This window comes from Acidobacteriota bacterium, from assembly GCA_003696075.1.
Lineage (GTDB): Bacteria > Acidobacteriota > Polarisedimenticolia > J045 > J045 > J045.
Window position 1 is genome coordinate 1 of the sequence record RFHH01000061.1, and the last position, 49,993, is coordinate 49,993.

Below are 49,993 nucleotides of genomic sequence, written 5' to 3' on the forward strand. Positions count from 1 at the left end.
GCCGATGGCTGTCTCGCGCGGGATGCGGCGGTTTCTGATCGCGGTCGCGGCAGCGGCCGTCCTGCTCGCCGCCGGTGTCCTCCTCGCGGTGCGGCTGGTCGACGTCCAGCGTTACCGGCCGCGTATCGAACGGGCTGTCCTCGAGGCGACCGGGTGGCGGGCGGAACTGGGGGATCTCCGGCTTTCGCTGTGGCGGGGCTTGGCCCTGACGGCGCGCCCCGTGACGCTGCGCGCCCCGGGCGGGGAGACACGGGCGGACGTCGCCCTGCTGGCGGTCGAAGCCGAACTCTGGCCCCTGCTCCGGGGCGACCTGATCGTGCGGCGGATCGAGATCGACCGACCGGCGATCGATCTGGTGCGGCGGGATCCGGACCGCGGCTGGGCATTCCCGGCCGCCGTGCCCGCGTCCGCCGGTTCCGAGCCCGGCATCCGGATCGACGAGATCCAAGTGAAGGGTGGCCGGATCGCGCTCGAGGACCGGACCGCGGACCCGCCGGCTCGAGTGGCGTTCGAGGATGTCGCCGCGGTCATCATGCCCGAGACGGGCCGCTTCTGGGGCACGGCCCACGCTGCCGGTGGACTCGGGCGCGTCAAGTGGAACGGCACGGCCGCGAGGGGGTTCCGGATCGACATCGAGGCGCTGCGAACCGAAGTCCTCCGGGGCTGGCTGGGACCCCTTCGCGTGCGGGAGGGGGGCATGCTGTCCGGTTCCGTCGAGATCGCGCCGGACTTCCGGATCAGCGGTTCTCTTCGAGGGGACGGCTTGGGCCTGGAGACGGGGGAGGCGCCCCTCGAGCGGGCCAGGTTCGATTTCGATCTCGTCCCCGAGGCGGAAGGCTGGTCGTTGGCGCGCGGGGAACTGGCTGCAGGGGACGCGCGGATTCGAATCGAAGGGCGCCTGGACGCCGAGCCGCGGCTGACGGCCAGGCTCCCCTCGACGCCGCTGGAGGACGCGCTGGCCCTGGTGCGCAGCCTCTTCCCGCTGCCGATCGCGATCGAGCCGCCGGGGACCGCGTCCCTCGTCGCGGAACTGTCCGGGGGCGACTCCGACTGGGAGGCGAGGGCTTCCGGCACCCTCTCGGCGGAGCGCGTAGTTCTCGGGAATCCGCTGCCACCGGTGGAGAAGGTGGCGCTTCGTTTCGACCTGGCGGACGACGGCGAGCTGCGGATCCGGATCGACGAGGGCGAGGTCGCCGGCGGCTCGCTGACCGGCTCAGCCCGGGTCGAGGCGCTCTCCGGTCCCGGCAAGGTCAGGTTCGAAGGGCGGGTCGGCGGGGCCGAGCTCGGACGCCTCCTCGCGCCGATGCTCCCGGGAGTGGCGGGGAAGGTTTCCGGACCGCTCGACCTGCGGGCCAACGTCCAGCTCGATCTCCAACGTGGTCCGAACGATCTCGCGGCGCTGTCGGGGACCGCCCGCGCCGCGGCCACAGGGATCTCGGCACCGGGGTGGGATCTCGAGGCCGCGGTGCGAAGGGCCGTGGAAGCCCGCCTCGAGGAGGTGGCGCGGAAGGCGGGCCTGCTGGAGCGGTTCCTGAAGGGCCGTCCCGAGGCGCCGCCCGCTCCTCCCGAGGCGCGGCGCCTGGTGGACCGCCTCGCCGCTGCGGTCGATCTCGGAGAGATCCCGTGGCGGTTGGCGCCTTTCGAAATCGAGGTGGGTCGGCTGACGGCATCCGGCCGCGGGCGTTTCGATCCGCGCGACGGCGGGATCGCACTCGATCTCACCGGCGCACTTTCGGCGGAGGCCAGTGCGGAGATCGTCGCCGGACGGCCGGCGCTGAGGCGGCTTCTCGATCCCCAGGGACGCCTGGTCGTTCCCCTGCGGGTTCGCGGCACCGTGACCCGACCGGCGATCGGCGTCGACGCTTCCGGGCTCGTGGACGACAACCTGGCCGACGCGCTCCGGGAAGAGCTGACGAAAGATGCCACCGGAGAGGAAGCCCGCGGCCTGATCGAGCGCCTGCTGCGACGCCGGCGAGAGCGGCCGCAGAACGGGGGTGGCGGATGAGCGCGGCCGGGTTGCCGGAGAGTCGCGTGGAGCAGGGGCGCTGGCCGGCACCGCTCGCGGAGTGGGGTTGGGGCGGCGTCCGTTTCAGGCTCCTGCCGGCCGAGCATCCGACTTCCGATCTCGAGCCGGTGATCGCCGTGGTCGGTCTGCTGGCCATCCTGGGGATGTGGACCCTCCCGCTCGACCTGCTCGCCGGCTTCGCCGGTGTCTGCCGGTTTCACGCCTGGACCGGCTGGCCTTGTCCCACCTGCGGCATCACGCGCGGCCTGCTCGCCGTCGCGCACGGCGATCCGTTCCGTGCGTTGCGAATGAACCCGCTCCTGATCGGGGGAATCCTGGCAACCGGTGCCTATGCCCCCGTCGCGCTGGCCCTGTGGATCTTCCGCGCACCCCGCCCGCGCATCGCTCTTCTCACGCCATCCGCTCGCTGGGGCACGCTCTTCCTTGCGGTCGCCGCCGTGCTCGCGAACTGGGCTTTCCTCGTCATCGACGGGCGCTGAGCGGGCGCTGGCCGGCGCGCGATCGGGACCGTGTCTCCGGGCGCGCGCAGCCCCGTTGCACGGCGCGTTCCACACATGTGATGAGAGATGCACCCGGAACGGTGCACGCTGCCCGCGAACCCACTCGCGAACAATCCATTCGGGCCGAAAGCCTCGAACGGACCGGTGCCGTCGCGCGATCCTCGTGTCGGCCGGGCGACTTGGCGAAGCCGGTCGCACGATTCGGGATGCCTTTTCCACGGGACGCCCGTTGCGGCCATGGCGGCGCGACAGGTCGTTCTCGTATGACGCGAGGTCCATCCGCCAAGGTGCACAACCCAGCCCAACTCGTTGACCGTTCCTGAGTTGCGGTCGCCGCTCCGCCTGAGCGGTCTCATCCCAGACAAGTCCTCTCTTCCTTGGAGTCGCGCGCCGAGTCGCGTCGTTGAGGATGCCCTCAGGAGTGGGGGTTGACCGACCCACCCCCCGAAGAATTGCTTAAGTGTGCTCATTGAAGGGGAGGTCCGATGAAGTGATTCCCGAGAAGTTAGCTAGAGGTGTGGCCGCGGTCATCTCCCTCCTCCTCTTGGTCCCGCGACCCGCATTCGCGCGCGGCGACGTGCAGGCGGAGTCGATCAGGATCGTGCGGGATCCGTCCGGCAAGTTCCATGTCGAGGTCGGCTACGAGGTCGCATGGGGCGCCGACCAAGGAGAGTTCGGCTACACCCTCCTCGTCACCCAGAAACGTGCCGGCAAGGTCATCTCAGTGCCGTTGGACGTGACCGAGACGGTGCATCCTGTTGACGCCTGCGACGAAGTGTGCAGCGGCACACACGGAGCAGGAGCCTGCCACTACATGGTGGGTTCCGGTCCGACGGTCTTCGAGGGATCCTGCCGGTGGGCCCCGAATCTGCGCCCCGGACCGCGGGGAGACAAGGCACAAGACGGGTGCACCTGTTCGCGATCCGATAGCAAGCCGTCGTCGACCATCCAGCTCGCCAGCGGCGACGTCGTCACCTTCAGCATCACGCCTTCTCCAAGCCTGCGGGGTGATGAGACCTCGAACAACTCGCTGTCTGTCACGATTCAATGAGGAGCTCAGCGATGAGAAGAGCAATGGTTTTCGCTGCGCTTACGGCCGCATGTGTCGTGCCCCCGGGTTTTGCAGATGTCGATGTCAGCGCCCATTCGATTCAATTCGAAGTCGTCGAGGGCGAACTTCGAGTCAACGCGACGTACGGGGTCTGGCACGACGAGGCACAAGCTGATTACACGATCCACGTCGAACTGGTCCAACTCCGGGACGGGGTTCCCATCGCCACGGTCTGGCAGGACTCCCACTCCGGGCTGATCTCCAGCAGCGTCTCGAGTTGCAAGCGCGGTTGCCACGTCCAGTCGTGCACGGGAACCTGCAGCGTGGGCGGGAAGAGCGGTTCCTGCAGGACGACGGCGGAAAACTGCGACGGCAAGGACGGCTATCGAGAGTGCATGTCCGTTCTCGAGTCGGGAGCGATCGCGCTGCAGGGCGTGCACGATGGCGACATCTTCCGGCTCTCCGTCGAAGTCTCCGGTGCTACCGACGTGAACTCTGCCAACGATACCCTCACCGTCGCCTTCAACTGACGAGTTCGACCCGGATGGCCGGGGTCCCGCCCCGGCCAACGGCCCGCGCCGGGCGGGAGTCGAATCTGACCGCTTCGCGTACAATCTGCGCCGGAGGTTCGATGACTGCGACAACCGGGCGCGATGTGCGCGTCGTTTGCTTCGACGTCGACGGGACGCTCGTGCGGCAGCCGGAGGGCCGCACGATCTGGCAGATCATCAACGCCCACTACCACGGCGGGGACGAGATCAACCGCCGCCGTTTCCGCGCCTTCCGCGAGGGGCTGATCAGCTACCCGGAGTGGGTGACGCTCGACATCCTCGATTGGAAGGCGCACGGGGCCCGGCGCGGCGAAATCGAGGCTCTGATCCGCCGCGAGCTGACGGTCGTGCCCGGCGCTCGCGAGACGGTCGCTGAGCTCAAGCGACGTGGTTACGGCACGGCGGTGGTCTCGGGAACGCTCGACCTGGTTTTCGAGCTGCTGCTGAGCGACTTTCCCTTCGACCACGTTTACACCAACAGGATCTTCTTCGACGAAGAGGGGCGGATCGCCGGCTTCGAGCCTACGCCCTACGACGTCGAGGGGAAGGCCGACGGCCTGGCGCGCGTGGCGCGCGATTTTGGCGTGCGGGGCGAGTCCATCGCCTTCGTGGGCGACAGCTGGAACGACCGCGCAGCCTTCCGCGCGGCCGGCTTCGCGGTCGCCTATCATCCCAAGGATCCGGGGCTCGTCGAGCTTGCGGACGCGGTCGTCCAGGACGGCTCGTTCGAGCGTCTGCTCGACCTGTTCCCGGGATCGGAGGCGGCATGAGTGACCGCGCCGAACTTCTCGCCAAGCGCCGCGTGTACGAGGGGAAGATCCTTCGGATCGACGTGGACCGGGTGCGTCTGCCCGGCGGCGCCGTCACGGAGCTGGAGACGATCCGGCACCCCGGTGCGGCGGCGGTGGTGCCGTTCCGCGGGGACGGGGCGATCGTCCTCGTCCGGCAGTACCGCCATGCCGCGGGAGGCTTTCTGCTCGAGGTCCCGGCGGGCAAGCTGGATCCCGGCGAGGATCCGGCCGCGTGCGCCGCCCGCGAGTGCGGCGAGGAGATCGGCCTGCGCCCCCACCGGATCGAGCCGCTCGGCCGCATCTTGACGACCCCCGGTTTCACGGACGAAGTGATCTGGCTCTACGAGGGTCACGAGCTGGAGCCGTGTTCCCAAGCGCTCGAGCCGAGCGAGGTCCTCGAGATCGTCGAGCTGCCGTTCGCGGAGGCGCTCGCGGCGGTCCGCGACGGGCGCATCTACGACGCGAAGACGGTGGCGGCGTTGTTGCTGGCGGCCGACCGCCGCGGCTCCGGCTCGGGCTCCCCTGCGCGCCCCGCCGCGCCCGGTTCCTCGTGAAGGCCTCCCGATCGGCGGGAGCGTGACGGGGGAGCGGGGTTCCGGTCCGCGCGGGGAGTGGGAGGTGCATCCGCGACGGCGCTTCCCGATCGAAGCGATCGCACGTTTCGAGAAGCGCATCCCCGATGTTGCATTGTTCCGTCGAGGTCGTTGGAGGGTCGAAGGATCCGGTCTCGAATGGATCGAGGCCCTGACACCGGGCCGAAGTCTTGTCTTCTCATCGAGTTTCGCGGCGTTTCGCACCATCGAGGGAGCACCCCCCAGGTTTTGGGAGGTGCATCCCCGATGGCGCGTCGGCGCTTTCGAGCCACTCAACGTCCTGGGGTCGAAGCCTGAAACGGCTCGATGTCCGCGAGAAAGCGCCGAGACCTTCATCGGGCATCGAGTTGTGCGGCGTTTCGCACCATCGAGGGAGCACCTCCGACGTTTCGAGGTTGCGGTTCGGAGCGGCTCGCTTCGCGCGCAGTTGGGCCCGAGTGTCTCGTCTCGAACGGGTCGCGGGGCGTTTCGCACCGTCGCTGGTGCACCTCTGCCGGAATGCCCGGAGCACCGACCGGCGGGCAGGCCGGTCCACCCCGGCGGTGCGCCAACCGGGGTTGCCGCTGCTCGGCTCCCCACGCGGGAAAGGCGGCGCCGCTTCGCGGGTGGTGGGCGTGCGGGCAGCGGCCGGCCTTCCGGGGGCGCGGCCATCGCTGCGGGCTCCTGAGCCGGTAGCGCGGGAGATCGGCGCGGCGGGCGCGGCTCCGCAGACGCTCGGATCGCCGTGCGGCTGTTTCGAGATCCAGGAGCGCGGACGGTCCTGGCGAAGCGCGCCGGCGCCGCCGTTGGGGATCGCTGCGAGGAAGGGGGACACGGACCCGCCGGGCGGCCCTCCGGCTCGGGAACGATTCAGGCGGGACGGGGGGGAGAGCCTTCCATGGAGCTGACCACCGCGGCGCCCACCGTGTCGGACCACACGTTGGTCGCCGTTCGCAGCATGTCGAGCGGGCGGTCGACGGCCAGGATCAGGAGCGCTCCCTCGAGCGGCAGATCGAGGGCCTTGAGGATGATCGTCATCATCACCAGCCCTGCGGAGGGGATGCCGGCGGCGCCGATCGAGGCGAGCAGAGCCGTGATGACGACGACGAGCTGGCGCCCGAGGGTCAGCTCGTATCCGGAGGCGGTGGCGTAGTACTGAGCGAGGAAGATCGTGCCGACGCACTCGTACAGCGCCGTGCCGTCCATGTTGATCGTCGCCCCCAGCGGAAGCACGAACGACGCGATGCGGTTGGGGACGCCACCTCGCTCTTCGACCGATTCCAGTGTCACGGGGAGCGTCGCGCTCGACGAGGAGGTGGAAAAGGCGGTCATCAACGCCGGGGCCACCGTTCGGGCCCAGACGGCCGGGCTCGTTCCCGAGAACAGACGGAGGACGAGCGGCAGGGTGACCAGCCCGTGGATCGCGAGGCCGCCGACGACCGTCAGCATGTACAGCACGAGCGGGCGCACCTCCTCGCCCCCGCTGCGCGCGGCGACGCGGGCGACCAGCGCGAACACCGCGACAGGAAGCACGCCGAGCACCAGCCCGGCCAGCCGCGTCATCAGTTCGAACGCACCGTTCACGAGATCGGCCAGGGGACGGCGGTGACGCTCCGGAAGCCGCGTGAGCGCAAAACCGGCCAGCAGGGCGAACGTGATGATCTGCAGCATGTCGGCTTCGGCCAGGGCCTTGAAGACGTTGTCCGGAACCAGCCGCTTGAAAATGCCCAGCATCCCCTCCGCGTGGCCCGGCATCTCCGGAGGGATCTCGCCGATGTGCAGCTCCGCTCCGACGCCGGGGCGGATCAGGTTGACCAGCGCGAGCCCGGTCAGGATCGCCAGCGCGCTGGTCACGATGTAGTAGGCGAACGTGCGCCCGCCGATGCGGCCGAGCTCCCGCGGATCCCCCACGGCGCAGACCCCGGCCATGATCGAGAAGAGCACGAGCGGCGCCACCAGCATCTTGAGCAGCCGGAGGAAAAGCTCGGCGACGAAATCGAACAGCCCCAGCAAGGCGGCTGCGGGGGCCGGCGGATGGGCTCCGAGACGGCCGAGGAGCACGCCGCAAACGATGCCCGATGCCAGGGAAGCGAGCACGGTCCAGTGCGAGGACCAGCGCGACCGGCGCCCCGGACCTGCCGGCGGTCTCGTGCTCACGCCCCCGCCGTCACCGCCCCGCTTCCGGATGCCACCGCCAGGGAACGCCGGTCTGCGGCCACTCCACGACGTTCCAGGGGTAGGGCCGGTCGGGAGAGGTGTGCACCAGGTCGTCGGTCGGCCGCCACTCGAACCACGACGGAAGCGGGGCCCAGCGGACGCGATGCCACGGATAGGGCGCCTCGGGGTCGGTGCGCTCGAGCGATTCTTCGGGCGTCCAACGGCTCCAGGGGGGAGCGGCCGGTCCCGGTTCGGCCAGGGTCCCCTCCAGAACCGCCAGTTGCGAGGCCGGTCCCGGGCCGATGGTGGCCGCCTCCGCGTCGGCGGGGCCGGCGCGGTCGGGGCGCGGCACCCTCACCACCACGCGCTCTTCGACCTCGGGAGCCCGCCCGAGGAGGGTGACCCCGTGGGGTAGCGGAGCTGCCCGGGATCCCGGGGGCGGGGGCGAGGGGGTCGCCGCGCTCCGGCTGGCGTGCGACCGGTCGCCGGGCGCCTCCGGCGGGCCTTCGGCGGCCGCTCCGGTCAGAGGGGCCGCCCCGGTCGCGGCGGCCAGAAGGAGAAACAGGAGCCGGAGACGCCAGCGCATCACCGCCATTCTAAGCGAGGTGCATCCCCGATGGTGCGTTTCTTCGTCGCAACTCGATGAGCCCTCTGCGGTTGGCGTGCCGAACCGCGCGCTTTGGCTGAAATCGGCGCCAGGGGCCCGTCTTTCATCGACTTGGCCGACGCAGCGCACCATCGAGGGTGCACCTCCCAATTCCAAGCGGATTGCATCCCCCGCGGTGCGTTTTTCCGCCGGAGTCGCCGGAAGGTCGAAGATCGGAGGTCCCGGTTCAAGGGGATCGATGTCCGAGGATCGGTCCAAACCGTTCATCGAATTGCGCGGAGTGTCGCCCGATCGAAGAGCACGTCCCGACCCACGCGAGGTTCTTGGGCAAAGGTCCCCATTTTCATCCAAGTCGATGAATGCGAAGAGGTTGGCGTCGCGGGCCGCTCGCATCGCGCGAAGCCGGGGCCGAAGTGAGACGGTCTTCGATCGAGTCGGGCGGCATCGCCCACCATCCGGGGAGCGGGTGCCGGTCGAGGCGGGACCCCTTTTCTGGCGGTGGACAGGGCGGTGGCCGCCCGCCTCGGCGGGCGGGGGCGCCAGGCCCCGGTTCGGGGAGGCGAGCGGGCGCAGCGGTCGGGACGCCGCGCCGGGACCGGCCGCCCGGGCCGACTCGGCGGGGCCCCGGCCCTCCCCGCGGGCCGCGTCGCCGGGTGGCGGGTCGCGCCTCGGGCGAAAGGGTTTCCCGAAAGAGCGATCCGGAATTCCTCGCTCCTCGTAGAAAGCCGATCGGTGAGGACCTCCGCGGCGGAGCCTGCGTTCCCTGGTTGATCGATGGGCGTTCGCCCGTGCCTGCCGCGGGCGCCGGGCTCCGAGGGCGCGCCGCCGGCCCGAAGGTCCGGCGGGCAGGCCCGGCACCGGCGGCGCACCGCCTCCTCCCGAGCCCCGGCGCCGGGGCCGCCCCGCGCCGGTCGTCGGCGGAGGCGGCGGCTGCCAGAATAGGGCCTCCGGGCACGGGTGGGGACGCCCCGGGGCGTTCCGGGTCGGCGTTCGCGGGAGGCGAGGTGGGGATGTCACGGCAGCGAATCGGAATCGCGCTCAGGAGCGGCGTCGCGCGTCTCGGAGGCGGCGCGCTGGTCGTCGCGGCGTCTTGCGGGGGAACGCGCATCGGTCCCCCGCGGTCGGGGGGACCGCCGACCGTTCTCCTCGTGACGATCGACACCCTGCGGGCCGATCGGGTCGGCTGCTACGGCCGCGCCGACGCGGGGACCCCGATGCTCGACGAGCTGGCGGCCCGCGGCGTCCGTTTCGCGGCGGCCCACACGACCGCCCCGCTGACGCTGCCCGCGCACAGCTCGATCATGACGGGCCGCAGCGTGCCGGCCCACGGGGTGCGGAACAACGGCACCTTCGCGTTGCCGCCCGAGATCCCGACGCTCGCCGAACGATTCGAAGCGGCCGGCTACGCGACCGGCGCCTTCATCTCCTCTCCGGTTCTCAAGCGCCGGCACGGGCTCGCCCGGGGGTTCCAGCGCTACGACGATGCGATCGCCGAGATCCCGGCCAACGTGGGCCGAATCGTCGTCCACTACGCCGAACGCTCCGGACGCGAGACGGTCTCCCGCGCCATCGCCTGGCTGCTGGACCAGGAGGGACGCCCGGCCTTCCTCTGGGTGCACCTCTGGGAGCCGCACAGCCCGTACCGGCCGCCTCCTCCCTTCGCGGAGCGGTTCCGCGACGACCGCTATCAGGGAGAGGTGGCTGCGGCCGACGCCGCGCTGAAGCGGCTCATCGACGGGATCGCCTCGCTGGGGCGTGCCGACGGGCTCCTTGTCGTCGTGAGCGGCGACCACGGCGAGGCCCTGGGGGACCACGGGGAGCAGACGCACGGCCTGTTCCTCTACGAGGAGGTGCTCCGGGTTCCCCTCATCGTTTCCGGGCCCTCGTGGGGCGTCCGCCACGCCGTGATCGAGGAGCTGGCCAGCGTCGCCGACATCGCGCCGACCCTGGCCGAGCTCGCCCGTCTCCCGGCGCTTCCCGGAACGGACGGGCTGTCCCTTGCCGCGGCACTGGCCGGCGGCCCGATGCCGAAGCGCGGCGGCGTGTTCGCCGAAAGCTGGCTTCCTCGTTTCGACTTCGGTTGGTCGGGCCTTCAAGCCTATCTTTCGGGCCACCGCAAGCTCATCCGGGCACCTCGTCCCGAGCTGTACGATCTCGAGGCCGATCCCGAGGAGATGCACGATCTCGCCGGAGAGCGCCCCGGCGAGGTTCGGGAGCTGACCTCGCAGCTCTTGGCCGAGGTCTCGCGGGCCGCAGCCGCCTCCCGCGGCCGCGCGCAGGTCGGGGCCACCGAGAAGGAGCTTGAGACGCTCCGCACCCTCGGCTACGCGGGGACGGGCCGGGTGGTCGAGGCGGACGACGCCGTCGATCCCAATCGTGCGGATCCCAAGGACAGGGTGGAGGTGGTCCACAAGCACGACCGCGCTCTTTTCCTGCTGGCGGACGGGAAACCGCTGGAAGCCCGCACGCTCCTGGAGGAGGCGCTCGAGATCGAGCCGGACGACCCCGCGCTCCTGTTCCAGTACGCGCAGACCTTCATCGTCGCCAAGGATCTCCCCGGCGCGGAGCGCGTGCTCCGGCGCGCGGTCCGGGTGCACCCGGACTACGGTCTCGCCTGGTATCGGCTCGGCCAGGTTCTCGCCCAGCTCGGGAAGGATGAAGAGGAGCGCGCGGCCTACGAGAAGGCGATCGAGCACGACCCGTACAACGTGGCTCCGCGCCTCGCCCTCGCCGAGAGCCTGATCGAAGCGGGGCAGATCGAGAAAGCCCGCCAGGTGGTGGAGGCCGCCCGGAAACTGGCTCCGGAGGACGAACAGATCGAGGCCCTGATGGCCCGAATGGACGCCGCCCGGAGCCGGTGACGGAGACCGTACCCGTGACGGACTGCCGGGTCACCGGCTAGCATAGGGACCGAGGGGGTGTTCCTTGATCGTCGACCGCGTGCAACACCCGGGTTGGCTGGTCAACAGCTGGCTGGTCGCAGGCCGCGAGGAAGGGCGCGGGATCCTGATCGACACCGGCGCCGATCCGGCGAAGATCCTCGAGATGGTCCGCCGGCACGGGGTCCGCGTGGTCGCGATCATCGCCACCCACCGCCATTACGATCACGTCGCCGGCAACGAATTCCTCGCCCGCAATCTCGGAGCGCCGGTGCTGGCGCACCGCCTCGAGCGGCCGCACATCCCCACGGCGACGGAGGACGCGGAACCTGGGCGGCGGTTCGAGTTCCGGGGATGGCACGCGGAGATCGTCGCCATTCCGGGCCACACGGCCGGCCAGATCGGCGTCCACGTGCCGGGGCACGCGATCTTCACCGGCGACACGCTGTTCAAGGGCTCCGTCGGAGGCACGGTGGCGCCCGGACACACAACGTTCGAAGACCTGCGGCGGAGCGTTCTCGAGACGATCCTCTCCTTGCCCGGGGACACGAAGATCCATCCCGGTCACGGCGAGAGCAGCACCGTGGCCCACGAGCTCGAGCGCAATCCGTTCGTCCGCGTCTGGCGGGGTCTCGACGAGCCCGGCACGCGGCCGGGGCGCGTGGACGGCAAGCGCGTGACCGTCGAGGTCTGGGCGAAGGACTACGACGGAGGCCACAAGGCACAAGTCCGGTTCGCCGACGGCTCCGTGGCCATCGTACCCGGCAGCCGCGTCCAGAAGGTGACGCTGTGAGCGCCTTGCACCCCTGATCGCTCGCGGTTTGCCCTACGCGCGGGGCCGGTGTCCCGCCCGGGACCCGCCGCGGCCCACCGTGGCACCAGCGGTGTTTCCACCCCGCGGCGGGAGACCCGCCCCTCGAGACCCGCGAGGCGAGACGCCCCCGTGCGTCGTCCCGCCCGCTCCCCGGGGGCGAGCGGCTTGCAGCGCGCCCCCGTGCCGGTGTCGGGAGGTCTCACTCCGGCGCGAGCGCCAGGGTCGACGCATGAACGCCGTGGCCACCGCGCGGAGCCACTGGATCGGCCGCGAGGCGCGGGTTTCGCGGGGCTCGCTCGCCGTGTTCCCCCGGCCGCCGCGGGACAGCGGAGTCCGAGAGGAGCGGGTTCTCCGGCGGCGGATCGTGGAAACGCTCCCTTTCACAGGTGCACCCTCAATGGTGCGAAACGCTGCGCAACTCGACGAAAGAAGGGTGCTTCGGCCTCACTCCGCGGGAGGCGAGTGGTTCGCGCCCTCCGAACTTCCTACGGCTTCGACGGGCAAGCGCACCAACGGAGGTGCACCTCCCTTTCCCTTCGGGAGCGCCGGGGACGCGGACCCCGCGAGCGCTTCTTTCGGGCTGGGCCAGGGCCCGCGAGCACCGAAGGGGAAGGATCGGCTCGGCGATCCGCGCGCGTCCTTTTCCAGGCGCGCCTGCCGGCCGTCCCTCAAGAAGCTTCCGCGGCGCGGATCAGGCGCTCGTTGACCGGAGTCGGAACGCCGTGGCGGCGACCCATTTCGACGATCGCGCCGTTTCGCCACGGGATCGCCTTGACGCCGCCGCGGACCCACTGAATCGGCCCCGTGGTGCGCGCGAGACAGGCGCGGGCGTCGCCGGCGCCGACGGTGACCCCATACTCCGCGGACGCGGCGGCGGCCGATTCCTCGAGCAGCGCCGCGAGTTCGTCCTCGTACCGCTGGAGATACTCGCCGAGCGTGACGCCGTGGACGGCGAGCGGCAAACCGACGACGGCGTTCCAGATCCCCTTGAGGATCATCTCCCGCCGGAACGCCTCTCGGCCGGCCACGCACTCGACGGCGAGCCCGCCGGCGGCGAGCGGCCCGACGAGCTCCTCCGCGAGCGGTCCGTGGAACAGCGAGGGGCGCAGCGAAGCGAAGAACTCTCCCTTCGACGTGAACCAGATCAGACCGCGTGTCACCGGGCCGAGATCCCCGTGGACGACCTCGAGAAAACCGTTTTGGACGAGAATCAACCGCTCGCGCGGAACACGGCCGAGCCGGTCGAGCACGGTGCCGAGGTCCTCTTCCCGGACCGCCACCAGACGCGGCGCGGAATCGGCGGGGTCGGAGGCGGATTCCCATCCTGTCGAGCGCGTCACCTCGGCCACCGCGACCCCGCTCGCGCGCAGAGCCCCGGCGAGGCGGCGCCCGACCTCCCCGGGGCCGATCAGATGGATCTTCCGGATCACCTCAGGACCTCCGGAGATCGGGACCGCTCACCCTCGCCGCTGCGCACGCTCACCGATCGCACTCCCCTCACGTTCCTCACCGACCGCTCGACGTCCTCCGCGAGCCCCGCGCCGCCGCGGCGGAGCCAGATCCGGACGTCCCCGCGAGCGCCGTCGAGATCGATCGAGCCGACCGCCTGGTCCACCGAGCACCCGTGCCGCTGGACGGCGGCCGCGACCGCCTCGAAAATGGGGGTCAGCTCGACAGGCTCCTCGCTCATGGAAGCCGATCATACCCGACGCGCTTCCCGAGAGGTGACGTGAGCGCCCGCCGCTCGACGAAGTCCGCTCGACGCCGAAGATCGGGGCGCACCGCGGGAGCGCGGGCGCGGCGCCGCCGCGGCGTCGCCATCGGGACGCTCGCCCTGGCGTCGGCCGCGGCTCTGTGGCTCGGTCTCGCGCTGTGGTCCGCCGGAGAGCGGGCGGTCGCGAGCCTCGAACGCGATCCGCCGAACGCCCCGGTCGAGATCCTCGCGGCACCCCGGGTGCTGCGTGTCGGCCGGCGGGTCGACCTGTCTGCCGTGGCCGAGGAGCTCGCAGCGCAGCGCTACCGGGCCGTGCCGCGGGTTCCCGCGCGTCCCGGGGAGTACCGGATCTCGGGGAACCGTCTCGAGGTCTACCGCCGCCCGTTCACCGGACCGCACGGCTACGCGGGCGCGGCCTTCGCCAGGGTGACGGTCGATGGAGGGCGGGCGGTGCGCCTCGAGGACGCATCCGGCCGCCCGCTCGGGGCGTTCACCCTGGAGCCGGTCCGGCTCGGCGCCTACCACGGCCCGGAGCTCGTCGACCGGAGGCCGCTCCCGCTCGACCGGTATCCGCCGCGCCTCGTGCAGGCGGTGGTGGCCGCCGAAGACGCGCGGTTCATGCGACACCGGGGCATCGATCTGCGCGCCGTCCTCCGGGCGGCGTGGGCCGACATCAGGGGAGGGGGCCTCGTCCAGGGCGGGAGCACGATCACCCAGCAGGTCGTCAAGAACCGGCTCCTCGGGCACCAGCGCACCTGGATGCGCAAGCTGCGCGAAGCGATCCTCGCCCTGTACGTCGAGCGCCGCGTTTCGAAAAGACGAATCCTGGAGATCTATCTCAACGAGGTCTATCTCGGGCAGGAGGGCGCGGTCTCGATCGTCGGCATGCCCGCGGCGGCCCTCCATTACTTCGGCAAGGACATATCCGACCTCACGCTCGACGAGCAGGCGATGCTGGCGGGGCTCATCGCCTCTCCCGGGCGCTTCGATCCCCGGCGGAGGCCCGAGGCGGCGCGCGCCCGCCGCAACTGGGTGCTGGAGCGGATGGAGCAGATCGGGGCGATCGATCCAGCCGAGCGGGAGCGTGCGGCGGCCCGCCCGCTGGGCGTGGTCGCGTCCCGGCGGCGGCTCGATCCGGCGGGCGATCTCCTGGACGCCGTCCAGCGCGAGTTGGTGAGCCGCGGGTGGGAACCGCGCCCGGGTGAGGAGCGCGCGCGCGTGTTCACCACGATCGATCCGGCCGTTCAACGCGCGGCTCGAGAGGCGTTGCGGAGCGTCCTCGACCGGCTGGAACGGGAGGACCCGCGCCGCGCCCCCCTGGAGGGGGCTGTGGTGGTCCTCAGGCCGGCGAGCGGGGAGATCCTGGCGATCGTCGGGGGGCGGAAAGGCAGCCGGGGCGCCTTCAACCGGGCGCTCGACGCCCATCGCCAGCCCGGATCGGCCTTCAAGCCGTTCGTGGCCCTCACCGCTTTCATCGAAGGCCATTGGCAGCCATCGAGTCTGCTGGCGGACGAGCCGATCGAGATTCGCACCGCCAACGGGCTCTGGCGGCCGCGCAACGTGGACGGGCGTTACCGCGGGACGGTGACCCTCCGGCAGGCCATCGAGGAGAGCCTGAACGTCCCGATGGCATGGCTCGGGCGGACCCTCGGCGCCGAGGCGATCCGGAGCTGGGCCCGGCTCGCCGGTATCCGCTCGCCGCTGCCGAGCGCCGTGTCGCTCGCGCTGGGAACGGGCGAGGTCACGCCGCTGGAGCTGGCGGTCGCGTACGGAACCATCGGGAACCTGGGGAAGTACCAGGCACCCCGCCTGGTGCGCGGCGTCCGGACCGCGGACGGCGCGGCGGTGCCTCTCGAGCCGATGGCGCCCCCGGAGAACCGGCTCCCGCCCGAGCCTTGCTATCTCGTCCTCGACATGATGGCCGGCGCGGCCGAGCACGGGACGGCCCGCGGCCTCGCCAGCGCCGCTCCGGGGGTGCGCGTCGCCGCCAAGACCGGAACGACCCAGGACGGGCGGGACGCCTGGGGGGTGCTGGTGACCGGGGACACGGCGGCGGTCTGTTGGGTGGGGCGGGACGACGGCAAACCCGCCCGTCTGTACGGCGCCGGCGCCGCCATCCCGGTGCTCGCCGAGCTGTTGCGCCGGGCCGGGTGGCTGCTCCTCGCCCCCCTCCCGGATCCCCCTCCCGGCGTGGTCGAGGTCACGATCGATCCGGACACCGGCGGGCTGGCCACCTGGCGTTGCCCCCGAAAGGCCCGCGAGGTGTTCACGAGGGACCGCCTCCCGGTGACGTGTCCCCGGCACCGCGGGTTCTTCCAGCGGTTCTTCGGCCGGCGGCTCGAGCCGGATGGCCGCGGCGGGGGTGCGGGACGCGATGGACGCCCGGCACCCGGGCTGCGTAGACATTGACGGAGAGCGGCCGGATGTGCCGGCCGGCGAGGGTGCCGATGCATCGAGCTGGCGGTGGCTGGGCCCAGAAGGGGCTGACCTTCATCGAGACGCTGGTGGTGGTGGCCTTGATGGGCATTCTGGCTCTGGGTGCCCTGCCGCTCGTTCACAACCACCAGCGGCACCTCAAGGAGATCGAGCTGAAGCGGAAGCTGAAGATGATGCGGGCGGCGATCGACCGGTACCACGAGTACGCCGTCCAGGGGATGATCGAGCCCTGGGATCTGGACTGGCACATGTACCCCAAGGACCTCGAGATGCTCGTCGAGGGTGTCGAGGTCAAGCCGGCCATCGATCAGGAACCGATCGTGATCAAGTTCCTGCGCCGGATCCCCGTCGATCCGATCACCGGCGAAGCCGAGTGGAGCTGCCGCGGCTACGAGGACGATCCGGACGAACGCAGGCACGATTGCGAGGACCTGTACGACGTCTTCTCCACGTCGGACGATTTCGCTCTGGACGGAACCGTCTACAGCGACTGGTGACCGCTCGCTCAGCCGCGGCGATCCGCGCGGGCCAGCGGCGCGTACGCCCGCTCCGAGTACTCGCGGACCATGCGCCGCGCCGAGAAACGGGGCAGCAGGTTTTCCAGGGCCGCGCGCATCCGCGCGATCCAGGCCCGCGGAAGCCCCTCGCCATCGCGCTCGTAGAAGAGCGGTGCGATTTCGTTCTCGAGCAGCGAGTACAGAGAAGCGGCGTCCTGCTCGTCCCGGGCGGCCTCGTCGAGATTCGCGTCGGGAGGCGGTCCGATCGTCCAGCCCGCATTCTCCGCCGCCGCTTCGAGCCACCAACCGTCGCCGACGGAGGCGTTGAGCACCCCGTTGGCGGCCGCCTTCTGGCCCGACGTTCCGCACGCCTCGAGGGGTGGGCGGGGCGTGTTGAGCCAGACGTCCACCCCCTGAACGAGGGCCCGCGCGATCCGGAGGTCGTAGTTCTCCAGAAACACGATCCGGCCCCGGAACTCGTCCGATTGCGCATGGCGGTAGAGCTGCGCGATGAGATCCTGTCCCTCCCGGTCCGCGGGGTGCGCCTTCCCGGCGAAGAGGATCTGCACCGGCCGTTCGGGGTGGCCGACGATCGCCCGCAACCGCCCCACGTCGCGGAAGAGCAGTCCCGCCCGCTTGTACAGGGCGAAGCGCCGGGCGAAGCCCAACGTCAGGACGGCGGGATCGAGCTGCCGGTCGATGCGCGCCAGATCCGGCGGCGCAGCCCCGTGCCGGGCGTGCATCCGGCGGAGGTTTTCGCGGGCGATCCGGATGAGCCGCCCCTTCTGAGCCTCGTGGGCGCGCCACAGGGCCGCATCGTCGATCGAGGCGAGCGCCTCCCGCCAGGCGGCGCCCCCGCGATCCGCGATCGAGCTCCAGCGGGCCCCGAGCCGCTCTTCGAACAGTGACCGCAGGTCGGAGCCGAGGAAGCTCTCCGTGTGGATGCCGTTGGTCACCGAGACAATGGCATCGGGGGCATCTCCGAGGAGGGGACGCCACATCGACGAGCTGACCTCCTGGTGCTTCCGGCTCACCGCGTTGCGGAACGAGGCCCCCCGCAGGGCGAGCGCCGTCATGTTGAACGGCGCCTCTTCCTCGCTGCCGGCGCGGCCCAGAGCGAGCAGCTCCTCCGCCGGAACGCCGAGACGGTCCGCCCAGGGAGCGACGTACCGGCGGGCCAGCGCGTCGGCGAACGTTTCGTTGCCGGCGGGGACGGGCGTGTGCGTCGTGAAGACCGTGTTGGCGGCGACGCGCCGCCACGCGGAGGCCAACGGCTCGCCGGCTCGAAGCTCCCGCGCCAGACGTTCGAAGAGAACGAAAGCCGAATGCCCTTCGTTGAGGTGCCAGACGGCCGGCTCGATCCCGAGCGCCGCCAGCGCCCGCACCGCGCCGAAGCCGAGCACCCATTCCTGGCACAGGCGCATCTCACGGCCCCTCACGTAGAGGAGATGGGTGATCGGCCGGTCCTCCGGGGCGTTCTCGGGGAGGTCCGAGTCGAGCAGCAGGAGGGGCACGCGCCCCACCTGCAGCTTGTGGACCGCCAGCCGCACCTCCCGGTCGAGAAGGGGCACGCTCACCGCCAGCGGACGGCCGTCCCGGCCGAGCACGCGCTGGATCGGGAGGATCGAGGGGTCGATGTCGGGGTGGAAGTGCTGCTGGCGCCCGTCGGCGTCGAGCGTTTGCCGGAAGTAGCCGCGGCGGTAGAGAAGACCGATCCCGATGAGCGGCAGGCCGATGTCGGAAGCCGCCTTCAGATGGTCCCCCGAGAGGATCCCGAGGCCGCCCGAGTACAGTGGGAGGCTCTCGTGAAGACCGAACTCGGTCGAGACGTACGCCACGACCCCTCCGGGTTCGGCGCCGGTGGAAGCTTCCCGGGGAGCACCCAGATCCCGATCGAAGGCGCCCAGGACCGTATCGAACGCGGCGCGAAACGCCTCGTTCGTCTCGAGCGCCCGCCAGGTCCGCGGCTCCAGCTCCAGCAGCACGCCGACGGGGTTGCGGTGCCGGGCCCACAGCTCCGGATCCAGGCCGGAGAAGAGCTGGCGGGCCGCCGGCTGCCACGTCCACCACAGGTTGTACGCGAGTTCCGCCAGCCGCTCGAAACCGGGCGGGAGCGTGAGGTCCACGAGGGTCAGGCTGGGGATCGCCAGGGGGTCCATCGTCTCGCCTCGTCCGCCGCGCCGCGGCCGGCGCAGTGTACCCGCCTCGGGGCGGTCCGCGGCCGTTCGCCACAACCAGGGTTGCGGGGGGGGCGCGGACGCCGTATCAGCCTTCCGTCAGCCCCGTCCGGGGGTGGGGGCCTGCCCCTGGACCGTTTTGCTCAGGGGATGAAGCTGCGCCGCGGACGCCGGCCGGCGGAATCGCGACCGACCCCCCGGAAGCGGGCCGGCTCCGTGGACCCGGCTCGGGGCCGCCCCCGGCCCCGGCTCGGGAGGGGCGGCCGGACGGCATCCGCCACGGCCGGCCGCTCCGGCAGTCATCGCCGTCCCGCTCGCTACGTGGGGGGATCCGGGTCCGGGATCGGTTGGTGCCGAAGGCGAGACTCGAACTCGCACGGGGTTGCCCCCACATGGCCCTCAACCATGCGCGTCTGCCAATTCCGCCACTTCGGCACCTGCGTGGCTGGACGCCTCTAGTCTAGCAAATCACTCGCCCGGCGCAGGGGCCTGCTCCGGCTGCCCCGCGGGCGCGGTCTCGCCCTCCGCCGGGCTCTCGGCGGCGGGCGTTCCTCCCTGGTCCGACGGGGCCTCCCCGGCGGGCGCCTGCTCCGGCACCTCCGGTGCGGCCGGCGTTTCGACCGGGACGGGCTCGGGGGCGCTCTCCATCACGGAGGAGCCGCCCGGCTGGCTGAGGAAGAACAGCCCCAGGGACGTGAGCATGAAGACCACCGCCGACCAGGTCGTCGCCTTGCTCAGAACGTTGCTCGCTCCCCGAGGCCCGAAGACCGCCTGGGAGCCGGAGCCGCCGAAAGCGCTGGCGATATCGCCGCCCTTTCCCGTCTGCAGCAGCACGACGAGGATCAGGAAAATCGACACGAGGATGTGCAGAGCGAGAACCACGGCGTACACGGCACGCCTCCCGCGCCCCTGCCGGGGCGCCGAAACCGCCAAAACCTAGCACGAGCCGGAGCCGCAGGCGAGGACGATCCGGTGGAACGGCTCCGCCTCGAGGCTCGCTCCGCCCACCAGGAAGCCGTCGACGTGGGGTTGGGCGAACAATCCGGCCGCCGATTCCGGCTTCACCGAGCCCCCGTAGAGGATGCGGGTCGCCTCGGCCACGGCGGGCCCGGCGACGGCCGCGAGGATGTCCCGCACGAACGCCTGCGTGGCGCCCGCCAGCTCCGGGGTCGCCACCCTCCCGGTGCCGATGGCCCAGACCGGCTCGTAGGCGACCACCAGCTCGTCTCCGGAGCCGAGCCGAACCTCCGAGAGACCCTGGCGCAGCTGCGCTTCCAGGACCGGCTCGGTCCGCTGGGATTCGCGCTGGTTCTCGCTCTCTCCGATGCACAGGATCGGCACCAGTCCGGCGCGGCGCGCCGCAGCGACCTTCCTCGCGATGAAGCGATCGGTCTCGCCGAACTGCTGCCGCCGCTCCGAGTGGCCGACGATCACGTACCGGCAACCGGCTTCCTCGAGCATCGGGGCCGACACTTCGCCGGTGACCGGACCCGAAGGCTCGGAGTGGCAGTTCTGTGCCGCGAGAGCGAGACCGAGCCGCTCCGCGCTCTCGGCCACCGCGGCGAGCGCCGTGAACGGTGGCGCGACGGCGACCTCCACGCCGGACGGCCACGGCTCGGCCTCGAGGCGTTCGCCCAGTGCCGCGCACCAGTGCCGGGCCGCCCGGCGCGTGTGATTCATCTTCCAGTTGGCGACGACCAGGGGGCGGCGGCTCATCGCGCGCCTCACGCCCGGCTCAGCGCGGCGACGCCGGGGAGCTCGACCCCGGAGAGCAGCTCCAGCGCCGCGCCCCCGCCGGTGGAGACGTGGTCATAGCGCTCGTCGAGTCCGAAGCGCCGGGCCGCGGCGGCGGTGTCGCCCCCGCCGAGGACGCGGAACGCGGGGAGCTCGGCCAGGTGAGCGGCGATCGCGCGCGTTCCCTGATCGCACCCCGGCGCCTCGAACAGCCCCAGCGGGCCGTTCCACAGAACGGTGCGGACGCTGTCGTCGAGCCGCGAGGAGAACAGCTCGATCGTCTTCGGCCCGATATCGACCCCGATCCGTCCCTCGGGAATGGCGGCGTCTGCGGTCGTTTCCAGACCCTCCGCCGCGCGCCCTTCGATCCGCGAGGCGGTGAGGTGGTCCTCCGGCAACACGACCTCCACGCCACGCTCTCGGGCACGCTCGAGCAACTGCCGGGCGAGATCGACTCGGTCGGTCTCGACCCGTGACGCGCCCACCGGGACGCCGCGGGCACGCAGGAAGGTGTAGGCCATCGCTCCGCCGATCAGCAGAACGTCCACGCGGGAGAGCAGCTGCTCGATCAACGGGATCTTGTCGGAGACCTTCGCGCCCCCGAGGATCGCGGCATAGGGATGCTCCGGCGCCTCCACGAGCCGGCCGAGGGCGCGGAGCTCCCGGTCCATGAGGAATCCGGCCGCGCCCCCTCCGAGGACCTCCGGCACACCGACGACCGAGGCATGAGGCCGGTGTGCGGCGCCGAACGCGTCGTTGACGTACAGCGAAGCGGGCCGCGCGAGCTCGCGGGCGAACTCGGGGTCTCCCTTCGTCTCCCCCTCGTGGAAGCGGAGATTCTCGAGAAGCAGCAGGTCCCCGTCACGCAACCGCTCCGCCATGGCGGCCACCTCGGGGCCGACGCAGTCGGGCGCCAGGGGAACCTCCCGCCCCAGGAGTTCCGACAGGCGGCGCGCCACCGGAGCCAGGCTCATCTCCGGGATCCGCTTGCCCTTCGGGCGCCCCAGATGGCTCGCGCACAGCACCCGCGCGCCGCGCTCGGAGAGGTGGCGGAGGGTCGGCAGGGCCGCCCGGATCCGGCGGTCGTCGGTGATCGTGCCGCCCTCGAGGGGGACGTTGAAATCGACGCGGCAGAAGACGGTCCTTCCGGTGACATCGAGATCGGTGACCAGCTTGCACCTCACGTTCCACCTCCCCGTCCCGCTCCGGGGAACGACCCGGCCAGGACGCGCAGCAGATCGGCGACCCGATTCGCGTAACCCCACTCGTTGTCGTACCAGGCGACGACGCGCAGCAGGCGATCGCCCGGCCGCTCCACCAGCAGGAGATCCACCACCGCCGAATGCGGGTCCCCGCGGAAGTCGATCGAGACCAGCGGCTCGCCGGTCGTGCCCAGCAGGCCCGCGAGGGCGCCCGCGGCGGGCTGCTCGAACGCCTCGGCGATCCGCGACCGGTCCGGCAGGGGACCCCTCGTGTGAGCGACGATCTCCACGAGGCTCACCGTCGCGGTCGGAACCCGCACGGCGAGGCAGCTGAGCCGGCCGGCCAGGGCCGGGAGCACCTCCACCAGCCCGCGGGCCGCGGAGGTCGTGGTCGGGATCATCGAAAGCAGGGCCGAGCGGCTCCGGCGGGGATCGGGGTGCGGTCCGTCGATCGTCGGCTGCGAACCGGTCGTGCAATGGACGGTGGTCATTTCGGCCGCCTCGATCCCGAACCGCTCGTCGATCACCGCCAGCGGGAGAGCCGCGGCGTGCGTGGTGCAGGACGCCAGCGACACGACCCGCGCTCCGCGCACTCGGGAGGCGAGGGAGCGCCACCCCTCCCGCGCGTCGATCCAGGGACGGCCCCCCTCGACACCGGGAACGACGGTGAGATCGGCGTCGCCCGAAACGGCGGTGACGATCACCAGGCCGTCCCCGCCGGCGAGATGCTCTCTCGCCCGTCCGCCCTGCGTGAACCGCCCCGTCGCCTCGATCACGACCGACACCTCGTGGCGCCGCCAGAACGAGGCGCAGGGTTCCGCCGCCGAACCGAAGGCCAGTTCGCGCTCGCCGACCACCAGCCGGTCGCCGTCCAGGGCTTCGACCCGCCCGGGAAAGGGGCCGTGGATGCTGTCGTGCCGGAGAAGGTGCGCCACCGCGGCCGCCCCGGCGCGGTCGTTCACCGCCACCACCGTCACTTCCGGGTCGTCCCGCAGCAAGCGAAGGAGGGCGCGGCCGATCCGGCCCGCCCCGTTCAATCCCACTCGCAGCATCGGCGCCCCCTTCGGCGTTCCGCCGCCGGCGCGAGGCTCCCATCCTGACACGGAAGCTTCAGCCGAGCAGCGTTCCCCGGCTCTCCGCCCCGGGCAGTCGCGGGAGCGGCCGCTTCCGCGTCCGCCGCGGCAGCCCGAGGATCTCGATGGCCGCGCGCCTTTCGGCCGGAGGCAACGCCGACAGCCGCCGGTCGGTGCGGCGCAGGCGCTCCCGCCGGGCGAGTTCGAGCACCGCCTCCCGCAACGCCAGACGCGACAGGCCGCGCGAGCGCTTGTAGGCGCGGAGAAGGGAGGGGAGCTCGCGAGGCGTTCCAATCGCCCCCGCCGCCTCGGCGAGTTCGGTCCGCACGGCGAACCGCGGGTCTTCGAGGATGCGCACGAGATCCGCGACCGCAAGACGCGAACCGGCGCGGGCCAGAGCGAGGTGGGCCCGCTGCCGCACCTCGTCCAGTTCGCCGGGACCGTCGCGCTCGGGGCCCTGGGCCAGCCGCTCGATCAGCCGCGCCAGCCGGCTCAGGAGGGAACGGCTGCCGGCGGCCTCCGCCACTTCCACCAGGGCCAGCAGGGGGATCGGCTCCTCCACGCTCTCGAGGAACCCCGCCACCGGGCTGAGCTGCCGGGGTGACATCTCCTGCAGGACGAGGGTCACGCGGCGGGCGTACTCGCGATCCTGCGGCCGGGCCAGCATCGCTCTCACGGCCGGCTCCACGATCGCGCCGCCACCCCGGGCGAGGAGCGTGACAGCCCGATGCCACGTCGCGAGACGGCGGGAGGCGAGATCCTCCAAGAGCCGGTCCAGCGCCCACGGCTCGAGCCGCGCCGGCCATGGCGCGTCGAGCATCCGGCGCGCCTTCCGGGCCACCGCCGGCTCGGGGCTCCGGGCGAGCCGGGTCAGGAGGGCACGGACCGCATCCGCCGTCTCCTCCTCCACCAGCCACGGGAAGACGTCCATCGCCGCCATGCGCGGTCGGGGATGCTCTTCCGGATCGGCGAGGCGGTCGAGGAGGGGGCGCAGCGCCGTGTCGTGTCCCGTCAGCACCAGACGGACGAGCGATCGCACGGCGATCGTCCGGACGCCGACGTGCGACTCGCGCCCCAGGAGCCGGGCGAGCGCCGGTACGGACAGAGCGGAGGGGAAGCGGGCCAGAGCCCCGGCCGCGCGCTGGCGCACGCGCCAGGAGGGATCGTGCAGAAGGCTGGCCAGGGGAGCCGCCGCCCGCCGGTGCCCCGACAGGGCCAGCAGCGAGATCGCGCGAAGCCGGACGCTCTCGTCGTCCGCCTCCAGGCTTGCCAGAAGGTGAGGCAGGGCGGCGTCCCCCGCCTTGATCAACGCCTCCTTGGCCCGTTCCACCGCGGCCGCGTCGGTCGAACCGAGCTCGCGAACCCACTTCGCGAGCGCGGCGGATCGCTGCCGGGGACGGACCACCATGCGCGCCTCGCCTCCGTGCGGGACAGCGGCGCCCGTCCCGCGACACGGCTTCCCCGTCCGCGCGCACCCGCGCGTTCCCGTGACGCCGAGATTCTCGAATGGGGGCGGCCCAGCGTCCCCGCGGCTCGTGCGGCGGGGATTGTGGCAAAGATCGCCGCCGCCGGTCAAGCCTTCTTCGGCCGGGACCGTTCGCCTGCGGCCGCCCGATTCCCGAAGCGTTTGCGAACCGGAGGGTTGCCCGCCGGACACCTCTTGCCGCCGCCACCGGGCGCGCCGAGATTCCCCCCGGGAATGCGCGCGATCCGTCTCGCCGAACGGAACTTGTGCTGGAGGTCGGCCGCCTTGGCCGGCGTCCTCCTGGCCGTGTGCGCCGGCTGCGCCGAGGAACGCGCCCGGAGGGCGCTGGAGGAAGCGCTCGCGGAGAGCGCCGCAGCCAAGCAAGCGGAGGACGCGGAGTTGCGGGCGCGGCTGCAGGCGATCGTTCGCCGTTGGCCCGGCACCCGCGCCGCGTCCCGGGCCCGGCGAGAGCTAGAATGGCTCGACGATCTGGCCAACGCGAGCGCTCGAGGGCCGGAACTCCGCGCGTGGGACGCCGTGCGCCGCGTGGCGCGTGCCGCGGAGCGGTTCCGCGAGGATCATGGACGCTACCCGCGACGATTCGAGGAGTTGGTGCCGCGCTACCTGCACGGGCCGGTGGTCGATCCGTGGGGCCATCGGATCCGGTACGAGCGGCACGGCGGCGGCTACCGCGTGGTCTGCTACGGGGCCGACGGCTTGCCGGGCGGCGTTGGCGTCTCGAGCGATCTCGTCGCCGCCAACGGGGAGTCGGTCGCGGTGGGCGGGAAGGCGCCGTGACCGTCTTCTCCTTCTCCTCGCGGCTCTCGCGGCGAGCTGCGCGGCCGCGGGAGGAGGCGGGGCCGGTCGGTTCGCCGCGGACCGGCTGAGTGACGACGACCTCGTCGCCGCCTTCACCCCCAGCGGCGGCACGCTCCACCTCGAGGTCGCGCGGAGCGCAGCGAAGCGGGCACGGGGATTGATGTTCCGCGAGGAGATTCCCGACGGCGCCGGCATGCTCTTCGTTTTCGACGAGAGCGACCGGCACCCCTTCTGGATGTACCGCTGCCGCACCGCCCTCGACATCGTCTGGCTCGACGAGGAGTGGCGCGTCCTCCACGTGGCGGAAGAGGTTCCCCCCTGCGCCGAGCGGCCGTGCCCGTCGTACGAACCGCCGGCACCGGCGCGTTACGTCATCGAGGTCGGCCCGGGGAGGGCGCGTCCCCTGGGACTCGTTCCCGGCGCTCGGGTGGTCGTCGAGCGCGAGGAAGGGCGGTGACGGCGATCGGGCTGGTGGCGGCGCTCGCGCTGCCGGCGGCCCCGCAGCAGCCGCCGCCGGCGCCGCCGCCGGTGGTGCGCCGGAAACCGCCCGAACGGTTCGTCGCCCTCGAGCTCCTCTCGGCGATTCCGTCGCGCCTCGGAGAGGAGCTCGGCGAGCCGGACGTGGTCGTCCGCGTTCCCGCCTCCGACTCGGACGCAGCGCTCGAGCGGCAGGCCGCCGGTTGGCTCGAGGAGCTGTTCGCCCCGTTGAACTCGCCGTCTTGCCGGCCGGTCGCTCGCGCCGCCGGGCTTCCCGATCCCGGCGGGATGGCCCGCAAGCTGGCGCGCCTGTGGCCCGCCGGGAGGCCGATCGCCGCGGCGCCGGGCGGTGAGCCGGTGTTGATCCGGCGGACCTATCCTCCGCCATCGGCGACCGACCTGGAGATGCTGCGAACGACCGGGATCCTCCCCGTGGAACTGGCGCTGGCGGGGGAGTGGGCGAGGGCCGTCGGGGCCAGGCACGCCGGGCCGCCACCCGCGGATCCCCTCCTTCGTCACGCCCGCGCGGCGCGTCTCGAGGGCGTGGCGAGGGTGGCCGGGATTCTGGTGGCGCTCGCAAGCGCGGGGCTCGACGCCTCGGCGGTCGGACAGGCGCTCCTCGACGCCGACCGCGACCGGGCGGGGTGGGTGAAAGACCGGCTGTACGCGGGGACGGACCAACCGGTCTACCGGGCCATGCTTCGGGTGCTCCTCGAGGACGGCCCGCGGTGGGCCGCCTACCACGCCGTCCGCGCCGGCACGGCGGGGCTGGTCGCGGCGCTGGAGCGCCCCGGAATCGGACCGCACGTGCTCCTTCGCCCGGGGCTTCCGCCGCCGCGGAGCGAAGCGCCCGACGGGGCCTGCCGGCTCGGCCCGCGCCCGACCGTGGCCCTGGTCGGCCTCCCGGACGATTCGCCGTGGGTCGGCGCCCTGCGGGACGAGTGGATCGAGGTCTCCGGAACCGGGAGCCTCGAAGCGGTTCTCGCTTTCGACGGCGAGGCATCGGCGACACGCGCGGCCGCCGATCTGTCGGCTCGCGGCTGCCGCGCAACGGCGGCGGGCCGGCGCGTCACCGCTTCCTGCCGCCCCTGATCCCTCGCCCTCGCGCCTGCCGCGGAGTTCGCCCCGGACCGGGCGCGCCGTTCACCCTTCGATCGACCCGCGCGCGGCGCCCGTCCCGCCCGGCCGACCGCCGGGGACGTCCGTTCGGACGCGGTCCGATCCTCCGGGCCGGACACGGCGGGGGGCCGTCCGGTGGCCGCAGAGGCCCTCGCCCCTCCTCCCCGATGCGTCGCGGCTAACGCGCCGCACGGTCCCGGTTCACGCCGCCGCGGCGGTCGATTCGGGGTTGGCGCGGAGCCGGCGTGCGCATAACATGGCGCGTCCTTTCAGGGGGCGCCCTCATGCCGATCCTGTCCTGCATCACCTTCCTGCCCCTCGCGCTCGCCCTGCTCCTCCTCGCGATCCCTGCCCGGAGGGAGAAGGCCGTCGCGCAGGTGGCGACATGGGGTTCGCTGATCCCGCTGGCTCTGTCTCTGGTGGCGCTTTTCCGCTACGACATCGGGGACGGAGGCTTTCAGCTCGTCGAAGCCCGTTCGTGGATCCCGTCGCTCGGTGTTCAGTACAAGCTCGGCGTGGACGGCGTTTCGTTGCTGCTGATCGTCCTCACGAACCTGTTGACGTTCATCGCGCTGATCTCCTCCTGGAGCGCGGTGACGGTGCGGGTGAAGGAGTACTACGTCTCGTTCCTGCTGCTACAGGTCGGGATGCTGGGCACGTTCGCCGCTCTGGACATGTTCCTCTTTTACATATTCTGGGAGCTGATGCTGGTGCCGATGTATTTCATCATCGGCATCTGGGGCGGCGAACGAAAGCTCTATGCGGCGCTGAAGTTTTTCCTCTACACCTTGCTGGGCTCCGTGCTGATGCTGCTGGGGATCATCGCCCTCTACCGGTATTCGGGCGAGGTGTTCGGCGAGGCGACGTTCGATATCGAGAAGCTCCAGCAGCTCGGGGCACACACCGCGGTGTGGCCCCTGGCGCCCTGGGTCTTCCTCGCCCTCTTCCTGGGCTTCGCGGTGAAGGTGCCGCTGTTTCCGTTCCACACCTGGCTCCCTGACGCCCACGTAGAGGCCCCGACGGCCGGGTCGGTGATCCTCGCCGGCGTGCTCCTGAAGATGGGAACCTACGGCTTCTACCGCTTCAGCCTCCCCATCTTCCCCGTCCAGACGGCCGAGAATCTGTGGTGGATGCTGGCGCTCTGCGTCATCGGCGTCGTGTACGGGGCGATGGTGGCCTACGTCCAGAAGGACTGGAAGAAGCTGGTGGCCTACTCATCGGTCAGCCACCTCGGCCTCACCATGCTCGGCTTGTTCGCTCTCAACGTCACCGGCGTCAAGGGAAGCGTGGTGCAGATGATCAACCACGGCATCTCGACCGGAGCGCTGTTCCTCCTGGTCGGGGTGGTGTACGAGCGCCGGCACACCCGGCTGATTTCCGAATACGGTGGGCTGGCCAAGGTCATGCCCATTTTCGCCGTCTTCTTCTTCATCATGCTTCTCTCGTCGGCGGGTCTGCCGGGGCTCAACGGCTTCGTGGGCGAGATCACGATCCTCGCCGGTCTGGCGCAGGTTGGCGGGGAGGCCTTCTCCTTCTTCGGCCATGCCCCGTTCTGGTGGGTGGTCCTTTCCGCCACCACGCTGGTGCTCGGGGCGATCTACCTGTTCTGGCTGTGGCAAAAGACGATGTTCGGCGAGTTGACGAACGAGAAGAACCGGGGGCTCGCCGACCTCAGCTGGCGGGAGAAGTGGACGCTCCTTCCGCTCGCCGCGCTGGCGCTGGGAATCGGCCTCTACCCGAAGCCCGTCTTCGACATCATCGAGGCGCCGGTGAACCGGCTCGTCCACGAGCAGGTGGTGCCGGCGCTGAGGCAGGCGGGCAGTGCGGTCGAGCTTCCGGCCGAGACCCTGGCTTCCAGCCGGGAGGGGGGTGCCGGTGGCGCCCGGAAGGCCCGGCAATCGCCCTGAACGACCGGTTGCGCCGAAGGGTGGATCTGGTAGGATTCCCCGCCCCGCGGACGATGTCCCGCCGACGCCGGGCGGCACCCTCGCGCGCGTCATCCGACAAGCGGCGCCCTTCCTCGGGGCGGCGTGGACTCTGACCGCGGCGCTCCTGCTGGGAGTGATGGGCGGGCGGTGGCTGGACGGCCGGTGGAACACCGAGCCGTGGCTCACCGCGACCGGGGCGCTGGTGGGACTCGCGGTCGGGTTGTACGAGGTGGCCCGGGTCGCGCTGCGCCTCGGGCAGAAGCGAGGACGGTGACGAGGTTCGGCTGGGCGCTCGACACGCTGGCTGCGTTCGTTTTCGTGTTCGCCGCCTGCGCCGCCGTCGCCTGGCTCGTGCCGGTTCCGGAGGGACCATTCTCGAAACATCTCGGCCGCAGGGGGGTGCGGATGGCCGCTCGCGCGGCGATCGTTCTCGGCACGCTCGCGGCCGGCATCGGTTGCTTCGGCGGCTCGCCGCCGGCCGTGCTAGCGGGCGCGCTGGCCGGCTGGCTCCTGCCGTCGGCGTGGGAGGCGAAGCGGATCCATGATCGGATCGCTGGCACCGATCGCCGTGAGCGGGGCTGAGGCCTTCGATCCGGGCGAGGTGATCATCCACCATGTCGCCAACAGCGACACGTGGGCGTTCGGTACCTCCAAAGCCGTGCTGATGATGGGTCTGGCGGCGGTGCTGGTCGCGGTCGGCATGCTCCGCGCCGCGAGGGGATACGACGGCGATGGGGTCCCCGTGACGCGGTGGGCGCAGATGATCGACCCCTTCGTCCAGCACTTCTACCGGGACATCGCCTGGCAGTACGTCGGCCCCAAATGGGCCCGAAGGGTCACACCCCTGCTGCTGAACTTCTTCTTCTTCATCCTCTGCTGCAACCTTCTGGGGCTCGTACCCCTGTCGGAGATCGCGGCTCTCGTGGGCCACGCCCTCACCGGCCACGAGCCCTTTTTCGCCCACGGAGCGGCCACCGCCACCGGGAATTTCAACGTCACGATGTCGCTGGCGGCGATCACCTTTTTCGCCATCCACCTGTTCGGTATCCGGCAGCAGGGCGTGGTCAAGCACTTCGGGCACCTGCTCGGGCCGCCTGGCGTGCCCGCCTTCGTGAGGCCGCTGCTCTTCGTGATCGAGGTCCTGTCGATGTTCGTCAAGCCATTCGCGCTGACGATGCGACTCGCGGCCAACATGACGGCCGGGCACATGGCGCTCCTCGCCCTGATGTCGATCCCGTTCATCCTGAAGAAGATCTCGGCGGGCGTCGCGCTGGCTTCCGGGTTCGGTGCGGTGGTTCCGCTCGCCGTGGGAATCAGCCTGCTGGAGATCATCGTCTGTTTCGTGCAGGCTTATGTTTTCGCGCTCCTGAGCGGAGTGTTCATCGGTTTGGCGGTTCACGAGCAACATTGACCGTAACTGTGCAGCGCGCCGGACGCTGGGGCGGTTCCGGCCGGAGGACGAGCGCAATGACCACCACGGTTCTCAAGTACCTCGCGGTCACGGCCGTGTTGATGATCCTGTTCGCACCGGGTGTGCTCGCCCAGGAGGGCGGGGGCCTCGAGCTCGGAAAGATGAGTGCCGGATTCGGAGCGGGCCTGTGCGCCATCGGCGCCGGACTCGGTATCGGAAAGCTGGCGGCGGCGGCGGGGGAGGCGATCGCCCGGCAGCCGTCGGCGGCCTCCAGCATCACCGGAGCGGTCAACCTGCCGTTGTTCCTGCTCGAGGGCGTGGCGATCATCGGCCTCGTCGTCTGCCTGCTGATCGTCTTCTCCTGAGGCTCGGGCGATGACGTCGGGACCGCTCGCCGTGTCGATGGCTCTCGCCGCCGCAGAGGCCGGCGGCGAGGGCAATCCGCTCCTCCGCGTCACACCCGGGCTGTGGCTGTGGACGGTCCTGATCTTCCTCCTGCTGCTGGCGGTGCTCTACCGCTTCGGGTGGGGGATGCTGATCGAGAAGCTCGACCAGCGCGACCGGTCCATCCGGGGGGCGATCGAGGAGGCGCGGCGGGAGCGCGAGGAGGCGGCGAAACTCCTCGCCGAGCACGAGCGGCTGCTCGCGGAGACGCGGCGGAAGACCGCCGAGATGGTCGCCGAGGCCCAGCGGGAGGCGAAGTCGGAGCGGCAGCGCATCCTCGCCGAGGCGCGGGCGGAGTACGACAAGACGATCGAGCGCGGCCGTCAGCAGATCGAGCAGGAGACCCGCGCGGCCGTGGCGGAGATCCGGAGGCAAGCCGCCGAGCTGGCGATCGAAGTCACCCGCCGGATGCTTCCGGAACTCCTCGACGCCGAACGTCACCGCGCCCTGGCGGAGAAGTTCGTCTCGGAGCTGTGAGGAGCGGAAGACGTGGCGCGGCGCTGCCCCGTCACGGTCCCGGTTCGGCCGGGATGACGGCCGAAACGGCGGTGGCGGCGAGGTAGGCTGCCGCCCGCTCGCGGAGCCACGCCGCCCACCGGTCCAGGAGCGACGGGCTGGTCGCCGCAGGCGCCAGCATCACGCAGAGCACGTCGCGCGTCCGGGGCCCCACCGCGGTTCGCGCGGAATCGGACGTCGGGTTGCCGAAAGGCCCCTCGGCGTCGGCCAGCACCAGCCTCCCCCCGAGGCGGACTTCCGCCTTCCGGATGCCGGGGTAGCTCTCCCCCGGACGGCCGAGCCGCACCTCGATCGTCTCGCCGCGAAGTCGCGCGGTGTCGTAGAGCCCGACCGGAAGGCCGGAGCTGACCGCCCAGAGGTTGCCGAGGTCGACGATGGGGTGGATCCGGGGCAGAGGCTCGCCCCGGAGAACCCGCCGCACGAGGGCTTCCGGGCTGGGGCGGTGACGCGTCGGATCGATTCCGATCGCCCGGTACAGCCTGCGGGCCGGCTGCAGGAGCTCGATCTCCCGGGGGGGCCGGCCCGCGTGAGCTGCGCGGAGACGTTCCTCCGCGGCGACCATCTCCCGCTCCAGTTCGGCGGCCGCCTCGGTCTCGCAACCCGTCAGTTCCACGAGCGCCAGCCCGAGGCAGCCGGCCAGCTTCGGGTGCCGCCGAACCCGCTCGATCCACATCTTCACCCTCCCCCGCGTCCGTCCCGCTGGCGGGCGCGCCCTCCTCGCGCGCAAATTGACACTCGTGCGGGACCGGCCTAGGCTTGCCCTCCGCTCGACGGTCGCTTCCGCAGCCAGAGCCCCCGCGACAAGGCGCATGTCCTCCAAGACGACGAAGACCTACGGTCGCTACGAGGTCGTCCGGCTGCTCGGCAAGGGGGCCGTGGGTGAAGTCTACCTCGCGAAAGACCCCGCGCTCGACCGGCTCGTCGCCATCAAGACGCTGCCGTCGCTCGCCGCGCTGCCGCCGGGCGAGCGGCGGGAGGTCGCCGCACGGTTCACCCGCGAGGCGCGGGCGGCCGCAGGACTGACCCACCCCAACATCGTCACCATCTACGACGTCGGCGAACAGGACGGCGTGCCCTACATGGCGATGGAGTACCTGGAGGGCACGACGCTGGACCGGCACACGCGTCGCGGCCACCTGCTTCCGCCGCAGAAGGTGCTCGAGATCGGGATCCAGGCCGCGGTGGCACTGGCGCGGGCCCACGCCGCCGGGATCGTCCACCGGGACGTCAAGCCGGCGAACCTGGTGCTCCTGCCGGACGGCACGGTGAAGATCACCGACTTCGGTCTCGCGAAGGACCCGGGTACCGGACTCACTGCCCAGGACGACATCCTCGGAACGCCGAATTACATGGCGCCGGAGCAGATCGCCGGCAGGACGATCGACGGGCGGGCGGATCTGTTCTCGCTGGCGGTGACCCTCTTCGAGCTGCTCACGGGAGAGCTTCCCTTTCCCGGGGATTCCGTCTCGTCGGTTCTCTACCGGATCGTGAACGAGCCGCCTCGCAAACTCCGAGACGTTGCCCCCGACTTGCCGGAGGATCTCGAGCGCCTGCTCGAGCGGATGATGGCCAAGGACCCGGCGAAACGCCTGCCCACCGGCGACGAGTTCGCCGCCGCCCTCCAGCGGATCCTCGAGCGGATGGGTGGCGTCCCGTCCGACCTCGTCCTGCCGGCGCCGGCGGCGCCGCGGCGGGACGGCGCCGCGCGGTCGAAGGCACCGGACGGCTCCGAGTCGCCGCGTCGGCGCCGGACCGGACTCTGGATCGCCGGCGCGCTCGCCGCCGGTCTCGCGGGGGTCGCGGCCTTGTGGACGGCGCCGCGATGGGCGGGCAGCGATCCGCTGGCGTCGGTGCGGCCGGGGATCGAGGCGAGACTCAGCGCGTGGCTCGGGCCGCTGGCGGAAAGACTCCGCCTCGCCCCGCCCCCGCTCCGGATTCCGGTCGAGAGCGATCCGCCGGGGCTTCCTCTCGTGCTGGCCTCACCGGCGGAGCGGGAGGGACCGGGTGAGGTCCGCCTCGAAAGCGGAGCCCACGGGGTCGCCCTGCTGATTCCCGCCTGGCGGCGCGAGCCGGTGGAGATCCGCGTGGACGACCCGTGCCGGGAAGGTCGCGCGATCATCGATCCGGCGGCACCTCCCGAGGCGGTGGTGGTGCGTGCAGCTCCGCGGCGCGCGACGTTGCCGGTGGACAGCGATCCCCCCGGCGCCTCGATCCAGGTCGACGGGACCGCTCTCGGCAAGACCCCGGCGCGGATCACCCTCGAGCTTTGCCGGGAGCACACCGTCGTGCTCGCGGCGCCGGGGCGCGTCCCGGCCAGGCTGCGGCTGCCGCCCGCGCAAGACCCGGGCGCGTGGGCCGCTCAGCTCGCCGGCGTCGCGCTCGCGAGCATCCCGGACGGGAGGCTGGTGATCCCGCGCGCGCCCTATCCGGTCGACGTCGTCGATCGAGCCACCGGGAGGCGGATCGGCCGGGCGGGGGACACACTCGCGCTCCGTCCCGGCCGCTACCGGCTGCGCCTCCGCAATCCCGATCTCCTGTACGAGGCGCTGGCGACCGCGACCGTGCGGGCCGGCGAGACGGAGACGCTGGAGGTCGAGTATCCGGGACTCGCCTACCTCACGGTCCGCTCGGTGCCGTTCGACGCCCCGGTGGCGGTGCGGCCGGTCGGCCGGGCCGGCCGGTGGGTGGAGCTGGGCCGGACCACCCTCGAGCGCCGTCCCCTCGCCGCCGGAGCCTACGAAGTCCGCGTGGAGCACCCCGCCACCGGGCGCGCCGTTCTTCGCGAGGTGAACCTGGAAGACGGCGCGGCGGTGCGGCTCGACATCAAGCCCGCGGACTGGCAGTGATCCCTCCGGCTGCCCGCCGCCCCCGCACCGGATTATGATCGGGAGCGTGCGAGACCCGGGTACCGGCATCGGGGGGAGAATCGTCCGGCGGCTGTGGTTCGCCGCGGCGGCTCTGGCGGCGGGCATCCCGGCGGCCTTCGGCGCGCCGGCCGACTTCGCCGCACGCCGGTTCCGCGCGGCCGTCGAGCTGGAGAAAGCGGGTCAACTGGAAGAGGCCCGCCGCGCGTACCGGCAGATCGTCGACATGGAAGGGGCCGAGGCGTGGGCCGACGATGCGCTGCTCGCCCTCGCGCGGCTCGCCTGGCCCGTGGACGACCCGGAACAGCTCGCCGATCCCCCGGCCGGCGTCGGGGCGGCGACGGAGGCGCGTGGCTACCTCGAAGCCCTCCGGCAGCGATATCCGGACAGCGACGCCGCGCCGGAAGGGCTCTGGCGCCTGGCTCTGCTTCACCTGCTCCCCGCCCCGGAGCACTACGACCGAGAGAAGGCGACGGCTCTGCTGATGACGCTTCCGGTGGTCTACCCGGATTCGCCGCGGGTCCCCGACGCGCTCGAACTGGCGGCGCGCCTCCAGCTCGCCGCGGGCCGAACGGCGCTGGCCGGGAAGCTCGCCTTCCGCCTCCGCGCCGACTGGCCGGACGACCCCCGTGCCGCGGGCGCGGCCCTGACGCTCGCGCGCGTCGCCTTGGCGGAGGGCCGCGCGGAGGAAGCCCTGGTGGAGCTGGGGCGCGCCCGGCGTCTCGACCGCGGAACGCGGGTCGCGGCCGCCGCGCTGGACTTGGCCACACTGGTCGACCGGATCCGGTTCGGCACGCAGCGGAGCGAACCCCTCTACCGGCCGGCCGGATGGCTGACCCTCCCCGAGCGGGCGGCCGACCTCGCGGCCGACGACGACGGCCGCCTGTATGCCGCCCTGCCCCGGAGCGGCCAGGTGCTCGCGATCGAGCCGGATGGCGGCCAGCGCTCCGTCGAGGCGCCGGGGATCGCAGCGGTCGCGGTCGATGCCTGGGGCCGGCTGTGGACGGCGGGCGACGCCGGGGTGCGGGCTCCGGGAGGGGTGTCGTTCCCGCTGCCCGATCGCAGCGACCCCGTGGCCCTGGCACCGGTCGCGCCCGGCGCGGTTTGGGTCGTCGATCGCCGGCAACATGCCGTGTTGCGGGTCGAGGCCGGGGCCGGTGTCGTCGCCCGGGCCGCCCTGCCGTCGCGGTCCGACCCCGTCCGCGTGATCGGCTCGCCCGACGGCGGGGCGGTGATCCTTCTCGAAGCCAAGACTCCCATGATCGTCGCCGTGGCCGCCGACGGGAAGTCGGCGCTTCGGATCAGCCTGGGCAACCTCGCACGGGATCCGGTCGACATCGACCGGGACGAGCTCGGCGACATCTACGTTCTCGACGCGCGGGCGCCCCAGGTCCTGCTGCTCTCGCCCCGTGGAGAGGTGATCGCCCGCCTGCCCCTGCCCGCGGAAGGGGAACACAGCCTCGCGCGCGCCGCCTGCCTCGCCGTGGATCGGAGCGGGAGGATCGCCGTCCACGAGACGCGGAGGAGAGGTCTTCAGTGGTTCCAGTGAAGGCGGTCTTCGGGTGGGCCCTGCTCCTGGCGGCCTTCGCGCCGGGAGCGGTTCCGGCTGCCGCTCCCACGGACGAGGCCCGCGAACTCGTCGAGAAGGCGCGGGCCGCCTTTCTCGACGTGAAGTTCGACGAGGCCAAGGCGAACGCCGAAGCCGCCCTCTCGCTGCTGGAAGGCGAGGACGCCACCGCGCCGGAGGTGCGCCGGCTTCTGGTCGAAGCCTGGGATGTCCTGGTCCATGCGCGCTACGGCCTCGGCGACGAGGAGGGAGCGCGCGAGGCGATCGACCGGGCGCTCGCGCTCGATCCCGCCTTCGCGGTCGATCCGGCGACCGCCGGCCCGAAGCTCGCCGAGCTCGTCGCGTCGCGTCGCCGTGACCTGATCGGAACGATCGAAGTGGAATGCCACCCGGCCCCCTGCACCGAGGTGCTCGTGGACGGGATCGCCGCGACGCCGGCCGATCCCGACCGACCCGGCCGCTTCCTCGTTCCCGCGGGGCGGCACACCCTCACGTTGCGGCGGCGCAACTTCCTCGACGAGAAAGTGGAGGATGTCAACGTCGCGGCCGGCCAGGTGCAGAGCGTGCTGGGCCACCTCCGCCAGGTGGCGCGGGACGTCACGTTCGCCACCGTTCCCGCCGGCGCGCGCGTGCTCTTCGACGGCCGCGAAGTCGGCCGGACGGAGGGCGCCGCCGATGCCGGGTCGAGACCGTTCGTCATCACCGGAGTGGAGCCCGGTCGCCATGTGCTCGTCCTGGAGGCCGACTGCCACGAGCGGTACGAGCAGCGGGTCGACGTCGCCGAGCTGATCCCCGATCCGCTCGATCTGGGGACGATTCGCCTCACCCGCGCCCGCGCCGTCCTCGAGCTGGACTGGGAACGGCCCGAAGGCGTGCTGGCGGTGGACGGGCGGCCCGTCCAGCGGGGTCCCGTCGACGTCTGTCCGGGAAGCCACGAAGTCTCCCTCACGCTCGGGGGCCGTCGCGTGTACGTGGAGCGCGTGGAGGTTCGCAACGGGCAGACGGTGAAGCTCTCGCCGGGTCCCCGACCGACGGTGGCGCTGGTGGGAGAGGCGGCCCGCTTCCGGGAGGCCATCCACGATCGGGGGTGGAACGTGCTGGAGCCCGGCGCCTCGGAGGAATTGAGGCGGGCGCTGGGCGAGAGGATGCACCGCGGAGACGTCCCCGACTTCCCGCGGAAGCTGATCGATCGGGATCCGGCGCTCGCACGTCTCGCGAGAAAGGCGGCGCCCGAGGCCGACCTCGTCGCCGCCTGGATCGACGGCCGCGACATGGTGCGGCCCACCGTCTGGCTGGCCCTGGTGGTTCCGGACCCGGGGATCATCGAGGCGACCGGCTGGCGGCCCGACGATCCGGCAGCCGAAACCGCGACCCTCGGGGTGTTCGCGGTGAGCCTCCCGGCGCAGCGAACCTACCTGGGTTTCGACCTGGTGGAGCGCCGCTTCGGTCCCCCGGTGGTGGCCGCGGTGCAGCCGGGTGGTCCCGCCGAAGCCGCCGGCGTCGCGCCCGGAATGGTGCTGACCGCGATCGACGGCCGGCCGGTCGGCTCTGCCGAAGATCTCGCCCGGCTCCGGGCCGTCTTGGCGCCCGGACAACGGGTCGCACTGTCGTTCGGCCTCGGGCGGGAGCCCAAGGTGGTCGAGCTGAAGGCGGAACGGACGCTGGCGGCCCCGAACCCCGCGCGCCTCCACGGCCTTCTCGCGCCGGCTCTCGCGCGGGCACGAAGCCAGCGCCTCGCCGGCGACCCTTGGCAACGGGTCGCGGGCGGCCTGTGGGCGGGCATGATCCTCGCCCGCCTCGGCGAATCGGAGGCCGCCGCGAGGGTGCTCGACCGCACCACGATCGAGCCCGCGCTGGACCCGCCCGGCGATGCGCGCGGCACGGTGCTCTTCGTGCTCGAGCGCCTGTTCCGCTCGCTCGCGAACCAGGAGTACGCGGAGGAGCTGCGGGCGCGGAGGTCGCTGCTCGAAGGTGCCCGCTACGGCGGCCGGGACGGCCCGCCCCTCCGGTACGCCGACGCCGAGTCACCGCCGTCTCGTTGACGCGTTCCCCGCGCTTTCCGTACAATCCGCCCCACGCCCGCAGGGGGGCATGGGGTGCGTTCATGACGGAAGGCGAGAGGGGAGACGGGGGGCGGTCGGCCCACCTGGTGGCTCTGTTGGATCTGATCGAACGGCCCGCCGCCGCGGTGACCGAGGAGGGAAAGCTCCTGGGAGGGAACGCTCTCTTCGGCGCACTCGCCGCCCGGTGCGGACACGATGCGCCGGAGCGACTCGCCGAGGTTCTCCCTGAAGAAGACGCCCGCGCGGTCGGGAACGCGGTGGCGGGCGGCGACCCGCCCGCTACGGTACGTCTTCGCGACGGCCGCGAGGCGCCGGTTCGGGTCCAGGCGATCGACGCGGGGGAGGGACCCCGGTACGGTCTCGTCGTGATCGAGACGGAGGAGACTTCGTCCCGCAGGGCGGCGGCGCGCGCCTGTGCCGCTCTGCGCCACGAGCTCGCGGGGCCGCTGACGGCGATACTCGGCACCGCGGAGATGCTGCTCGTCCAGCGGCCCGACCTCCCGCGCGAGGTGCGCGATCGGCTGGGCGAGATTCTCGACAACTGCGGGCGGATCTCCGAGATCATCACGCGCGCACGCCGGGCGCATGACGACTGACGGAACGCCGGAGGCTCCGGGACGCGCCGACCCGGGCAGGGTCCTGATCGTCGACGACGAGCGCGGCGTGCGCGAGGTCACCGCGCACCGGCTCAAGGCTCTCGGGCACGAAGTCGACGACGTGGGCAGCCTCGCGCAGGCGGCGGCGAGGGTTCACGCGCGGCCCTACGACGTCGTCCTCACCGACCTGATGCTGGCGGACGGGACGGGGATCGATCTGCTCGAGCAGGTGAAGGCGGACGGACTCGATGTCGAGGTGATCATCATGACGGGCCGCGGCGGCGTCGAGGATGCCGTTCGCGCCATCCGCCGGGGCGCCTACGACTTCATCACCAAGCCACTCGACCGGACCCGATTGGAGCTGGTGATCAGCAAGGCTCTCGAGAAGCGGAGGCTGGAACGGGACCTGGCGAGACTTTCGCGGGGCGAACGCGACGGATTCGGCGATCTGGTCGGCTCCTCGGCGCCGATGCAGGCGCTTTACCGGGTGCTCGAGAAGGCGGCGGAGAGCGACAGCACCGTGCTCCTTCTCGGCGAATCGGGCACCGGGAAGGAAGTGGCGGCGCGGGCGATCCACGAGCGTTCGAAGCGTCGCGGCGGCCCGTTCGTGCCGGTGCACTGCGGGGCCCTGCCGCGCGATCTGCTCGAAAGCGAGCTGTTCGGCCATCGTCGGGGCGCCTTCACCGGGGCCGATCGCGACAAGCGCGGCCTGATCGCGGCGGCGGACGGCGGGACGCTCTTCCTGGACGAGCTGGGAACCGCGCCTCCGGCGTTGCAGGTCAAGCTCCTCCGGGTCCTCCAGGAGCACTGCGTGCGTCCTCTCGGCGGCGTCGAGGACGTCAAGGTCGACGTGCGCGTCATCGCCGCGACGAACGCCGACCTGGACGCCGAGATCGAGGCGGGACGTTTCCGGTCCGATCTTTATTTCCGCCTGGCGACCGTCGTCGTGAGGCTGCCGCCCCTTCGCGAGCACCGCGAGGACATCCCCCTGATGGTGGGTGTGCTGTGCGACCGTATCGCGCGGCGGACCGGACGGGCCGTCCGGTTGAGCCCCCGGGCGGTCGAGCGCCTGATGGCGTACGACTGGCCCGGCAACGTCCGGGAACTCGAGCACGTGATCGAACGTGCCGCGCTGCTGTGCGACGGCCCCTTGATCCGCGCCCGCGACCTGCCGCTCGATCCGCCCGCCGTCGAGAACCGGATCCCGACGCTGGAGGAGTTGGAGCGGGAGCACATCGAGCGCGTGCTCAAGCTGTGCGGCGGCAACAAGCTGAAGGCGGCGCGCCTGCTCGGGATCCCCCGGGGAAACCTGTACCGGCGCCTGCAGCGGTACGGGATCGGCCGGGACGGCTCGGCCGGCGGAGCGGAGGCGCGAACGCCGGGAAAGGGCGTCCCGGGGACGAAGCCTCCCGCCGGGGGGCCTTGAGCAGAAGCGGTCAGCGACCGCCGGAGGCGGGGCGAGCGGCGTCCGCGGCGGCGCGCGCCGGCATCCGGCCCGGCGGCGGATCGCTCGCCATCGCGCGGGACGGCCGGGGCCAGAGCCGCGGGACGGGCACCCGCTAGGGCGGCGACCGGCAGCCTCTCGGTGTACCGAGATGCCGCCGGCCGCGCCTCCCGGGGCCAACGCTGGGGCGGCCCACCTCTGACGCGCAGTCGGCCCGCGGGACCGCCGGCGCCGGGACGACCGGCCAGCGGGCCGGCCGTGCCGCTGCCCGCCGGCAGCGCGAAGGCCGGCTCCCGGATCGCGACGAGAGTGTGGCCGGGCGCGGGCACTGTCCGCCCGCGGACAAAAGGCGGCGCCTCAGCGCGCTCCGGCTGACGTGGAGTGTCACCTCCCGCGCCGGGCTCCGGGCCGCCGGAGCGCCGTCCGGACGGGAGAGGGAACTCCCCGACAACGGGAACGTCAGGCACCCGGCGAACCGCCGATCGTCGAGGGCTCCCGGTGCGCCCACCGGCGTCCGCTGGCCGGGCCGGCTCCGCCGGTCGCCGGAAAACCGCTGTGCGGAGCGGACTTCCGCCGATGGCACGGTCGGCCCCGGCGGTCTCCCCGGCGGGATGACGGACCGGGAGCGCTCGACGCCGAGGGTCGCACACCGCCGGCACCAGCCCCCGGCGGGAGCCGCGCCGGAACGCGAGGACCTCCGGGCCCCAGCGTCCCCCAGCGGACACTTTCGGAGCGCGCCGCGACGGTGCCGGGCGAGGCCTCGGGGCCCCCGACGCCGCTAAGGATCGGTCCTGCGCGGCCGAAGAGAGGATCGGTCCCGGCGGACGCTCCCTCTGGCACGCCCGTTGCTCGGAAGGGAGCGCCCGAACGGAAACGAAATCGGGGGAGACGATGGAACGAGCCCACACCGGACCCCAGATCACCGCACGGCGCGAGGGGAGCCCCCATGCCCTCCGTCCGGTCGACGCCTTCGTCGTCGGCGGCGACGTCGCCTGGGAAACCGGCGAGAACCTGTGGCTGCTCCTCTCCCGCCCTGGCGAGAAGTTGATCGATTTCTTCATCGAGGACGAGGACGACGCTCCCAGCGTCGCCGCCGACCCGGCGCCGTTCGCGTGCGCGGGCGTGCGTCCCGACGGGACCGTTCTCGTGGGTGCGATCGACTGGGAGACGGATCGTTTCCTCTCCGAGCTGTTGGACGAGCAAGAAGAGGCCGCTCGACGCTGAGCGGCAGGGGGAATCATGGGCACCACCGTGCTGGAATCGACCACCGACCGCCGGGACACCGACTCGCGAACCACGTTCCACGACCTCGAGCCGCGCCTCGAGGCGGTGGACCGGGAGCGACTGCAGGCCTTCGCCTCCACGCTGGCGGCGCAACTCGTCGCCGAGGCGATGGACGAGCGGGCGGAACGGGTCGCCCTCGTCTGCGGCGGGAGGCGGATCGAGGCGGTCCCGCTGGACCCGCGCCGGATCGTGCGGGCGATGGCCCGTCACGCCTGCTTCAACTGATCTCCGCGCCGATGACCGTCGCCCTGCCGACAAAGGCCGCCCAAAGAAGCGGTTCCGCCTTCGGACGCCTGCTGGCGCGGATCGCTCACGACATGAACAACTGCCTCGCCCGCATCAACGGCAAGGCGGAACTGGCCTTGATGCTCGATCGGCCGGAGCGGTTCCGCTCCGCCCTCGAAGAGGTGCTCGCGGCGGGGCAGCGGGCGAGCGTCCTGGTGGCCGACTTCCAGCGGGTGCTCGCGTGGCGAGGGCTGCGTCCGGGGTGCGAGGAAGGCGCCATTCCCCTGATCGATGCGCTCTCCGTGGCCGCCCGTCTCTGGTCGGGCCCGCGGGAGGAGTCGGGAGGTCTCGTCGCCGGCGGGACCGGCCCGCGGGTGGATCCGCCCGTGGCCGCCGCTCTCGTCATCGCTCTCGGCGCGATCGTGGCCGAGGCGGCGCGCGCGGCACCACCCGGTGCCGTTTGCCGTCTGGAAGCGCTCGACGGTCCCCGAGGCTGGCGCGCCGCCGTCGTCGTTCCCGGGCTCAGCCTGCCGCGCGAACGGATGCGGGAGCTGGAGGGTGCGGAGGAGGAAGGAGACCTCGCTGCGGCGGTCGCCACGCTTCGAGAGGCCGGCGCGACGATTCACGTCGACGGCGACCGCATCGTGATCGACGGCTGACACCCGGCGGGACCGCTTCAAGCGAACCCGCGTCGCCGGTGCGACGCCACCACGCCGCCGAACACGAACGTCACGAGAAGCAGCACGAAGGGCACCGGCGGGAGCAGCGGCCCTCCCGCCTGGTCGGCGGGAGCCGGCAGGATTCCAGCGACTGCCCAGTTCACGACGGTGTGCACGAGCATCACCAGGTAGAGATTGCGCGAAGTCTCGAGCAAGACCCCGAGCAGCGCCCCGAACACCAGCACGAAGAGCAACGACGGCACGGCGCCACGGAGATCCGCCGACGGGTCGATGTGCTCGACGGCGAAGCCCACCGAGACGGCGCCGATCGCGATCGTCCTCGCCGGGCGCCCCTCTCCGAGACCCGATTCGGCGAGAAGGCGCGCCAGCGCCGTCTGGATCAACCCCCGGTAGTAGAGCTCTTCCGCGATGCCACGAACGAGCTGGGAAGAGGCGACCAGCCATAGGAGCGCACCGGCGGCCGCCGGCCGCGTCCAGTGGAGACCTCCCTCGAGCGCTCCCACGGCCGCGGGCAGCGCGATCAGAGCGGCGAGCGACCCGCCGAGAAGCGCCAGCGCACTTCCGAGGCGAATCGGTTCGAGGAGCCGTGCGAGACGCGGCCGGATCGGCCGCAGGAGGAGCGCGCCGGCAAGGCCGACGCCCGCGAGCGCGAGACCGGTCCAAAGGCGATAGGCGGCGTCCGCAGCGCGCGGGTCGTGGAAGCGGCGCCCGATCCAGCCGTACGCCCCGTCGAGCAGCTCTTCGGTGATCCACTTCTCCAGGAAGAGCAGCAGGAGGAACGGCAGCAGCTTCCCGAGGGTCAGGCGTGCACCTCGCCGCTCGGGCGGCTCGAGCCGATCCGCGCCGGTGACCCATGCCGCCGCGGCGCCCGCGGCCATCGCGAAGACCGTCCAGCCGAGGAGGCTCCCCGCGGGTCCCGGGAGGAGGCGAGGAGTTCCATCGTGGAAGGAGCGGAGCAGGCTGGCCCCTCCGATCCCGGCGAGGAGCACCGTGATCGCCAGGGGCGGCGGCCAGGGGCGCCGCAGCAAGGCGGACAGGCCGGTCACGTCGTCCAAGGTGCGGCGCGCCCGGCGAAGCCGCAACCGCCGTCCGTGCGACGGCGCCGACCGCCCGGCGCTCCTCCCCTTTCGGGCCCGGACCCTTCTCGACTAGGATGGCGGGGGTGGAAGACAGGGCCGCGGGGAGTCCTTCGATGTCGGTTCCGGTGGTGGACAGGACGACGCCGGTTTTGCTGGGCGGGCTGATCGGGGCCGCTCTCGGGTTCCTCCCGCCATGCTGTGTTCCCTGCTGTTGCGTTCAGGCCCTTTTCGCCGGCCTGATCGCCGGAGCGCTGTACGCTCGGGCCGCCGCCGGGGCCGGGCACTTCCCCGACGCCACGGAAGGCCTCCTCCCCGGCCTGCTCGCCGGTCTTCTCGCCGGCGCGATCGACGCCATCCTGCTGGGCGCGCTCCAGCTTCTCGCGGTGTCGTTCCAATGGATGCCGGCCGAGCCGATCGCGCCGGTCCCCGGTATGCATCCCGGGCTGGCGTCGCTGTTCGAGACCTTCGGCCGGCTCCAGAAGACCGGCGCGGGACTGGCACTCCTGTTCCTCGTTCGGTTCGTCACCAGTGCCGTGATCTCCTCGCTCGTCGGAGCTCTGTTCGGCATGGCCGGTGTGGCCCTGTTCCGGAAGCCGGCGGAGGGGATCGGCGCCGGTGAGACGAGGGGCGGTCCCGGGTCCCTGCCGGGCTGAGGGCGGCGGTGAGCGAAGTGGCGGAAGCGCGTGGGAATCGAACCCACCCCCCGGCGGGGCGACCGCCGGGGCGACCGGTTTTGAAGACCGGGAGGGCCACCAGGCCCCGTTCGCTTCCCCGTGACGCGGCTGCCGATTCTACACGGGGCGGGGAAAGCCGCGCCGCGCCGCTCGGCGGGATGGCGGCGCGCTCCGGGAAGGGCGGTGCGGGCTGGGCCGTGTAGGGGGAGGACGAAGGAGTGACCGGATCCCCGCTCGCGATGTTGACCGTCACCGCCGCGGCCGTGGGGGTGATCCACACCCTGATGGGACCGGATCACTACGTCCCGTTCGTGGTGATGGCGCGCGTCCGGGGCTGGAGCCTGCGGCGCACGCTCGCGGTGACCCTGGCGTGCGGGGTCGGGCATGTGGGCAGCTCGGTGCTGCTCGGCGCCGTCGGCGTGGCTCTCGGGCTGGCCGTCGCGGGCTTGACCGCACTCGAGAGCCTGCGCGGAACGGTCGCGTCGTGGACCATGATCGGTTTCGGGCTCGCTTACGCGGCGTGGGGCTGGCGCCGGGCGGTGCGCGGGAGGCCCCACGCTCACTGGCACACCCACGCCGACGGGACCTGTCACCGGCACGTGCACCGCCACGAGGGGGAGCACGCGCACGTGCACGCCGAGGGCGATCGCGAAGGGGCCTCGCTGACGCCGTGGATCCTCTTCACGGTGTTCGTGTTCGGTCCCTGCGAACCGCTGATCCCGCTTCTGATGTACCCCGCGGCGGAGCACAGCGCGCGGGGCGTGGTGCTGGTCACCCTCGTGTTCGGTGCGGCCACGCTGGGGACGATGGCGGCCACCGTGGGGGCGGGCTTCGCGGGAATCCGCCGCCTGCCCCTGGGACCCCTCGAGCGGTACGCCCACGTCATGGCGGGTGCCACCCTGGCGGCGTGCGGGGTGGCCATGCGGTACCTCTGACGCGCTCCTTTTCCGCAAGCGCCGGTGTCCAGGCGGCGGAGCCGGCGTCCCCTCCGCACCGGCCGCCCCAGCGAGGCCACGCCCGCGAACGCTTCCGCCCCGGCCGGGTCGGCATGCCGATCGCCGCGGCTCGTGCCGGCTGGCGGGGGAATGTAAGCGACGCGCCCGGCTCGAACCGGTCCGCCCCGTCCGGGGGAAGCCGGTCGGGAAACTCCCCCTGGATCGGCAGGCACCGGCGGGTGGGATCGGTACGGCAGGTGGCGGAGGGCGCCCGTGAGGACGCCGAGGGTGCAGGCGGCCCGGCGCTCGCTCCCGCCCCCGCTGGGGGGATCGAACAGGGCGAAGGCGGATCCGGGAATGCGGCAGCGGCCGTCAGGGCCGAAGGCGGAGGAGCCGCAGCTGCGGCGGCACCAGGAGCCGGTGAAACGCCGAACGGACGTCAGGCGGGTACGGGACGTCCGCCTCGGCGACGCGGTTTCCAGACGCCGCACCGGGGAGGCAGGGCCTCTCGGGAACCGCGGGGGCGCGAATTCCGCACGACCGCTCCGAAGGAACGGGAGCACCGCGCAGGGATCGCTGCCAGGCCGGACGCGGCCGGAAGGCGCGGCGCACTCCGGGGTAAAATGCCGAACGGAATTCGCCGTCCATCACCCGCCGCTCCGCCCTGGAAACGGGGGTTCGGATGTTCGACAAGGGCAGGGCGGAAGTTCTCGTGGTCGGTGCCGGTCCGGTGGGGCTGTTCGCAGCGGCCTCCCTCGTCGAGCGCGGCATCGACGTGGCGATCGTCGACGCGGAGTGGCGCGGGACCGGGATGAGCTACGCGCTGGGGTTGCACCCCGACGCGATGGCTCTTCTGGAGACCATCGGTCTCGCCGAGCCGCTCAGGAGCGCCGGCTACGAGGTGCGGCGGTTGGCCTTCTACGATCGTCAGGAACGCGTCGCCGAGGTCGACTACGCGGCCGTGGACGGTCCGTTCCCCTTCCTGACGATCCTGCCGCAGAGCGCACTGGAAAGCGCGCTCGAGGCTTGGCTCAAGAAGAGGGGGGTGGAGGTTCGCTGGCGGCACCGTCTGGCCGACCTGTCGGAAGTGACGAGGCCGGTGGCCGCCGAGCTCCATCGGTGGGACGAGGAGACGGTGGGCTATCCCATCGCTCACCATGAGCGGATCGTCGAGAAGGTCATCCCGTTCCAGGCGGATTTCATCGTCGGCGCCGACGGCCACGCCTCGTTCGTTCGGCGCCGGCTGAAGATCGACTTCCCGAAACTGCGCCCGCCGTCGCTGTTCGCGGTGTTCGAGTTCGAGGCGGACGGGGATCTCGACCACGAGGCCCGGGTCGTCCTCGACGAACGCGGGATCAGCGTCCTGTGGCCGCTGCCGGGCGGGCGAGCGCGGTGGAGCTTCCAGATCGAGGACAGCCCGGAGATTCGCGCCGATCGGATCAAGAGCCGACTCAGCCAGCTGGGGCGGTGGGTCTTCCCGGCCCTCGATCAGGACCGGCTGGACAGGCTGATCGACGAGCGAGCCCCCTGGTACACCGGGCGCGTGCGGGAGGTCGTCTGGTCGGTGGCGATCCGGTTCGAGGAGCGTCTCGCCGCAGGCTTCGGGCGCGAGGCGGCCTGGCTCGCGGGCGACGCGGCGCACCTGGCGGGCCCCGTCGGGCTGCGCAGCATGAACGTCGGGCTGCGGGAAGCGGGAGATCTCGCCGCGCGGCTGGCGAAGATCCTCCGGGGTTCCGGCGGACCGGAGCTCCTGAGCGAGTACGACGCGGAGCGCAAGCGCGAATGGCGGCGGCTGTTCGGTCTCGAGGGCGGCTGGCGCAGCGGAGACGGAGCACCGGCATTCGTCCGGCGTGACCCGCTGCTGGCGCTGTCGCTCCTCCCGGCCTCCGGGAGATCACTGGATGCGCTGGCCGCTCAGCTCGACCTGCATCCGGAAGCCCCGGCTCCGCGGGCGGGCTGAGTTCAGGCCGGCCCGCCGCCGGAGCGCAGGGCGAACGAGCGAAGGACCTTCATGTAGTTCGCGCGCTCGAAGGCCGCCGGCTCCGCCACCGCGCGCTGGCTCATGCTCCCCTGCATCTGAGCGATCGACTCGTACTCCTTTTCTTCCATGAAGGCGCGGACCTCGTCGAGCATGGTCGCGATGTGGCGGACGCCGTGAATCAGCAGCGCCGAAGCGGTCATCGCGACCTTGGCGCCGGCCATCATGCACTTGATCACGTCGGCACCGGAATGGACGCCGCCGGTCACGGCGAGATCGGCGTCGACGCGACCGTGCATGATCGCCACCCAACGCAGGCGCAGTCTGAGCGTTTCCGGGCGGCTCAGATCGAGATCGGGCTTCACCTCGAGCGCCTCGATGTCCAGGTCGGGCTGGTAGAACCGGTTGAAGAGAACGAGGCCGCGGGCACCGGCCGCCACCGCTTCCCGGGCGAAGTGAACCGGCGCGCTGAAAAAGGGGCTGATCTTCACCGCTACCGGGATCTCCAGCCCGGCGGTGAGGTCGCGGACCAGGTTGATGTACATCGCCTCGACGTCCGTCGACGTCATCTGGCTGTCCGTGGGCAGGAAGTAGACGTTCAACTCGAGGGCGTCGGCGCCCGCCTCGGCGATCTTCTTCGCGTAGCGGATCCAGCCGCCCGTCGACACGCCGTTGAGGCTTCCGATGACCGGGATGCCGAGAGCCTCCTTCGCCCGGCGGACGTGCTCCAGGTAGCCCTCCGGGCCGGTGTTGTAGGCACCCATGTCGGGGAAGTAGGACACCGCTTCGGCGTAGCTTTCCGTCCCGTGCGAGAGGTAGGTGTCGAGGTCGTGCGATTCGATGTTGATCTGTTCTTCGAACAGCGAATGGAGCACGACGGCGCCGGCGCCGGCGTCCTCCATCCGGCGCAGGTTGTCGAGCGACTCGCACAGGGGGGAGGGCGAGGGGACCACCGGCGTCCTGAGCCGGAGCCCCAGATACTCGGTGGACAGGTCAATCATGGGTCGTTTCCTGCATGCGCCGCAGCTCTTCGGCATCGGACGCCTCGGCCATCCTGCGGTAGGCGGCCCAGCGCCGCTGCACGTCGCGCCGCGCCAGCTCCAGCAGCTCCCTGGCGGCCTCCGGTTTCGCCTTGGCGAGGATCGTGTACCGCGTCTCGTTGAGAGCGTACTCGTCGAGCTTCATCCTGGGAGGCTTCGAGTCGAGCTGGAACGGGTTCTTGCCCTCCGCCTCGCGACGCGGGTCGTACCGGAACAGTGGCCAGTACCCGCAGGAGACGGCGGCTTTCTGCTGATCCATGCCGTGCGCGAGATCGTAGCCGTGGGCGATGCAGTGGCAGTAGGCGACGATGAGCGACGGTCCGGGATAGCTCTCCGCCTCGAGGAAGGCCCGCAACGTCTGGGTGTCGGAGGCTCCCATCGCCACCTGGGCGACGTACACGTTGCCGTACGCGATGGCCATGCGCGCCAGGTCCTTCTTCGGCGTCGGCTTCCCGGCCGCGGCGAACTTCGCGACGGCGGCGCGGGGAGTGGCCTTCGACATCTGGCCTCCGGTGTTCGAGTACACCTCGGTGTCGAGCACGAGGATGTTGACGTTCTCGCCCGAGGCCAGAACGTGGTCGAGGCCCCCGTAGCCGATGTCGTAGGCCCAGCCGTCTCCGCCGACGATCCAGACACTCCGGGCGACCAGCGCGTCGGCGACCGCCAGGAGATCGCGGGCGTCCGGGCTGTGGTCGCCGGCGAGCAGCCGCTTCAGTTCGGCGACTCTCTCTCGCTGGGCGGCGATGCCGGCTTCCGTCGACTGATCGGCTTCGAGAAGCTCGGCGACGAGCCGCTCGCCGATGCGCCCGCGGAGCCGGCGAAGCAGCTCCCTCGCGTAGCGGGCCTGATGGTCCACGGCGAGGCGCATCCCGAGCCCGAACTCCGCGTTGTCCTCGAACAGGGAGTTCGACCACGCCGGCCCGCGCCCGGAACGATCCACCGACCACGGAGTGGTCGGCAGGTTACCCCCGTAGATCGAGGAGCAACCGGTGGCGTTGGCGACGAGCGCACGGTCGCCGAACAGCTGGGTCATCAGCTTGAGGTACGGCGTCTCGCCGCAGCCGGCGCAGGCTCCCGAGAACTCGAAGAGCGGCTCGAGGAGCTGGACGTCCTTCACCTTGTCGGCCGCCACCGATTGCCGCTCGGGGGCGGGGATCTCGTCGAAGAAACGCCAGTTCTCGCGCTCCCGCTCCCGGATCGGTTCCACCGGCTCCATGTTGATCGCACGCCGCCGCGTTTCCGACTTGTCCCGCACCGGGCAGACCTCGACGCACAACCGGCAGCCGGTGCAGTCGTCGACCGAGACCTGAAGCGTGTACCGCTTACCGTCGAACTGCCGCCACCGCGCCGGCGCCGACTTGAATCCGGCGGGGGCCCCGTCGAGGAGCGAGGCGTCGTAGACCTTGCCGCGAATCACCGCGTGGGGGCAGACGAGCACGCACTTGCCGCACTGAATGCAGAGCTTCTCGTCCCACACCGGGACCTCGAGGGCGATCGCCCGCTTCTCCCATCGGGAGGTGCCGCTCGGATAGGTGCCGTCCGGTGGCAGCGCGCTCACGGGCAACTCGTCCCCCTTGCCGGCGATGATCTTGGCGGTCACCCGGCGGACGAACTCGGGGGCCTCCGGCGGCACGGGCGCGCGCTGCGGCGGCCCATCGACCTGCCGCCCGCTGACGTCGACCTCGTGGAGGTGCGCCAGCGCCGCATCGACGGCGGCGAAGTTGCGCTGCACCACCAGGTCGCCCGCTCTCCCGTAGGTCTTCTCGATCGAGGCCTTGATGGCTTCGATGGCCCGCTCCTTCGGCAGGATCCCGCTGATCGCGAAGAAGCAGGTCTGCATGATCGTGTTGATGCGACGGCCGAGCCCGGCTTCCCGGGCCACCCGGTAGGCGTCGATCACGAACAGCCGCAGCTTCTTGTCGAGGATCTCCCGCTGGATGGACGCCGGCAACCGGTTCCAGACCTCGTCCGGGCCGTAGGGACTGTTGAGCAGGAAGGTGGCTCCGGGTTGGGCCAGCTCGAGGACGTTCATGCGCTCCAGGAACCCGAACTGGTGGCAGGCAACGAAGTTCGCGCTCCGGATGAGGTAGGTCGATCGGATGGGACGCGGCCCGAACCTCAGATGCGACACCGTCATCGATCCGGCTTTCTTCGAGTCGTAGACGAAGTAGCCCTGCGCGTAGAACGAAGTGAGCTCACCGATGATCTTGATCGAGTTCTTGTTCGCGCTCACCGTGCCGTCCGAGCCGAGGCCGTAGAACACCGCGCGGAACGTCTCGGGGGACTCCGTCGAGAACGAGGGGTCGGCCTCCACGCTCGTCATGCCGACGTCGTCACGGATCCCGACCGTGATCCGGGAGCGGGGAGAGGGCGCGGACAGCTCCTCGAGGACTCCCTTCACCATCGCGGGGGTGAATTCCTTGGAAGACAGGCCGTAGCGGCCGCCCGTCACCCGCGGCCGGTTGGCGAGCCGGGGATGCGCGCTCGACGCGTCGGCGTCGAGGGCCGCCAGGACGTCGAGGAGCAGCGGCTCGCCGGCGCTGCCGGGCTCCTTCGTCCGGTCCAGGACGGCCAGAGCGCGGGTCGTCGGCGGCAGGGCGGCGA

At 71.8% G+C, this 49,993-nt stretch carries 44 protein-coding genes, 1 tRNA gene and 1 pseudogene; 30 read left to right on the plus strand and 16 right to left on the minus strand.

What is annotated here, in order from left to right; translation table 11 throughout:
* Nucleotides 1-22: 22 nt before the first annotated feature.
* From D6718_03875 to D6718_03885, 3 genes are all read left to right on the plus strand, one after another.
* The gene (locus tag D6718_03875; protein ID RMG47264.1) at nt 23-2,005 is read left to right on the plus strand and encodes a hypothetical protein; all 1,983 of its coding nucleotides are present in this window, start codon (nt 23-25) and stop codon (nt 2,003-2,005) included.
* Nucleotides 2,002-2,505: a DUF2752 domain-containing protein gene (locus tag D6718_03880; GenBank protein ID RMG47265.1), complete on the plus strand. Its 504-nt coding sequence runs from the start codon at nt 2,002-2,004 to the stop codon at nt 2,503-2,505. Before D6718_03875 ends, D6718_03880 begins: the two co-directional genes overlap by 4 nt.
* A 538-nt stretch (nt 2,506-3,043) precedes the next feature.
* Nucleotides 3,044-3,577 carry a hypothetical protein gene (locus D6718_03885; GenBank protein ID RMG47266.1) on the plus strand — a complete coding sequence of 178 codons (534 nt, stop codon included), beginning with the start codon at nt 3,044-3,046 and terminating at the stop codon, nt 3,575-3,577.
* 175 nt (nt 3,578-3,752) lie between these two features.
* Here D6718_03885 and D6718_03890 read toward each other — a convergent pair whose 3' ends face one another.
* Entirely contained in the window at nt 3,753-3,953 is a 201-nt protein-coding gene (locus D6718_03890; protein RMG47267.1) for a hypothetical protein, read from the minus strand.
* 168 nt (nt 3,954-4,121) lie between these two features.
* Between D6718_03890 and D6718_03895 the strand changes: the two genes are divergently transcribed.
* Nucleotides 4,122-4,898, plus strand: coding sequence for an HAD family hydrolase (locus tag D6718_03895; protein ID RMG47268.1), 777 nt, complete (start codon nt 4,122-4,124; stop codon nt 4,896-4,898).
* Nucleotides 4,895-5,473, plus strand: a complete 579-nt coding sequence (locus tag D6718_03900) for an NUDIX hydrolase (GenBank protein RMG47269.1) — start codon at nt 4,895-4,897, stop codon at nt 5,471-5,473. The genes D6718_03895 and D6718_03900 overlap by 4 nt, the downstream gene beginning before the upstream one ends.
* Before the next feature lie 888 nt (nt 5,474-6,361).
* Here the strand turns inward: D6718_03900 and D6718_03905 are convergent.
* A complete protein-coding gene (locus D6718_03905; GenBank protein ID RMG47270.1) occupies nt 6,362-7,648 on the minus strand; it encodes a dicarboxylate/amino acid:cation symporter in 1,287 nt (428 codons plus the stop codon).
* A gap of 10 nt (nt 7,649-7,658) precedes the next feature.
* Nucleotides 7,659-8,243 carry a hypothetical protein gene (locus D6718_03910; protein ID RMG47271.1) on the minus strand — a complete coding sequence of 195 codons (585 nt, stop codon included), beginning with the start codon at nt 8,241-8,243 and terminating at the stop codon, nt 7,659-7,661.
* Between the two features lie 1,022 nt (nt 8,244-9,265).
* Between D6718_03910 and D6718_03915 the strand changes: the two genes are divergently transcribed.
* The 3 genes from D6718_03915 to D6718_03925 all read left to right on the plus strand — a co-directional run bounded on the left by D6718_03915 (nt 9,266) and on the right by D6718_03925 (nt 12,654).
* Nucleotides 9,266-11,116: a tetratricopeptide repeat protein gene (locus D6718_03915; protein ID RMG47272.1), complete on the plus strand. Its 1,851-nt coding sequence runs from the start codon at nt 9,266-9,268 to the stop codon at nt 11,114-11,116.
* Between the two features lie 64 nt (nt 11,117-11,180).
* Complete coding sequence (locus tag D6718_03920) at nt 11,181-11,927, plus strand: MBL fold metallo-hydrolase (GenBank protein RMG47273.1); 747 nt, start codon at nt 11,181-11,183, stop codon at nt 11,925-11,927.
* Between the two features lie 250 nt (nt 11,928-12,177).
* A complete protein-coding gene (locus tag D6718_03925; GenBank protein RMG47274.1) occupies nt 12,178-12,654 on the plus strand; it encodes a hypothetical protein in 477 nt (158 codons plus the stop codon).
* Here the strand turns inward: D6718_03925 and D6718_03930 are convergent.
* Nucleotides 12,617-13,108 carry a hypothetical protein gene (locus D6718_03930; GenBank protein RMG47275.1) on the minus strand — a complete coding sequence of 164 codons (492 nt, stop codon included), beginning with the start codon at nt 13,106-13,108 and terminating at the stop codon, nt 12,617-12,619. The two genes, D6718_03925 and D6718_03930, sit on opposite strands and share 38 nt — an antisense overlap.
* Between D6718_03930 and D6718_03935 the strand changes: the two genes are divergently transcribed.
* Together D6718_03935 and D6718_03940 are read left to right on the plus strand one after the other, a co-directional pair.
* Complete coding sequence (locus tag D6718_03935) at nt 13,102-16,071, plus strand: penicillin-binding protein 1B (protein RMG47276.1); 2,970 nt, start codon at nt 13,102-13,104, stop codon at nt 16,069-16,071. The two genes, D6718_03930 and D6718_03935, sit on opposite strands and share 7 nt — an antisense overlap.
* A 14-nt stretch (nt 16,072-16,085) precedes the next feature.
* Entirely contained in the window at nt 16,086-16,595 is a 510-nt protein-coding gene (locus D6718_03940; protein RMG47277.1) for a prepilin-type N-terminal cleavage/methylation domain-containing protein, read from the plus strand.
* Between the two features lie 8 nt (nt 16,596-16,603).
* Here D6718_03940 and glgP read toward each other — a convergent pair whose 3' ends face one another.
* The 7 genes from glgP to D6718_03975 all read right to left on the minus strand — a co-directional run bounded on the left by glgP (nt 16,604) and on the right by D6718_03975 (nt 24,189).
* Nucleotides 16,604-18,754 (minus strand): alpha-glucan family phosphorylase, encoded by a 2,151-nt coding sequence (gene glgP, locus D6718_03945; GenBank protein RMG47278.1) that lies wholly within the window; start codon nt 18,752-18,754, stop codon nt 16,604-16,606.
* A gap of 366 nt (nt 18,755-19,120) precedes the next feature.
* Nucleotides 19,121-19,207: transfer RNA gene (locus D6718_03950), tRNA-Leu, on the minus strand.
* A gap of 33 nt (nt 19,208-19,240) precedes the next feature.
* Complete coding sequence (gene secG, locus D6718_03955; GenBank protein RMG47279.1) at nt 19,241-19,705, minus strand: preprotein translocase subunit SecG; 465 nt, start codon at nt 19,703-19,705, stop codon at nt 19,241-19,243.
* A 3-nt stretch (nt 19,706-19,708) separates the two neighbouring features.
* Nucleotides 19,709-20,488, minus strand: a complete 780-nt coding sequence (locus D6718_03960) for a triose-phosphate isomerase (protein RMG47280.1) — start codon at nt 20,486-20,488, stop codon at nt 19,709-19,711.
* 8 nt (nt 20,489-20,496) lie between these two features.
* Complete coding sequence (locus tag D6718_03965; GenBank protein ID RMG47281.1) at nt 20,497-21,690, minus strand: phosphoglycerate kinase; 1,194 nt, start codon at nt 21,688-21,690, stop codon at nt 20,497-20,499.
* Nucleotides 21,687-22,760, minus strand: a complete 1,074-nt coding sequence (locus D6718_03970) for a type I glyceraldehyde-3-phosphate dehydrogenase (protein RMG47282.1) — start codon at nt 22,758-22,760, stop codon at nt 21,687-21,689. The genes D6718_03965 and D6718_03970 overlap by 4 nt, the downstream gene beginning before the upstream one ends.
* A gap of 58 nt (nt 22,761-22,818) precedes the next feature.
* Nucleotides 22,819-24,189 carry a HEAT repeat domain-containing protein gene (locus tag D6718_03975; GenBank protein ID RMG47283.1) on the minus strand — a complete coding sequence of 457 codons (1,371 nt, stop codon included), beginning with the start codon at nt 24,187-24,189 and terminating at the stop codon, nt 22,819-22,821.
* A gap of 291 nt (nt 24,190-24,480) precedes the next feature.
* Between D6718_03975 and D6718_03980 the strand changes: the two genes are divergently transcribed.
* The 9 genes from D6718_03980 to atpF all read left to right on the plus strand — a co-directional run bounded on the left by D6718_03980 (nt 24,481) and on the right by atpF (nt 30,921).
* Nucleotides 24,481-25,044, plus strand: a complete 564-nt coding sequence (locus D6718_03980) for a hypothetical protein (GenBank protein RMG47284.1) — start codon at nt 24,481-24,483, stop codon at nt 25,042-25,044.
* A gap of 181 nt (nt 25,045-25,225) precedes the next feature.
* Nucleotides 25,226-25,522, plus strand: a complete 297-nt coding sequence (locus D6718_03985; protein RMG47285.1) for a DUF192 domain-containing protein — start codon at nt 25,226-25,228, stop codon at nt 25,520-25,522.
* Entirely contained in the window at nt 25,519-26,634 is a 1,116-nt protein-coding gene (locus tag D6718_03990) for a hypothetical protein (GenBank protein ID RMG47286.1), read from the plus strand. The genes D6718_03985 and D6718_03990 overlap by 4 nt, the downstream gene beginning before the upstream one ends.
* A 311-nt stretch (nt 26,635-26,945) precedes the next feature.
* Nucleotides 26,946-28,568 (plus strand): NADH-quinone oxidoreductase subunit M, encoded by a 1,623-nt coding sequence (locus tag D6718_03995; GenBank protein ID RMG47287.1) that lies wholly within the window; start codon nt 26,946-26,948, stop codon nt 28,566-28,568.
* Nucleotides 28,483-28,863 carry an AtpZ/AtpI family protein gene (locus D6718_04000; protein ID RMG47288.1) on the plus strand — a complete coding sequence of 127 codons (381 nt, stop codon included), beginning with the start codon at nt 28,483-28,485 and terminating at the stop codon, nt 28,861-28,863. The genes D6718_03995 and D6718_04000 overlap by 86 nt, the downstream gene beginning before the upstream one ends.
* On the plus strand, nt 28,860-29,171 hold the full coding sequence (locus D6718_04005) for a hypothetical protein (protein RMG47289.1): 312 nt from the start codon (nt 28,860-28,862) through the stop codon (nt 29,169-29,171). Before D6718_04000 ends, D6718_04005 begins: the two co-directional genes overlap by 4 nt.
* Nucleotides 29,131-30,000 carry an ATP synthase F0 subunit A gene (atpB, locus tag D6718_04010; protein ID RMG47290.1) on the plus strand — a complete coding sequence of 290 codons (870 nt, stop codon included), beginning with the start codon at nt 29,131-29,133 and terminating at the stop codon, nt 29,998-30,000. The genes D6718_04005 and atpB overlap by 41 nt, the downstream gene beginning before the upstream one ends.
* Before the next feature lie 101 nt (nt 30,001-30,101).
* A complete protein-coding gene (locus D6718_04015) occupies nt 30,102-30,365 on the plus strand; it encodes a F0F1 ATP synthase subunit C (GenBank protein RMG47305.1) in 264 nt (87 codons plus the stop codon).
* Between the two features lie 10 nt (nt 30,366-30,375).
* On the plus strand, nt 30,376-30,921 hold the full coding sequence (atpF, locus tag D6718_04020; GenBank protein ID RMG47291.1) for an ATP synthase F0 subunit B: 546 nt from the start codon (nt 30,376-30,378) through the stop codon (nt 30,919-30,921).
* 31 nt (nt 30,922-30,952) lie between these two features.
* Here the strand turns inward: atpF and D6718_04025 are convergent, their stop codons facing one another.
* Nucleotides 30,953-31,771 (minus strand): hypothetical protein, encoded by an 819-nt coding sequence (locus tag D6718_04025; protein ID RMG47292.1) that lies wholly within the window; start codon nt 31,769-31,771, stop codon nt 30,953-30,955.
* Between D6718_04025 and D6718_04030 the strand changes: the two genes are divergently transcribed.
* The 8 genes and pseudogenes from D6718_04030 to D6718_04065 all read left to right on the plus strand — a co-directional run bounded on the left by D6718_04030 (nt 31,770) and on the right by D6718_04065 (nt 41,662).
* Nucleotides 31,770-33,806, plus strand: a complete 2,037-nt coding sequence (locus D6718_04030; protein ID RMG47293.1) for a PEGA domain-containing protein — start codon at nt 31,770-31,772, stop codon at nt 33,804-33,806. The genes D6718_04025 and D6718_04030 overlap by 2 nt on opposite strands.
* An 846-nt stretch (nt 33,807-34,652) precedes the next feature.
* A pseudogene (locus tag D6718_04035) lies at nt 34,653-36,173 on the plus strand (PEGA domain-containing protein).
* Nucleotides 36,174-36,536: 363 nt separating this feature from the next.
* Nucleotides 36,537-37,433 (plus strand): PDZ domain-containing protein, encoded by an 897-nt coding sequence (locus D6718_04040; GenBank protein RMG47306.1) that lies wholly within the window; start codon nt 36,537-36,539, stop codon nt 37,431-37,433.
* Nucleotides 37,434-37,540: 107 nt separating this feature from the next.
* The gene (locus D6718_04045; GenBank protein RMG47294.1) at nt 37,541-38,050 is read left to right on the plus strand and encodes a hypothetical protein; all 510 of its coding nucleotides are present in this window, start codon (nt 37,541-37,543) and stop codon (nt 38,048-38,050) included.
* On the plus strand, nt 38,040-39,476 hold the full coding sequence (locus D6718_04050; protein ID RMG47295.1) for a sigma-54-dependent Fis family transcriptional regulator: 1,437 nt from the start codon (nt 38,040-38,042) through the stop codon (nt 39,474-39,476). The genes D6718_04045 and D6718_04050 overlap by 11 nt, the downstream gene beginning before the upstream one ends.
* Nucleotides 39,477-40,385: 909 nt before the next feature.
* A complete protein-coding gene (locus D6718_04055) occupies nt 40,386-40,718 on the plus strand; it encodes a hypothetical protein (GenBank protein ID RMG47296.1) in 333 nt (110 codons plus the stop codon).
* Between the two features lie 15 nt (nt 40,719-40,733).
* On the plus strand, nt 40,734-41,003 hold the full coding sequence (locus tag D6718_04060; protein ID RMG47297.1) for a hypothetical protein: 270 nt from the start codon (nt 40,734-40,736) through the stop codon (nt 41,001-41,003).
* Between the two features lie 11 nt (nt 41,004-41,014).
* On the plus strand, nt 41,015-41,662 hold the full coding sequence (locus D6718_04065) for a hypothetical protein (GenBank protein ID RMG47298.1): 648 nt from the start codon (nt 41,015-41,017) through the stop codon (nt 41,660-41,662).
* 17 nt (nt 41,663-41,679) lie between these two features.
* Here the strand turns inward: D6718_04065 and D6718_04070 are convergent, their stop codons facing one another.
* Nucleotides 41,680-42,765, minus strand: a complete 1,086-nt coding sequence (locus D6718_04070) for a CPBP family intramembrane metalloprotease (GenBank protein ID RMG47299.1) — start codon at nt 42,763-42,765, stop codon at nt 41,680-41,682.
* 110 nt (nt 42,766-42,875) lie between these two features.
* Between D6718_04070 and D6718_04075 the strand changes: the two genes are divergently transcribed.
* Entirely contained in the window at nt 42,876-43,415 is a 540-nt protein-coding gene (locus tag D6718_04075) for a hypothetical protein (GenBank protein RMG47300.1), read from the plus strand.
* A 260-nt stretch (nt 43,416-43,675) separates the two neighbouring features.
* Entirely contained in the window at nt 43,676-44,371 is a 696-nt protein-coding gene (locus D6718_04080; GenBank protein ID RMG47307.1) for a hypothetical protein, read from the plus strand.
* 372 nt (nt 44,372-44,743) lie between these two features.
* Here the strand turns inward: D6718_04080 and D6718_04085 are convergent, their stop codons facing one another.
* Nucleotides 44,744-45,019 carry a hypothetical protein gene (locus tag D6718_04085; GenBank protein ID RMG47301.1) on the minus strand — a complete coding sequence of 92 codons (276 nt, stop codon included), beginning with the start codon at nt 45,017-45,019 and terminating at the stop codon, nt 44,744-44,746.
* 34 nt (nt 45,020-45,053) lie between these two features.
* Between D6718_04085 and D6718_04090 the strand changes: the two genes are divergently transcribed.
* Complete coding sequence (locus D6718_04090; protein ID RMG47302.1) at nt 45,054-46,331, plus strand: FAD-dependent monooxygenase; 1,278 nt, start codon at nt 45,054-45,056, stop codon at nt 46,329-46,331.
* Nucleotides 46,332-46,333: 2 nt separating this feature from the next.
* On the opposite strand, the gene D6718_04095 is transcribed toward D6718_04090, so the two are convergent.
* The gene (locus tag D6718_04095) at nt 46,334-47,350 is read right to left on the minus strand and encodes a dihydroorotate dehydrogenase-like protein (protein RMG47303.1); all 1,017 of its coding nucleotides are present in this window, start codon (nt 47,348-47,350) and stop codon (nt 46,334-46,336) included.
* A partial coding sequence (gene nifJ, locus D6718_04100) for a pyruvate:ferredoxin (flavodoxin) oxidoreductase (GenBank protein ID RMG47304.1) occupies nt 47,343-49,993 on the minus strand: 2,651 nt, incomplete at its 5' end. The genes D6718_04095 and nifJ, both read right to left, overlap by 8 nt.

Excerpts from the sequence above, each read along its gene's own strand:
- D6718_03875 (RMG47264.1), top strand. The coding sequence starts at position 23 with ATGCGGCGGTTTCTGATCGCGGTCGCGGCAGCGGCCGTCCTGCTCGCC.
- D6718_03880 (RMG47265.1), top strand. The coding sequence starts at position 2,002 with ATGAGCGCGGCCGGGTTGCCGGAGAGTCGCGTGGAGCAGGGGCGCTGG.
- D6718_03895 (RMG47268.1), top strand. The coding sequence starts at position 4,122 with ATGGCCGGGGTCCCGCCCCGGCCAACGGCCCGCGCCGGGCGGGAGTCG.
- D6718_03900 (RMG47269.1), top strand. The coding sequence starts at position 4,895 with ATGAGTGACCGCGCCGAACTTCTCGCCAAGCGCCGCGTGTACGAGGGG.
- D6718_03910 (RMG47271.1), bottom strand. The coding sequence starts at position 8,243 with ATGGCGGTGATGCGCTGGCGTCTCCGGCTCCTGTTTCTCCTTCTGGCC.
- D6718_03915 (RMG47272.1), top strand. The coding sequence starts at position 9,266 with ATGTCACGGCAGCGAATCGGAATCGCGCTCAGGAGCGGCGTCGCGCGT.
- D6718_03925 (RMG47274.1), top strand. The coding sequence starts at position 12,178 with ATGAACGCCGTGGCCACCGCGCGGAGCCACTGGATCGGCCGCGAGGCG.
- D6718_03940 (RMG47277.1), top strand. The coding sequence starts at position 16,086 with ATGTGCCGGCCGGCGAGGGTGCCGATGCATCGAGCTGGCGGTGGCTGG.
- glgP (RMG47278.1), bottom strand. The coding sequence starts at position 18,754 with ATGGACCCCCTGGCGATCCCCAGCCTGACCCTCGTGGACCTCACGCTC.
- D6718_03960 (RMG47280.1), bottom strand. The coding sequence starts at position 20,488 with ATGAGCCGCCGCCCCCTGGTCGTCGCCAACTGGAAGATGAATCACACG.
- D6718_03970 (RMG47282.1), bottom strand. The coding sequence starts at position 22,760 with ATGCTGCGAGTGGGATTGAACGGGGCGGGCCGGATCGGCCGCGCCCTC.
- D6718_03975 (RMG47283.1), bottom strand. The coding sequence starts at position 24,189 with ATGGTGGTCCGTCCCCGGCAGCGATCCGCCGCGCTCGCGAAGTGGGTT.
- D6718_03980 (RMG47284.1), top strand. The coding sequence starts at position 24,481 with ATGCGCGCGATCCGTCTCGCCGAACGGAACTTGTGCTGGAGGTCGGCC.
- D6718_03985 (RMG47285.1), top strand. The coding sequence starts at position 25,226 with ATGTTCCGCGAGGAGATTCCCGACGGCGCCGGCATGCTCTTCGTTTTC.
- D6718_03995 (RMG47287.1), top strand. The coding sequence starts at position 26,946 with ATGCCGATCCTGTCCTGCATCACCTTCCTGCCCCTCGCGCTCGCCCTG.
- atpB (RMG47290.1), top strand. The coding sequence starts at position 29,131 with ATGATCGGATCGCTGGCACCGATCGCCGTGAGCGGGGCTGAGGCCTTC.
- D6718_04015 (RMG47305.1), top strand. The coding sequence starts at position 30,102 with ATGATCCTGTTCGCACCGGGTGTGCTCGCCCAGGAGGGCGGGGGCCTC.
- atpF (RMG47291.1), top strand. The coding sequence starts at position 30,376 with ATGACGTCGGGACCGCTCGCCGTGTCGATGGCTCTCGCCGCCGCAGAG.
- D6718_04030 (RMG47293.1), top strand. The coding sequence starts at position 31,770 with ATGTCCTCCAAGACGACGAAGACCTACGGTCGCTACGAGGTCGTCCGG.
- D6718_04025 (RMG47292.1), bottom strand. The coding sequence starts at position 31,771 with ATGCGCCTTGTCGCGGGGGCTCTGGCTGCGGAAGCGACCGTCGAGCGG.
- D6718_04040 (RMG47306.1), top strand. The coding sequence starts at position 36,537 with ATGCACCGCGGAGACGTCCCCGACTTCCCGCGGAAGCTGATCGATCGG.
- D6718_04050 (RMG47295.1), top strand. The coding sequence starts at position 38,040 with ATGACGACTGACGGAACGCCGGAGGCTCCGGGACGCGCCGACCCGGGC.
- D6718_04055 (RMG47296.1), top strand. The coding sequence starts at position 40,386 with ATGGAACGAGCCCACACCGGACCCCAGATCACCGCACGGCGCGAGGGG.
- D6718_04060 (RMG47297.1), top strand. The coding sequence starts at position 40,734 with ATGGGCACCACCGTGCTGGAATCGACCACCGACCGCCGGGACACCGAC.
- D6718_04065 (RMG47298.1), top strand. The coding sequence starts at position 41,015 with ATGACCGTCGCCCTGCCGACAAAGGCCGCCCAAAGAAGCGGTTCCGCC.
- D6718_04075 (RMG47300.1), top strand. The coding sequence starts at position 42,876 with ATGTCGGTTCCGGTGGTGGACAGGACGACGCCGGTTTTGCTGGGCGGG.
- D6718_04080 (RMG47307.1), top strand. The coding sequence starts at position 43,676 with ATGTTGACCGTCACCGCCGCGGCCGTGGGGGTGATCCACACCCTGATG.
- D6718_04085 (RMG47301.1), bottom strand. The coding sequence starts at position 45,019 with ATGGACGGCGAATTCCGTTCGGCATTTTACCCCGGAGTGCGCCGCGCC.
- D6718_04090 (RMG47302.1), top strand. The coding sequence starts at position 45,054 with ATGTTCGACAAGGGCAGGGCGGAAGTTCTCGTGGTCGGTGCCGGTCCG.
- D6718_04095 (RMG47303.1), bottom strand. The coding sequence starts at position 47,350 with ATGATTGACCTGTCCACCGAGTATCTGGGGCTCCGGCTCAGGACGCCG.